At 60.9% G+C, this 57,671-nt stretch carries 48 protein-coding genes and 1 pseudogene (1 of these 49 running past the window's edge); 29 read left to right on the top strand and 20 right to left on the bottom strand.

The window, feature by feature from the left end; translation table 11 throughout:
• Positions 1-1,028 carry the 3' portion of a porin gene (locus M0D66_RS34635; protein WP_266212639.1) on the top strand. The gene continues 133 nt to the left of window position 1, outside the view, so 1,028 of the gene's 1,161 nt are visible here — the last part of the coding sequence; the start codon falls outside the window, past its left edge; its stop codon occupies positions 1,026-1,028.
• Between the two features lie 132 nt (positions 1,029-1,160).
• Here the strand turns inward: M0D66_RS34635 and M0D66_RS34630 are convergent, their stop codons facing one another.
• Positions 1,161-2,054, bottom strand: coding sequence for a LysR family transcriptional regulator (locus tag M0D66_RS34630; protein WP_211707172.1), 894 nt, complete (start codon positions 2,052-2,054; stop codon positions 1,161-1,163).
• A 106-nt stretch (positions 2,055-2,160) separates the two neighbouring features.
• On the opposite strand from M0D66_RS34630, the gene M0D66_RS34625 reads away from it, so the two are divergent.
• Together M0D66_RS34625 and M0D66_RS34620 are read left to right on the top strand one after the other, a co-directional pair.
• Positions 2,161-3,036: an aldo/keto reductase family oxidoreductase gene (locus tag M0D66_RS34625; protein WP_211707171.1), complete on the top strand. Its 876-nt coding sequence runs from the start codon at positions 2,161-2,163 to the stop codon at positions 3,034-3,036.
• Positions 3,037-3,151: 115 nt separating this feature from the next.
• Positions 3,152-4,306 carry an acyltransferase gene (locus M0D66_RS34620; protein ID WP_211707170.1) on the top strand — a complete coding sequence of 385 codons (1,155 nt, stop codon included), beginning with the start codon at positions 3,152-3,154 and terminating at the stop codon, positions 4,304-4,306.
• Between the two features lie 125 nt (positions 4,307-4,431).
• On the opposite strand, the gene M0D66_RS34615 is transcribed toward M0D66_RS34620, so the two are convergent.
• Positions 4,432-5,346 carry a LysR family transcriptional regulator gene (locus M0D66_RS34615; protein WP_093634744.1) on the bottom strand — a complete coding sequence of 305 codons (915 nt, stop codon included), beginning with the start codon at positions 5,344-5,346 and terminating at the stop codon, positions 4,432-4,434.
• A 70-nt stretch (positions 5,347-5,416) separates the two neighbouring features.
• Between M0D66_RS34615 and M0D66_RS34610 the strand changes: the two genes are divergently transcribed.
• Together M0D66_RS34610 and M0D66_RS34605 are read left to right on the top strand one after the other, a co-directional pair.
• Positions 5,417-6,193, top strand: a complete 777-nt coding sequence (locus M0D66_RS34610) for an NAD(P)H-dependent oxidoreductase (protein WP_211707169.1) — start codon at positions 5,417-5,419, stop codon at positions 6,191-6,193.
• Between the two features lie 220 nt (positions 6,194-6,413).
• On the top strand, positions 6,414-7,256 hold the full coding sequence (locus tag M0D66_RS34605) for an alpha/beta hydrolase family protein (RefSeq protein ID WP_211707168.1): 843 nt from the start codon (positions 6,414-6,416) through the stop codon (positions 7,254-7,256).
• 20 nt (positions 7,257-7,276) lie between these two features.
• On the opposite strand, the gene M0D66_RS34600 is transcribed toward M0D66_RS34605, so the two are convergent.
• The 5 genes from M0D66_RS34600 to M0D66_RS34580 all read right to left on the bottom strand — a co-directional run bounded on the left by M0D66_RS34600 (position 7,277) and on the right by M0D66_RS34580 (position 11,807).
• Positions 7,277-8,224: an alpha/beta hydrolase gene (locus M0D66_RS34600; RefSeq protein ID WP_211707167.1), complete on the bottom strand. Its 948-nt coding sequence runs from the start codon at positions 8,222-8,224 to the stop codon at positions 7,277-7,279.
• 2 nt (positions 8,225-8,226) lie between these two features.
• Positions 8,227-8,739 carry a thioesterase family protein gene (locus M0D66_RS34595; RefSeq protein WP_211707166.1) on the bottom strand — a complete coding sequence of 171 codons (513 nt, stop codon included), beginning with the start codon at positions 8,737-8,739 and terminating at the stop codon, positions 8,227-8,229.
• A 97-nt stretch (positions 8,740-8,836) separates the two neighbouring features.
• Positions 8,837-9,802, bottom strand: a complete 966-nt coding sequence (locus M0D66_RS34590) for an L-carnitine dehydrogenase (protein WP_211707165.1) — start codon at positions 9,800-9,802, stop codon at positions 8,837-8,839.
• A gap of 68 nt (positions 9,803-9,870) precedes the next feature.
• On the bottom strand, positions 9,871-10,800 hold the full coding sequence (locus M0D66_RS34585; RefSeq protein WP_211700447.1) for a 3-keto-5-aminohexanoate cleavage protein: 930 nt from the start codon (positions 10,798-10,800) through the stop codon (positions 9,871-9,873).
• A 53-nt stretch (positions 10,801-10,853) separates the two neighbouring features.
• The gene (locus M0D66_RS34580) at positions 10,854-11,807 is read right to left on the bottom strand and encodes a choline ABC transporter substrate-binding protein (RefSeq protein ID WP_211707164.1); all 954 of its coding nucleotides are present in this window, start codon (positions 11,805-11,807) and stop codon (positions 10,854-10,856) included.
• Positions 11,808-12,157: 350 nt separating this feature from the next.
• Between M0D66_RS34580 and M0D66_RS34575 the strand changes: the two genes are divergently transcribed.
• Together M0D66_RS34575 and M0D66_RS34570 are read left to right on the top strand one after the other, a co-directional pair.
• Positions 12,158-13,174 (top strand): GlxA family transcriptional regulator, encoded by a 1,017-nt coding sequence (locus M0D66_RS34575; RefSeq protein ID WP_200620358.1) that lies wholly within the window; start codon positions 12,158-12,160, stop codon positions 13,172-13,174.
• Between the two features lie 217 nt (positions 13,175-13,391).
• Positions 13,392-13,718, top strand: coding sequence for a DUF4148 domain-containing protein (locus M0D66_RS34570; protein WP_200620357.1), 327 nt, complete (start codon positions 13,392-13,394; stop codon positions 13,716-13,718).
• Between the two features lie 167 nt (positions 13,719-13,885).
• Here M0D66_RS34570 and M0D66_RS34565 read toward each other — a convergent pair whose 3' ends face one another.
• Positions 13,886-14,779 (bottom strand): LysR family transcriptional regulator, encoded by an 894-nt coding sequence (locus M0D66_RS34565; protein ID WP_234486857.1) that lies wholly within the window; start codon positions 14,777-14,779, stop codon positions 13,886-13,888.
• A 138-nt stretch (positions 14,780-14,917) separates the two neighbouring features.
• Here M0D66_RS34565 and M0D66_RS34560 point away from each other — a divergent pair, with 138 nt between their 5' ends.
• Both M0D66_RS34560 and M0D66_RS34555 read left to right on the top strand, forming a co-directional pair.
• Positions 14,918-15,937: an NAD(P)-dependent alcohol dehydrogenase gene (locus M0D66_RS34560; RefSeq protein WP_200620355.1), complete on the top strand. Its 1,020-nt coding sequence runs from the start codon at positions 14,918-14,920 to the stop codon at positions 15,935-15,937.
• 91 nt (positions 15,938-16,028) lie between these two features.
• Entirely contained in the window at positions 16,029-17,168 is a 1,140-nt protein-coding gene (locus M0D66_RS34555) for an ABC transporter substrate-binding protein (protein WP_211707163.1), read from the top strand.
• A gap of 75 nt (positions 17,169-17,243) precedes the next feature.
• Here the strand turns inward: M0D66_RS34555 and M0D66_RS34550 are convergent, their stop codons facing one another.
• Both M0D66_RS34550 and rpiB read right to left on the bottom strand, forming a co-directional pair.
• Entirely contained in the window at positions 17,244-18,227 is a 984-nt protein-coding gene (locus M0D66_RS34550) for a sugar-binding transcriptional regulator (protein ID WP_200620353.1), read from the bottom strand.
• A gap of 87 nt (positions 18,228-18,314) precedes the next feature.
• On the bottom strand, positions 18,315-18,785 hold the full coding sequence (gene rpiB, locus M0D66_RS34545) for a ribose 5-phosphate isomerase B (protein WP_097396001.1): 471 nt from the start codon (positions 18,783-18,785) through the stop codon (positions 18,315-18,317).
• 297 nt (positions 18,786-19,082) lie between these two features.
• Here rpiB and M0D66_RS34540 point away from each other — a divergent pair, with 297 nt between their 5' ends.
• The 10 genes and pseudogenes from M0D66_RS34540 to M0D66_RS34495 all read left to right on the top strand — a co-directional run bounded on the left by M0D66_RS34540 (position 19,083) and on the right by M0D66_RS34495 (position 29,484).
• Positions 19,083-20,561 (top strand): sugar ABC transporter ATP-binding protein, encoded by a 1,479-nt coding sequence (locus M0D66_RS34540; protein ID WP_211707162.1) that lies wholly within the window; start codon positions 19,083-19,085, stop codon positions 20,559-20,561.
• Entirely contained in the window at positions 20,558-21,544 is a 987-nt protein-coding gene (locus tag M0D66_RS34535; RefSeq protein ID WP_200652722.1) for an ABC transporter permease, read from the top strand. Before M0D66_RS34540 ends, M0D66_RS34535 begins: the two co-directional genes overlap by 4 nt.
• A 44-nt stretch (positions 21,545-21,588) precedes the next feature.
• Positions 21,589-22,590, top strand: a complete 1,002-nt coding sequence (locus M0D66_RS34530) for a substrate-binding domain-containing protein (protein ID WP_211707161.1) — start codon at positions 21,589-21,591, stop codon at positions 22,588-22,590.
• 15 nt (positions 22,591-22,605) lie between these two features.
• Positions 22,606-23,376 (top strand): GolD/DthD family dehydrogenase, encoded by a 771-nt coding sequence (locus M0D66_RS34525; RefSeq protein WP_211707160.1) that lies wholly within the window; start codon positions 22,606-22,608, stop codon positions 23,374-23,376.
• A gap of 26 nt (positions 23,377-23,402) precedes the next feature.
• Positions 23,403-24,410 carry a dihydroxyacetone kinase subunit DhaK gene (locus M0D66_RS34520; RefSeq protein WP_211707159.1) on the top strand — a complete coding sequence of 336 codons (1,008 nt, stop codon included), beginning with the start codon at positions 23,403-23,405 and terminating at the stop codon, positions 24,408-24,410.
• Positions 24,407-25,078 carry a dihydroxyacetone kinase subunit DhaL gene (dhaL, locus tag M0D66_RS34515; protein WP_200620348.1) on the top strand — a complete coding sequence of 224 codons (672 nt, stop codon included), beginning with the start codon at positions 24,407-24,409 and terminating at the stop codon, positions 25,076-25,078. Before M0D66_RS34520 ends, dhaL begins: the two co-directional genes overlap by 4 nt.
• 99 nt (positions 25,079-25,177) lie before the next feature.
• Positions 25,178-27,214, top strand: coding sequence for a transketolase (tkt, locus tag M0D66_RS34510; protein ID WP_211707158.1), 2,037 nt, complete (start codon positions 25,178-25,180; stop codon positions 27,212-27,214).
• An 84-nt stretch (positions 27,215-27,298) separates the two neighbouring features.
• Positions 27,299-27,649 (top strand): annotated as a pseudogene (locus M0D66_RS34505) (class II fructose-bisphosphate aldolase); the annotation flags it as partial.
• Between the two features lie 13 nt (positions 27,650-27,662).
• The gene (locus M0D66_RS34500; RefSeq protein ID WP_200652723.1) at positions 27,663-28,691 is read left to right on the top strand and encodes a class 1 fructose-bisphosphatase; all 1,029 of its coding nucleotides are present in this window, start codon (positions 27,663-27,665) and stop codon (positions 28,689-28,691) included.
• A gap of 160 nt (positions 28,692-28,851) precedes the next feature.
• Complete coding sequence (locus M0D66_RS34495) at positions 28,852-29,484, top strand: NAD-dependent dehydratase (protein WP_200620346.1); 633 nt, start codon at positions 28,852-28,854, stop codon at positions 29,482-29,484.
• A 27-nt stretch (positions 29,485-29,511) separates the two neighbouring features.
• Here M0D66_RS34495 and M0D66_RS34490 read toward each other — a convergent pair whose 3' ends face one another.
• Complete coding sequence (locus M0D66_RS34490) at positions 29,512-30,420, bottom strand: LysR family transcriptional regulator (protein WP_200620345.1); 909 nt, start codon at positions 30,418-30,420, stop codon at positions 29,512-29,514.
• Positions 30,421-30,522: 102 nt separating this feature from the next.
• On the opposite strand from M0D66_RS34490, the gene mdlC reads away from it, so the two are divergent.
• The 4 genes from mdlC (at position 30,523) to M0D66_RS34470 (ending at position 36,623) form a co-directional block, all read left to right on the top strand.
• Positions 30,523-32,142 carry a benzoylformate decarboxylase gene (gene mdlC, locus M0D66_RS34485; RefSeq protein WP_211707157.1) on the top strand — a complete coding sequence of 540 codons (1,620 nt, stop codon included), beginning with the start codon at positions 30,523-30,525 and terminating at the stop codon, positions 32,140-32,142.
• A 54-nt stretch (positions 32,143-32,196) separates the two neighbouring features.
• Positions 32,197-33,648 carry an aldehyde dehydrogenase gene (locus tag M0D66_RS34480; RefSeq protein ID WP_211707156.1) on the top strand — a complete coding sequence of 484 codons (1,452 nt, stop codon included), beginning with the start codon at positions 32,197-32,199 and terminating at the stop codon, positions 33,646-33,648.
• A 356-nt stretch (positions 33,649-34,004) separates the two neighbouring features.
• On the top strand, positions 34,005-35,276 hold the full coding sequence (locus tag M0D66_RS34475) for an MFS transporter (protein ID WP_244179368.1): 1,272 nt from the start codon (positions 34,005-34,007) through the stop codon (positions 35,274-35,276).
• 210 nt (positions 35,277-35,486) lie between these two features.
• Positions 35,487-36,623, top strand: a complete 1,137-nt coding sequence (locus tag M0D66_RS34470; RefSeq protein WP_211707155.1) for a porin — start codon at positions 35,487-35,489, stop codon at positions 36,621-36,623.
• Between the two features lie 47 nt (positions 36,624-36,670).
• On the opposite strand, the gene gabD is transcribed toward M0D66_RS34470, so the two are convergent.
• Together gabD and M0D66_RS34460 are read right to left on the bottom strand one after the other, a co-directional pair.
• A complete protein-coding gene (gabD, locus tag M0D66_RS34465; RefSeq protein WP_093634730.1) occupies positions 36,671-38,131 on the bottom strand; it encodes an NADP-dependent succinate-semialdehyde dehydrogenase in 1,461 nt (486 codons plus the stop codon).
• Between the two features lie 873 nt (positions 38,132-39,004).
• On the bottom strand, positions 39,005-40,288 hold the full coding sequence (locus M0D66_RS34460) for a 4-aminobutyrate--2-oxoglutarate transaminase (RefSeq protein WP_093634728.1): 1,284 nt from the start codon (positions 40,286-40,288) through the stop codon (positions 39,005-39,007).
• Positions 40,289-40,426: 138 nt separating this feature from the next.
• Here M0D66_RS34460 and M0D66_RS34455 point away from each other — a divergent pair, with 138 nt between their 5' ends.
• Positions 40,427-41,944 (top strand): PLP-dependent aminotransferase family protein, encoded by a 1,518-nt coding sequence (locus tag M0D66_RS34455; protein ID WP_211707154.1) that lies wholly within the window; start codon positions 40,427-40,429, stop codon positions 41,942-41,944.
• Between the two features lie 31 nt (positions 41,945-41,975).
• Here the strand turns inward: M0D66_RS34455 and M0D66_RS34450 are convergent, their stop codons facing one another.
• The 6 genes from M0D66_RS34450 to phnC all read right to left on the bottom strand — a co-directional run bounded on the left by M0D66_RS34450 (position 41,976) and on the right by phnC (position 46,965).
• On the bottom strand, positions 41,976-42,548 hold the full coding sequence (locus tag M0D66_RS34450; RefSeq protein WP_211707153.1) for a PIN domain-containing protein: 573 nt from the start codon (positions 42,546-42,548) through the stop codon (positions 41,976-41,978).
• 3 nt (positions 42,549-42,551) lie between these two features.
• Positions 42,552-43,010 (bottom strand): helix-turn-helix domain-containing protein, encoded by a 459-nt coding sequence (locus tag M0D66_RS34445; protein WP_200622201.1) that lies wholly within the window; start codon positions 43,008-43,010, stop codon positions 42,552-42,554.
• A gap of 88 nt (positions 43,011-43,098) precedes the next feature.
• A complete protein-coding gene (locus tag M0D66_RS34440) occupies positions 43,099-43,935 on the bottom strand; it encodes a DMT family transporter (protein WP_211707152.1) in 837 nt (278 codons plus the stop codon).
• Positions 43,936-44,212: 277 nt separating this feature from the next.
• Positions 44,213-45,052, bottom strand: a complete 840-nt coding sequence (phnE, locus tag M0D66_RS34435) for a phosphonate ABC transporter, permease protein PhnE (RefSeq protein ID WP_200572676.1) — start codon at positions 45,050-45,052, stop codon at positions 44,213-44,215.
• Positions 45,049-46,026 carry a phosphonate ABC transporter substrate-binding protein gene (gene phnD, locus M0D66_RS34430; RefSeq protein WP_211707151.1) on the bottom strand — a complete coding sequence of 326 codons (978 nt, stop codon included), beginning with the start codon at positions 46,024-46,026 and terminating at the stop codon, positions 45,049-45,051. The genes phnE and phnD overlap by 4 nt, the downstream gene beginning before the upstream one ends.
• A 42-nt stretch (positions 46,027-46,068) precedes the next feature.
• Entirely contained in the window at positions 46,069-46,965 is an 897-nt protein-coding gene (phnC, locus tag M0D66_RS34425) for a phosphonate ABC transporter ATP-binding protein (RefSeq protein ID WP_200622198.1), read from the bottom strand.
• A 292-nt stretch (positions 46,966-47,257) separates the two neighbouring features.
• Here phnC and M0D66_RS34420 point away from each other — a divergent pair, with 292 nt between their 5' ends.
• The 4 genes from M0D66_RS34420 to M0D66_RS34405 all read left to right on the top strand — a co-directional run bounded on the left by M0D66_RS34420 (position 47,258) and on the right by M0D66_RS34405 (position 55,114).
• Positions 47,258-48,292, top strand: coding sequence for a M14 family zinc carboxypeptidase (locus M0D66_RS34420; protein ID WP_200654367.1), 1,035 nt, complete (start codon positions 47,258-47,260; stop codon positions 48,290-48,292).
• Positions 48,289-49,065, top strand: coding sequence for an alpha/beta fold hydrolase (locus tag M0D66_RS34415; protein ID WP_200654366.1), 777 nt, complete (start codon positions 48,289-48,291; stop codon positions 49,063-49,065). Before M0D66_RS34420 ends, M0D66_RS34415 begins: the two co-directional genes overlap by 4 nt.
• Before the next feature lie 145 nt (positions 49,066-49,210).
• Complete coding sequence (locus M0D66_RS34410) at positions 49,211-54,052, top strand: NAD-glutamate dehydrogenase (protein WP_211707150.1); 4,842 nt, start codon at positions 49,211-49,213, stop codon at positions 54,050-54,052.
• A gap of 156 nt (positions 54,053-54,208) precedes the next feature.
• Entirely contained in the window at positions 54,209-55,114 is a 906-nt protein-coding gene (locus M0D66_RS34405; RefSeq protein ID WP_054043383.1) for a cation diffusion facilitator family transporter, read from the top strand.
• Between the two features lie 115 nt (positions 55,115-55,229).
• Here the strand turns inward: M0D66_RS34405 and M0D66_RS34400 are convergent, their stop codons facing one another.
• On the bottom strand, positions 55,230-56,210 hold the full coding sequence (locus tag M0D66_RS34400) for an aldo/keto reductase (protein WP_211707149.1): 981 nt from the start codon (positions 56,208-56,210) through the stop codon (positions 55,230-55,232).
• 238 nt (positions 56,211-56,448) lie between these two features.
• Here M0D66_RS34400 and M0D66_RS34395 point away from each other — a divergent pair, with 238 nt between their 5' ends.
• Positions 56,449-57,522: a purine nucleoside permease gene (locus M0D66_RS34395; protein ID WP_200654363.1), complete on the top strand. Its 1,074-nt coding sequence runs from the start codon at positions 56,449-56,451 to the stop codon at positions 57,520-57,522.
• The last annotated feature ends 149 nt before the right edge of the window (positions 57,523-57,671 follow it).

Genomic DNA, 57,671 nt, shown 5'->3' with positions numbered 1-57,671 from the left:
ACTGGCAGGAAGTGAGCAGCTCGACGCAAAACACGGTCTTCGGTCTCAAGGGTTCGGAGGATCTCGGTGGCGGCTTGCATGCGGTCTTCAAGCTGGAGCAGGGATTCCTTTTGAATAACGGAGCCCAGGCTTTCTCCGGCGATGGCTTCGGCTCCCAGGCGTGGGTCGGTCTGCAAAGCGATCCATACGGCACGGTGACGTTCGGCCGCCAGTTTGACGTGATGAACGACCTGGTCGGTCCGCTCACGGCAGAGTTCAACACGTGGGGCGGCAACATGGCTGCGCATCCGTTCGAAAACGACAACCTTGCCGCCAATTCGGTCGTTTTCAACAACACGGTCAAGTACACGAGCCCGACGGTCCGCGGCGTCACATTCGAAACGATGTATGCCTTCAGCAATAAGGCCGGCAGCTTCGCGAACAACCGCTCATACGGCTTCGGTGTGTCCTATGCGCAAGGGCCCGTCAATCTTGCTGCCGGCTACCTGCAATTGAATAACGCGGGCAGCGCGGGTGGCGCCGCTACCACGGGCGACACCAGCGCGAACTTCCTTGCGCAGCGCCAGCGTATCTGGTCGCTTGGCGGCAACTACACGTTCGGACCGGCTACCGTAGGCCTCGTTTGGAGCCATACGCAGATGGACAACGCCTCGGGCGTCTTCTCGTTCGGAACCGGCACTTACCTCGGTGCGAACGACGCTTCCGCCGGAACCCTGAGCGGCTCGCTGCGCCTCGACAACTACGAAGCGAACGTCAAGTACGCGCTCACGCCTGCGTTGACTTTATCGGGCGCGTATACCTACACGCATGGCGCGTATAACGGCTCGTCGCCGGGATGGAATACGGGGATGCTTCAGGCCGACTATTCGATCAGCAAGCGCACCGACTTCTATCTTGAAGGCGTCTATCAGAACGTGCACGGCGCACCGGCCGATTCCGTGCTCTCGCATGCCATGATCAACACGCTCTCGCCTTCGTCGACGAATACGCAGGTAGCTGTTACGGTGGGGATGCGTCACGCATTCTGATCGGCCTTGCGTCACGTGATCCGTTATGACGGATGCCTGCACTTTGGCAGGTATCCGTCGACACTGACGGTTTCGTGCGTGCGATGGTCTGCACGGGTTCTTAACGGTTGAACCGCAGTTAAAAGGCTCACGCTAATCACCGGCCTTCAAGAAATCGACAAATGCGCGCAACGGTGCCGGCAAATGACGCCGGCCCGGATAGTACAGAAACGGCCCAGAAAAGCGCTGCCACCACGGCTCCAGAATCGGCTCCAATGCCCCGCTATCGAGATGTGGGCGCAGCATGTCCTCGAACAGGTGGATCACGCCCACGCCTGCGACAGCAGCACTGACTGCGAGGTCGATTGCAGCGCCGGGTCTGACGAGAAGCGGTCCCGACGGATTCAGTTGCACCACCTCGCCGTCACGCTCGAAATACCAGGTCGGCGTAGCGCCGCCGGCAAACTGGCCACGCAAGCACGCATGAGCCAGCAGGTCGCGTGGATGCTGGGGTCTGCCATGCGTGTCGAGATAGCCCGGCGTCGCGGCGGTAGCGAAGCGCTGCACACGCGGACCGATCGGCATCGCGATCATGTCCTGCTCAAGCCGCTCGTCGTAGCGAATGCCCGCATCGCAACCGATCGACAGCACATCGACGAAGCCATCCTCCACCACCACCTCCACGCGTATGTCGGGATAGGCCTTCAGGAACTGGGGAATGACGGTCGGCAACACGATGCGTGCGGCGCTCGACGGCACGTTGAGTTTGAGCGTGCCGCTCGGCTTGTCCCTGAACCGGTTCAGGACATCCAGCGCGGCTTCCATCTCGCTGAACAATGGCGTCAGCTTTTCGATCAGACGTAATCCGGCTTCGGTCGGGGCTACGCTGCGTGTGGTTCGGTTGAGCAGACGCATACCCAGCTTCGACTCGAGACGGCGCACGGCAATGCTTAGGCTGGAGGCGGAGACGCAGCTGGTGCGCGCGGCGTCACGAAAGCCGCCGGCGCGCGCGACCGAGACGAAGGCGGCAAGATCGTTGAATTCCATGGCCATTGTTCAAAATGTTTAACAACCTGTGCAATTTAGGCCTGGTTATCGAACAATGCAATCCTCGTCATACTGCCGCTCAACCTCTCACCTCAAGGAGCGCCCTATGTCGAACTTCACCTCCGCGGACACATTCCCGCTGGCTGGCCAACCCGTGCAACGCATGGGCTATGGCGCTATGCAGCTGGCCGGCGCCGGCGTATTCGGACCGCCGAAAGATCGCGACGCGGCGATCGCCGTGCTGCGCGAAGCGGTGGCATCGGGCGTCAATCACATCGATACGAGCGACTTCTACGGCCCTCACATCACCAACCAGCTGATTCGCGGAGCACTGCATCCGTATCCGGATGACCTCGTGATCGTCACCAAGGTTGGCGCGGTTCGTGGCAGCGATGGTTCGTGGTTGCCGGCGCTCGAGCCGGAAGATATCGAGCGTGGCATTCACGACAACCTTCGCAATCTTGGTCTCAATGCACTCGACGTCGTCAATATGCGAATCATGGGCGACGTGCATGCCCCCTCCGAAGGCTCGATTGAAAAGCAGGTCGTGGCGCTTGCCGAACTTCAACAGCGAGGGCTGGTTCGCCATATCGGCCTGAGCAATGCAACCGCGACTCAGGTTGCCGAGGCACAGGGCATCGCGGAGATCGTCTGCGTACAGAATCACTACAACCTGGTTCACCGTGAAGACGATGCGCTGGTCGACGAACTGGCAGCGAAAGGCATCGCCTACGTACCGTTCTTCCCGCTTGGCGGATTCACGCCGATCCAGTCGTCAGCGCTTTCCACGATCGCGCAAAAGATCCGCGCGACGCCGATGCAGGTGGCGCTCGCCTGGCTCCTGCATCGCGCGCCCAACATCTTGCTGATTCCGGGTACTTCGTCGGTAGGGCATCTGCGGGAAAACATGCAGGCAGCACACTTGAAATTGACTGACGAGGTGCGCGCTGAGCTGGACGCAATTGGCGAATCGCTCAGGTAATTCGCGCCAAACTACCCAAACGTTCCGCCATCACAGCAGGAATTGCCGCATGGCGTGCAGGTTTTGCCGGATTGCGATGGTAGATTGAGCCCCGCGTAATCAGGAGGCGATACTGATGGCGGTGAGCTCGAACCAGTCCGGCGGTGCGTTTCCCGCGTTGACCAGTATCCGGTTCATGGCCGCATTTGCGGTTGTCATCTCGCACTACTCAGAAAATCAACTCCTGCCGTTGCCGGCCTCCGTCTTTAACTTCCTGGACGGGGGCCGTTCTGCTGTGTCGCTGTTCTTCGTCCTTTCCGGTTTTATCCTCACCTTCACCTATCGCGACAAACTCGTCCACGGAGGCGTTCGGACTTTTTACGAGGCACGTATCGCACGGATCTATCCGGTGATCCTGCTCGGCCTTCTGATGTGCGTTCCAGTGGTGATCTACCTTGTGCATGCTGGCGATGCTTCGCTGATGCTGAAGTGGTATGCCCTCAAGGGTGCAATCTACCCGGCGTTGGCCATTAGCCTGATTTGCCAGCTGCTTCTACTCAATGCATGGTTTCCTTTTTCGGCCATCAATCAACCCTGGAACGGACCGTCAGACAGCGTCTCTTGCGAGGCATTCTTTTATCTGCTGTTCCCGTTTCTGGTGCGCAGGATGGCCGGGTTGAAGCCTGCACGGCTCGCATTTTTTTGCATTGCGTTGTGGCTCACCACTGGAGTGTGGATCGCGCTGCTGGATGCCTATATGCCGGTCTCACGCAGCGGCGCGATGATTTACGCCATGCCGGTGACGCGGCTCGCGGAGTTCGTCATGGGCATCTGTTCGGCTCTTTTCTATCAACGCCTGCAGGCAGGCGCCGGATCGCAGCATGTCAGGGGCAAGGCGCTTGTGGTCCTGGCTTTGACGGGTCTCGTGGGACTGAGCGTATGGCGGCCCGTGTCACCTTCGTTCTTCCTCGACGCTCCGTTTTTTGCTGCACTGATACTGGGCCTCGCGCTACTGGAGCGGCCTGTTGTGGGCATATTGAGCTGGCGGCCTCTGGTGCGGTTAGGCGAGGCGAGCTATTCGCTTTATCTCACGCACATGCCCATCGCGCTCTGGTCGTTGATGATCGGATTCGGACGATCGAATGGATGGATAGTGATCGTCTTTAGCGTGCTGGTAAGCCTGCTCTGCTTCAAATTCTACGAAGAGCCCATGCGCAAGCGCATCAAGGCACGCTTTGCGGATATGACGACGCGGGTTCCCAGTGGCGAACCCGGACAGTCCGTGATTTGAATAGCTTCGTTGTGAAGGCTACGCCATCGTGGATACGGGATTGAAGGGCGGTCGATTCAAGCCTCGCGATTTTCAGCCGCTCATTGCGTTGGCGCCGACCTGTGCTTCGGCACATACACAGGCGTTCAAGTCGCCACCGCGTCCACAATGCATTCCCGCAACCATTGGTGCGCCGGATCTCGATGGGAGCGCTCGTGCCAGAGCATCGCCATTTCATATCCTGGCACTTCAACCGGTGCCTCGACGACCCTGAGCGCGCCATTGCCGCGCACCAATCGCGCCGGCACCATCGCCACGAGGTCAGTGCTCGCGAGGACTGACATCACGAACAGGAAGTGCGGAACCGAAAGCACAACCCTGCGCGTGAGACCCACCTCAGCCAGTGCTTCGTCCGTGACGCCGCTAAACCCGCCACCATCCGGCGACACGATCACGTGCTCCAGTTTGCAGAACTGGGCAAGCGTTGGCCGGCGTTTCAGGCGCGGGTGATCCGCGCGGCCTGCCAGCACATACCGCTCCTTGAAAAGCAATCGCCCGCGCAATTCGGGCGGCGCGCCTTCGCTGGTATGAAACGCCAGATCGATGTCTCCCTGTTCCGCCTGCTTCGCGATGCGTGGCGGAGCAGCTTCCACGATCGCGAGCCGCGTGCCGGGCGCGGCCGCGCGCAAGCTGGAAAGGACGGGCAGCAGGATCGTCGATTCGGCATAGTCGGTCGCGGCAACGCGCCATGTATGACTCGCTTCGGCTGGATTAAACGGGCTGGCTGGCGATACCGCGTGCTCAAGTGCGTCGAGCGCCTGGCGCAAAGGTTCGCGCAATTCTTCGGCTCTCGCGGTGGGGCGCATGCCTCGGGGACCCGGCAGCAACAACGGGTCGCCAAAGATATCCCGCAGCTTGGCAAGATGCACGCTCACCGAGGGCTGAGAGAAGTTCAGGCGTTCGGCTGCGCGGGTCACATTGTGCTCCGACAACAGGACATCGAGTGTTACCAGCAGGTTGAGATCCAGCCGTCTGAGATTATTCATAGCAATACCTGACATATTGGTTATTCATTTCCAATATACCGGCAAGAGACCTATCGTGGTGCTTTCTTGCAATGGAGGTCAGGTCATGAATGTTCTTCTCGTCTATGCACATCCGGAACCCAGGTCATTGAACGGATCCCTTAAGGACTTTTCGGTCAAGCGTCTCGAGGATGCCGGACACGTCGTCCAGGTATCCGATCTGTATGCGATGAACTGGAAAGCATCGCTCGATGCAAACGACAGCCTCGACAGGCAACCGGGCGCACGTTTCGATCCCTCTCTCGATTCGAAGCGTGCTTTCAAAGACGGACGGCAAAGCCAGGACATCGCGCTCGAACAGGAGAAGCTGAGGTGGGCGGATGCAGTGATTTTGCAGTTTCCGCTGTGGTGGTTCTCGATGCCTGCGATCCTGAAAGGCTGGGTGGAACGTGTCTATGCATATGGCTTCGCGTATGGCGTCGGGGAACACTCCGACGCGCGCTGGGGCGACCGCTATGGTGAAGGCAACATGGCGGGCAAGCGGGCGATGCTGGTCGTGACAACAGGTGGCTGGGAGTCGCATTACAGCCCGCGTGGTATCAACGGTCCGATCGACGACGTGTTGTTCCCTATCCAGCACGGCATTCTGTACTACCCTGGTTTCGACGTTTTGCCACCGTTCGTGATCCATCGGACAAGCCGGATCGATGAAGCACGCTTTTCCGAAGTGCAGAACGCGCTCGGGCACCGTCTCGATGATCTCTGGAAGACTGCTCCGATACCGTTTCGCCCGCAGAACGCTGGCGCATATGACATCCCGGCGCTCACACTGCGGTCTGATGTTGCTACGGATGAGGTCGGCTTTTCAGCGCACATTGAATAGATGCGTTGCGTTCCCCACATTCGTGAGCAGGGCGTAATTGTTAAATAGACGTTCGGTTTGGGCCGTTCCAGCTCGCCCGGAATGGCGCCAAGCTGACGGGACCGTATGCTTCGTTGAAATTTGGTTGTAAGTCGCCGTTGTTAGAGTCATTGACAGAATTTTGCCGCTAGATGCCAGACAGTGTTCTTTGGACACATAGAAAGGGGGAGAGCGACAAACCATGAAAATGAATCGTGCGTTCTGGCTCATTCTGACGCTGCTTTTCACGAACCCGGTCTGGGCGTTCCAGTCCAGGATCGTCACCATTCCGAGCGCGGCCATGCATAAGTCGCTCGAGGCGACGGTGGTGCTGCCTGACCAATACACGCACGGCAAGGCGCCCGATCGCTTTCCCGTCGTCTATTTGCTGCACGGTTCAGGTGGCGACTACACCGACTGGACCACGAATTCGCACATCGGCAAACTGGCCGACCGCTACCACGTGATCCTCGTCATGCCCGACGGCGGTCATGAGAGCTGGTATATCGATAGTCCTGTCGATCCGCGCAGCCGTTACGAAACTTATGTAGGCACAGAAGTCGTCGGATATATCGACACGCATTTCCGCACGATTGCGACGCGTGAGGCGCGCGCGATTACGGGCTTGAGCATGGGCGGTTTCGGGGCGCTGCATATCGCACTAGACCGGCCGGACGAATTCGGCGCCGCGGGAAGTATTAGCGGAGCGGTCGATCCGCGCGGGTGCGAGGATGAGCCCGGGATCGATCAGGTGTTTGGGGATCCGACTCGCCACGCCGACTTCTGGAACAACGAGGCGATTGTCGAGAACGCGCGTAATTTCGGAAATGCGCATATTGCGCTGACGATCGATTGCGGGGTGAACGATTCGCTTGTTCAGTCAAACCGGATGCTGCATGCGCGGCTTGTCGAGTTGGGCGTGCCGCATGATTACGCGGAGCGGCCTGGTGGCCATACGTGGAAGTATTGGTCGAATGCGGTGCAATACCAAGTGCTGTTCTTTGCCAGTTCATTCAAGCGGAGTGGCGCAGCGGCACAGACGTGAAGCGTGCATGGCTTGAGCCATCACTGCATGCCTGAATGCTCGGCTAGAAACTGGCAGACAATGCGATGCATTGCCTGTACGCCGGGACTCGATTCGAGCGCACGCCAGCACCCGTGTACGAGTCCAGTTCCAATCCATAACCGGGCCTGTCCGCCAGCTGCATTAACGCGTTCGACAAACACGGTCGCGTCGTCCCGCAACGGATCGTGTTCAGCCCCTAAGGCAAGTGTCGGCGGGAGCCGGTCGAAGCGTGCCGCATCGAGCGGTATCGTCCACGCAGGATAGGGCGGCCGTTCGCCCCAATACAGATCGCGAAACGCATGGACGTTGGCAAGCGTGAGCATCGGCGCGTGCGCTTCGCTTTCGCGCGCTGGCATTTGCGGGTCGGTGCCGAGCATTGGATAGACGAGCGCAAGTCCGCGCACGCCTTGAATACCGTCATCGCGCAAGCGCATCGCGACGCTGGCAGCGAGTGTGGCGCCGGCGCTGTCACCCGCCAACTGCAGTGCACCACGTGAGAGCGAATCGAACGGCAATTGGCCGGCCAGTGCGGCAAGCGTAATCTGCAGGCAATCGTCATGAGCTGCTGGAGCGCGGTGTTCGGGAGCCAGCCGGTAGTCGACCGCAATCACATCGAGTCCGGTATCCGCGGCAATTCGTGCGGTTACGATCTGGTGACTATCCAACGAGCCGAGCACAAAGCCGCCACCGTGAAAGTACAACACGGTGCCGACGGGTGTCCCGCTCGCCTTTCTACGATTCCGATAAAGCCGCAGTTTGATTGGATGGCCGGCGCTTGCGCGAAACACAGCGTCTTCGGTTGTCACATCGGCTGGCAAAGGCGGCGTGAGCGCCGCCGCGTAGTGTTCGTAAATCGCCCGCTGTTCGCTCGGTGGCAATGAAGTCGAATGCCCTGCATAGACGGCAGCGGTCCGTTCGATGAACGCGGCGATCTCCGGTTCAAGCATGCTCACTCCTCGCGACTAATACGCGGCGCCTTGACCGGCAAGCCGATCACGCGGCCTGCAAACCTGGCCGCCGGCAACACAGTATGCGCTTCTGCCAACGCCCGCACGCGCGCCTCGACATCCGGGTCGAAGGCGATAGCGCGCGGTCCACCCGTATCCACATGCAGCAGCATCTGTTCGCCCGCGGCCACCGGTTCAACGCCTTCGTCAGCGAACATTTCGAGGTACAGATGCAGCCGCTTTGCATCATGCCCAAGCACGCGCATATCGACGCGAACCTGCACACCCTCCTTGATTTCATGCAGGTAGTTGATATGCGCTTCGAGCGTATAGATCGAGCGGCCGCGTTCCTTGCGCACCGAATCAGGCAGCCCGATCACATCAATCAACGCATCAGTCGCGAAGCTGAAAATCAGCATGTAGAACGCGTCGCGCAAATGGCCGTTGTAGTCGACCCACTCGGCGCGCACGACGTCGCGATAGCAGGGCAGAGAAGCGTGGTGCGGCGTTGGCATATGCAATCGTTTCCTTTATCCCTATGAAGTGCTGGCCGCAGCGATTTTATGCCGACGATGCACCCCGGCAGAGCGGGGCGTCTTTCGACACACAGTATCACTCTGCGGCAAGTATGCCGTGCCGTGCTTTGGCTTCTCCAATCGCCGCCAGCACGCTCGTAATGCAATCGTCCCGATAGCGTTCGAGTTGCTTGATCGAGCGCGCCCCGACCTGTTCAGACGTTCCGTCCACCACCCGGTCGATCAATTCGTCAGTAAGCTGCGGCGCTACCAGTTTAGTCCACGGCAGTTCCAATGCGGGGCCAAACTGCTGCATGAAGTGGCGCATGCCAGCGTCGCCGCCCGCCAGGGTATAGGTCAGAAACGTGCCCATGAACGACCAGCGGATGCCCGCGCCGAAACGGATCGCATCGTCGATTTCGCCCGTGGTCGCCACCCCTTCGTTGACCAGATGCAGTGCCTCGCGCCACAGTGCTTCGAGCAAACGGTCGGCAATAAAACCGGGTACTTCCTTGCGTACGAGAAGCGGACGCATCGACAGCGAACGATAAATCTGCATCGCGGCGTCGATGGTGGCCGGTGCGGTACTTTCGCCGCCGAGCACTTCGACGAGCGGCAGCAGATACACCGGGTTGAACGGATGCCCGACAATGCAACGCTGCGGATTCACCGCTCGTGCGTAGAAATCGCTTGGCAGCAGGCCGGACGTGGATGAGGCGATGATTGCATCAGGCTTCGCCGCACGGCTGATCTGCTCGTGCAAGGCGAGCTTCAATTCTTCGCGTTCGGGCGCGCTTTCCTGAATGAAGTCCGCCTGTTCGACGCAGGCTTCAATCGTATCGACGAAACGCAACCTGTCGGGCGTTGCGCCCTCGGCGAGGCCGACGCGCTCCAGGGCCGGCCACGCGTTCGCGATGTTCTCACGCAACTGTTTCTCCGCACCGGGAGCAGGGTCCCACGCGACGACATCAAGGCCGTGCGCGAGCGCGCGCGCTACCCAGCCGCTGCCGATCACGCCCGCGCCGATTGCCGCAAATGTTTTGATATCGACGATCACTGCCATTGCTGATGTTTCCTTTGCCTATGAGTTCTCAGGTTTCGATGCGCGCTTTATCAAGCGACGCGACACCTTCACGCGTACTGTCCCGCGGCACGCCGCTCCAACTGCCGCTCGCCACGCGCGGGCAGGCCGAGCTTGCGGCGGCCTTCCGCAGGTGTCAGCGCGCGACCGCCGAGCCGTTCGATGATCTCAACCGCGCGTTGCACCAGCGTGCCGTTCGTTGCAGGCACACCTTTGTCGAGCCAGATGTTGTCTTCGAGGCCGACACGCACGTGGCCGCCGAGGAGCATCGCCTGCGCGACCATGGGCATCTGCATGCGGCCGATGCCGAAACCGGCCCATTGCGCGCCAGACGGAAGACTGTCCGCCATCGCTTTCATCGTCGTGGTATCGGCGGGCGCGCCCCATGGAATGCCGAGGCAGATCTGAAACAGCGGCGGCGCGTCGAGCAAGCCTTCCTTGAGCAATTGCTTCGCGAACCAAAGATGTCCGGTATCGAAGATCTCCAGCTCCGGCTTTACGCCGAGCTCCTGAATACGTTGCGCGCCGGCCCGCAATTGCGCGGGCGTCGACACGTAGATGTAGTCGCCGTCGCCGAAATTGAGCGTGCCGCAATCGAGCGTGCAGATTTCCGGCAGCAATTCCTCGACGTGCGCGAGCCGCGTCAAACCGCCGACGAGGTCGGTTCCCGCGCCGAAACGCATCGGGTCTTCGCCGGGACCGATCTCGAGATCGCCGCCCATGCCCGCCGTCAGATTGATGATTACGTCGGTGCCCGACGAACGGATCCGGTCGACGACCTCGCGATACAGTTGTGGATCGCGGCTGCCGCGGCCGGTTTTCGGATCGCGCACGTGGCAGTGCGCGACCGTGGCGCCGGCCTTCGCGGCTTCGATAGCGGCTTCGGCGATCTGCTTCGGCGTAACGGGGATGGCCGGATGCTTGCCGACCGTATCGCCCGCGCCGGTGACCGCGCAGGTCACGATGACTTCATGATTCATGCGTGCTAGTTCCTGTGGATTGAAATGCGCGACTCGATGCAAGCTGGACTGAGTTAGAGCCCGAGATAGGCTTTCACCGCCGGCAAACCGTCTTTACCGTCATACGTCTTCACGCCTGCGAGCCACGCATCCAGTACTTGCGGGTTCTTCTTCAAATACGCTTTGGCGGCATCGGCAGGTTTTTCCTTGTTCATCACCGACTGCATCACCACGTTCTCCAGTTGCGTCGAAAAGCGCAGATTGCTCACGAGCTTGCCGGCGTTCGGGCAACGTGTCAGAAAGTCGGGGGACGTCAGCGTATAAACGCGTGCTTCGCCATCGTTCGGACCGAATACGCCGTCGCTGCCGGTGAGGTATTTCATGTCGATCTGGATATTCATCGGATGCGGCTCCCAGCCGAGGAACACCACCCATTTCTTCGCGCGAATGGCGCGATCCACGGAAACCAGCATGCCCGCTTCACTCGATTCGATCAGCTTGAAATCGCCGAGGCCGAACTGATTGCTGGCGATCATTTTCTGAATCGCCGCGTTCGCGCTGCTGCCGGGTTCGATGCCATAGATCTTGCCGTCGAGCTGATCGCGATGTTTGGCGATGTCGGCGAACGTCTTCAGGCCGGCGTCGTATTCGTAGCTCGGTACGGCGAAGGTCGCTTTAGCGCCAGTCAGGTTGGGCGATTGCAGCACCTGAATCGATTTCGAATCGATGAACGGCGTAATCGCTTTCTCCTGCACGGGCCACCAGTAGCCGAGCGACACATCGAGCTGTTTGCTCTTCAGGCCCGCGAACGAAATCGGCACCGAAGCGACGGTCGTCACAGGCTGATAGCCGAGTCCCTCGAATACGGTCGAGGCGAGCGCCGTGGTCGACGTGATGTCGGTCCAGCCGATGTCGGCAAAATGCACCGCGCGGCAGGTGGAGGGATCCTGTGCAAGTACCGGCGAGGCAGCGACGACGGCCGCCAGACAGACAAGATGGGCAAGCAAGGCTTTGACGCGTAACTTCATGACGTTCCCCCTTCGGACACGTTGAACTGCGTGTTACGAAATGGCCGCGGCGAGAAAAACCGAGCGGCCCCCGGACCTGCGCGATACGGCTCGAGCCATGCTTGAGCTGCACGAGTGACGTTACGTTAATGCCCCATATTCTCGTCAAAGCGACCGCCAGCGACCCGTTCTTGCTCCCACGCGACAACGAGGGAAAACCAGCACCATTCGTCATTGCGGCGCAGCATCGATTCACCGCGCTGAATTTTGGTGCGCCTTGCCGGCTTGGGCGCTGCTTGCTACGCTCGCCCGGAACCCCGCGTTCGCTTGCGGTTTGTGTCCCTCTGTTTCCCTGATCGAGTTTGCGCACGATGCCCGAAGATATGTCGTTCCTGCTGCTGCCTGGCTTTTCGGCGATCGGCTTCATGTCGGCGGTCGAGCCTTTGCGCGTGGCGAACCGCTTTCGCGGCGATCTCTACCGCTGGCGCATTCTGAGTCTCGACGGCGCGCCGGTCGCGGCCAGCAACGGTATATCGATCAATGCAGAAGCGGCAATCGCCGATGTCCACGAGGCGCAGACGGTATTCGTCGTGGCGGGCTTCGAGCCGCTCGCCTGCTATACGCGCGTACTTGGCGATTGTCTGAAGCGGCTCGAGCGCGTCGGCGCGACGCTCGGTGGCATCGACACGGGCAGCTTCATCCTTGCGGAGGCCGGGCTCCTGAGCGGCTCGGACAGCGTGACGGTGCACTGGGAAGCGCTGTCGGCGTTCAGCGAGCGCTATCCCTCACTGAACGCAAGCCAGGAACTGTTCGAAATCGGCGCGCGGCGCATCACCTGTGCGGGCGGCACGGCGTCGATCGATATGATGCTCGACCTGATCGGCCGCAAACACGGCGCAGCGTTGGCCTCGGCGGTGTCGGAACAGTTCGTCGTGAGCCGGATCCGGCAGCGTTCGGATCATCAGCGGATGGAAATTGCGGCGCGTTACGGCGTGCACAACCGTAAGCTGATTCAGGTGATCGGCGCAATGGAACAGCATATGGAAGAACCGCTGACGCCCGACCAACTCGCCGAGGAAATCAGCGTGACGCGGCGGCAACTGGAGCGGCTGTTTTGCGCGTCGCTGAAGGACACGCCGACGCATTTCTATCAGCAACTGCGTCTCACCCGTGCGCGCGAGTTGCTGCAGCAGACCGACATGTCGATCACCTCGATTTGCGTCGCATGCGGATTCGAGTCGCCCTCGCATTTTTCGCGGACATATCGTGCGCGGTTCGGCGTGAGTCCGAGAAGCGACCGGCAGGTGACGGGCGGCAGAAATGGCAGCTCGGTGTTGTCAGCAAGCCCGGCAACCCTGGCATCGGCTCCCGTATTGTTGGAAAGCTGAGTTCGTTGCGCGCGAGACCTCAAACATTGGGAGCCCGATTTGCCGGCTTGACGATCCATATTTCAACAAGTGTTCACGGCAATTGTGCCGTTTCTAGCAACAGTGAATTCGTTTATTAGGGGTTTACCCTATATCAGCTGCCTCCTAGACTGTCGTCACTGGCTGCAAACAAACAGGTTTGCAGCGCCGCATAAAACAATCTCTGGAGGTAGTCATCATGAAATCGCTGATCGAAGCTGTTGTTATCGCCGCTCTCATTACTGCGCCGCTCGCTGCTTTTGCTCAATCCAATCAGCCGGTAACCCGCGCTCAAGTGCGTGCGGAGCTGGTGCAACTGGAAAAGGCAGGGTACAACCCGGCTTTGTCGAATGCGGATGATTACCCGGCAAACATTCAGGCTGCTGAAGCCCGCGTCGCTGCACAAAACGGCGTCGCCCAAACCAGCGGTTATGGAACGGCAACGAACGGCTCGTCGCAAGCAGGCAGCCGCACCGAAACGACGTCGAGCTCGTATTCGGCTCCGGTTGTCTACGTCGGTCATTAATAGGCGGTGGCGCGAGCAGTAGTCTCGCGCCTGCCTGATTGACTGCGATACACAGCGGCCCCGCTTTCACTTCAATGTGAAAGCGGGGCCGCTGTGCTATTGAGCGTTGAACGGGGCAGCCGGCGCGCTTAGCCTCACGGGCCACTTAATCCTGTACACCGACGCCGTTATTCAATGGCCCACGGCGGACGCGGATTGAATGCAGCGAGAAGGAAATCAGCCATGACCCGCACTTTCGCCGGGGGCGCGCGGTCTGGCGCGCGAACGAGGTGTATGCCGCCAAGGTCCGCCGTGCGGACTTCGAGCGCAATCTGCTCCAGTGCACCTTGCCGGATTGCATCGGCAACGATGAACTCGGGCTCGTAAAGAACGCCGAGACCGGCAACGGCTGCTGCAACGAGTGCATCGCCGTTATTGGCTCGCATGGTTCCCTTGACGGCAACGCGTTTGTCCCCGTCTTTACCGAAGCGCCATTCTTCGGGTCGCGAGACATTGGAAAAAGTGACGCTCAGGCAATTGTGGTCGCCCAGGTCGGACCAGCGTCTCGGGCGGCCATGCCGTTCCCAGTAGGCTGGAGCCGCGCAGACGATCATCGCGCTCTCTGCGAGCCTGCGGGAGACGAGACGACTGTCCTTCAGACGCCCAACCCGGATCGTCAGATCCCAGCCCTCTTCCATGAGATCGACGACGCGATCGTTCAATCCGAGATCGATGGTGACTCCGGGATGCTTTTTGCTGAACGCAGGAATCAGTGGCGCGACGTAGCGCACGCCAAACGAAAGTGGCGAATTCAGCCGCAGCAGTCCGCTCGCCTCGACGCGCTGCGACGCGATCATCGCCTCCGCCTCTTCCAGATCGGGAAGGAGGCGGGCACACGTTTCCAGATACTGCTGACCCGCTTCGGTTAGCGTGAGCTTGCGCGTGCTGCGATGAAACAGGCGCACGCCTAGCCGTTGCTCGACCGCGTCCAGATGCTTTGTCGCCATCGCGGGAGACAGGCCGAGTTGCCGGGCGGCCGCGGAGAGGCTTCCGGCAGTAGCTGCACGGGAGAACACCTGCATTCCCGTAAGACGGTCGAGCATTGTCAGTTCTCACTATGGTTAAAAACTGAATCATCAAGTGAGCATATTATCGCCTCTGAGGTGAAACTGTACATTGCTATCTATCGTCATGGAGGCCGCGCGAGTGGCAGCAAAGTAATGAAGGCTTATCAAATCCAGGCCGGTGCCGGCATTGCCGGCCTTGAACGTGTCGAACGCCCGAGCCGCGACCCCGGTGCCCATGAAATCAGAGTGCGTGTTGATGCTGCCGCACTGAATCATCGTGACCTCAGTTTCGCGCGTGGTCAGTTTTATAGCCCGCCGAGCTATCCGATTGTTCCGCTCGTCGATGGATGCGGAGACGTTGTCGCCGTTGGGGAAGCGGTCACTCGTTTCAAGACAGGCGATCGCGTCATCACAAGCTACTACCCGCGATGGATTGACGGTGCGTTGTCCCCCAACAAAACAGCCGTGTCCTTCGGCGCGCAGTTCGACGGCACGCTCGCCGAAGAGCTCGTGGCAAGCGAGGAGGCTTTCGTGCTGGCGCCACGCAGTCTTGATCCCATCATGGCTGCAACGTTGCCTTGCGCCGGCGTGACGGCATGGAATGCGTTGTTCATTGCAGGTGCGATCAAACCGGGCGGCAGCGTGCTGCTGCTGGGAACCGGCGGTGTCTCGCTCTGGGCGCTACAGCTTGCGAAAGCTGCTGGCGTCTTCACGATCGTGACATCGTCCCAGGACGAAAAACTTGAACGTGCACGCTCGCTGGGTGCGAATGCAATCGTCAACTACCGGAACAACCCGGAGTGGCAGGACGAGGTCCTCCAGCTCACGGAGGGGGTCGGCGTTGATGTTGTTGTCGAGGTCGGAGGCGAGGGCACATTGGCGCGCTCGCTCGAGGCCGCGGGATCCGGTGGGACGATTGTCGTGATCGGCCGGGTCAGCGGCGGCGGGGGCGTCTCGATCGAACCCGGTGCACTCATCGGCGGAGCAAAGCGCCTCGTCGGCATTACGGCGGGTAGTCGCGCGATGCTCGAACAGCTCGTTCGTTTCGTCGACGTCAACCAGATCAATCCCGCCGTCGACAAAGTCTTCCCGTTCGATGCGGCTCCGTCCGCCTATGAGTATCTCGCGGGCGGCCGGCATTTCGGCAAAGTGGTGGTCGACGTGCGCGCATAACGCGACGCTCGCCTTCTGTTCCGATAACAGGGGTTTTCCGCAGGCGGACTCGCTGTGACCGCTAGTTAAGCCATCAGCAAAGGAATCGTGTATGAGATTGATGTCAGTCTTGTTGGCAACGGGATTGGCGATTGCCGTTACCGCGGCATTCGCCGCGGACCCTGTTCGCATCGGCGTCACAACCATCCTGAGCGGCCCGAATGCCGATCGCGGACAGAGCGAGCAATACGGCGTCGAGTTGGCGTTACAGCGCATCAACGAATCCGGCGGCGTGCTCGGCAGACCTGTCGAGGCGGTGTATGCCGACAACGCCGCCGATCCGGCAACAGGAATTGCGGCGGCGAAGCGGCTCATCGAGCAGCAGCACGTTTCCGTGTTGCTGGGCGCGCTGGCGACACCTATCACGCGTGCCGTGATGCCGGTAGCGAATGCCGCGAAGGTGCCGTTTGTGATCGACATTTCGGCTGGACAGGAATTCGTCGACGCCGCCGGCTCGGGCGGTTTCGACTATGTTTTCAAAACCAGTCCATCTGATGGCGACGTGGCGATTGCGATGATGCAATGGCTGAAGGCCCGCAACGTCAAGCGTATCGTCATCCTGGCGGATGACAACGACTTCAACCGCGCCAACGCGGTGGCGATGGAAAAGGCTGCGACGGCCGCACACATCGAGACCTTGGCGAGCGAAACCGTTGCGAAGGGAACCACGGACCTGGTTCCCTCCCTCGAGCGATTGAAGGCGCTGCAGCCGGATCGCATCGTTACGCTTCTTGGCGTGTCCAGCGGAGCATTTTTCCGTGCCTATGAGCAAATCGGCGGGGGCATTCTCGTAGCGGGCCGCATTGATTTCACGGCGGCGATTGCGAACTTGTCGCCGCGGTTCGTAGCGATTGGCGGGCTTGATCAGGCCGCGGGTATTTCAGTGTTTACACCCTCGGCGCCCGACTCCGGTGTGCGGGAGTTCGTGGCCGCTTACCGGGAGAAATACGGGCTCGCTCCGACCCAGCGATCGGTCTTTGCGTTCGAGGCGACGGAGCTGGTCGTGGACGCAATTCGTCGCGCGAACTCGGACGATCCTGTCGCGATACAGCAGGCGTTGCGCTCGACCCAGATGCCTTCCATGCTGGGTGGCACCTTTGCGATGGACGAGCAGAATCATTCCCACGTCATGATGCAGATCGTTGGAATGCGGGGCGGCAAGCTTGCGATTCTCGAGCAGGTCGGGAAATAGGGCGTCTGGATCGTGTGCAGACGCCGCTCAAGTTTGCACGCCACGCGCATGCGAACCATGCAGACGGCCCGCTTTTTACCGGGTCGCCATCTCCGACTGTGTAGAAAGCGGGTTGCGAGTGGCGTCTTCGAGGCTGACAATCGATTGAGCAATGGCTTCCGTCGTCGCGAGCGTGGTGATGACGCCTGCGCGCAGCGCTCCCAGCACAGCGGTTGTCTTGGTATTTTCGCTGGCGACCGCAATAACGTTCGGAATGCGTTTCAGGTCTTCCATGCCAAGACCAATGACCCGGTCGCGAACCGGAGTGACGACGGGACGCCCGGCAATATCGATGAAGTGGTAGCCCATCAGGTCTCCGACTGCGCCGCACTTGCGAAGCTCGGCGATCTCGTCCGGCGAAAACCAGCCGTTGCGAACCATGATGCTGTCTTCATTGATGTCGCCGACGCCAACCAGTGCGATGTGTGCTCTACGCGCCTTGTCGAGCGTGGGTTTGACCGCATCGTTATGAAGCAGACCCTCGCGGACGGCGGGGTCGCCCACCAAAGCAGGCGCGTAAAGCGTCTCGCTGCCGCCCCCAAAGCGGGCGGCAAGCCGGCGGCTGATGTGGTCGGCATTCATGACCTCGCCGCCGCGGTAGAACCCGCCGATCGCGCAGACGAAGGTCGGGGAGCGCTGCGTGGACGAGATCGCGTGTTCGGAAATCGCGTTGATATTGCGGCCGATACCCACGGCAACAATCATGTCGTTGGTGAGAATGCGATCGAGATGGCTGGCGACCAGACCGGCGAGCAGTTCGCGCTGCTTGTCCTGATCCTTGTGATTGACGGACACGATCGCCTTTTCGATCCCGAACCGGTCGATCAACTCACGTTCGAGGTCGCGTGTATCACGCGGATGGTGCCTGACGCGAATTTCAACGATGCCTTCTTCCTGCGCACGCTTCAGAAGACGGCCTATCTTGGCGCGAGACAGCGAGAACTGCTTTGACAGATCCTCCTGTGTCAGTCCGTCGACATAGTAAAGCGTTGCCAGACGAGTCAGTTCGTCGGTGGTCATATGTTTTGTCTCTTTCCCATTCGGCTGGATATAACGTGGCCTGCCGCGGAGCCGGTGGGCGATTGACTGATGACCTGGTCAGCCAGTTCACGCGGGCTTCTTGTTGCGGGGTAACTGGTGGTCATCCTCGTATTCCTTGATGCGGTTCACCTTCGGGACGGAGCGTCCGCCGTCGAAGCTCGCACCAAGCCATGTGTCAACAATCGCTTTCGCGAGTTCGGGACCAACCACGCGAGCGCCAATTGTAATGATTTGCGCGTCGTTGCTCTTGCTTGCCCGCTCTGCTGAATAGGTGTCGTGGCATTGCGCAGCGCGAATGCCGCGCACCTTGTTGGCGGCGATCGCCATGCCGATTCCGGTTCCACACAACAGCACGGCCCGATCGAACTCGCCTTGCGCAACCTTCTCGGCCACGGCGAACGCGATGTTCGGGTAGTGGACGGGTTCCGCCTCGTATGTGCCGAAGTCGGTGACGTCCAGTCCCTTGCCAGTCAAATGTTGCTTGATCAGTTCCTTCAGGTCAAATGCGGCCTCATCGCATCCGATTGCCAGCTTCATATTTCACTCCAGTTGTCCGCGGTTGCTCGATCTACAGGTGATCAAATGTTCATTAATGATCAAATTCTCAATCGTGTGCACGTGAAAGTCAAGACTGGAGGTGTGAGTTTTTTACGCTGGGATGCATCGGTCGAGTCCCATGTAGTCAACTATCACGCCGCATTGCAGCAGATTGGCAAGTGGGGCGGCATTAGGGGTAAACCACGTTATCCCGGTAATTGACAGGCGGTAGGCTCGAATCTACGATGTGATTCAGATGCTCAAATGTTCAACAACGAGCAAATGTAAGGAGACAAAGTGAACGACCTTCTTGTGGATGCCCGCGGTGTACAAAAGGCATTCAATGGTGTCAGGGCGCTAGAGGACGGCCGGTTGAAGCTGCGGCGCGGAAGTGTCCACGCGCTATGCGGCGGGAACGGTGCCGGAAAATCGACCTTCCTTGGCATCGTCATGGGCATTACTCAACGCGATGCCGGCGAAATCCTGTTCAAGGGGCGAAGCGTCAATTTCCAGACGCCGGCCGAAGCACTCGACAATCGCATCGCGATCATTACCCAGGAGCTTTCGCCGATCCCAGGCATGACCGTCGCCGAAAACCTGTATCTCGGTCGCGAACCGCGCAGGGCGGGTGTGCTGGTCAAATTCGCGGCGCTCGCGAAGCAGGCACAGGAGCTTCTGGATCGACTTGCTTTCCCGGTGGACGCTCGCGCACGCATGTCGTCGCTGAGTCTCGCGCAGATCCAGCTGGTTGAGATCGCCAAGGCATTCAGCCGCGACTGCGACGTGATGATCATGGACGAGCCGACTTCAGCGATCGGCGAGCGCGAAACCGAGGTGCTGTTCAACGCGATCCGTAACCTGACAGCGCAGGGCACAGGGATCATCTACGTCAGCCACCGGCTCTCGGAAATCTTCCAGATCGCGGACGACTACACGGTCTTTCGCGACGGACGTTATGTCGACAGCGGGCGTATCGCCGACATCGACCGTTCCTATCTGGTAAGCACGATCGTGGGCCGCAAGCTGCATTCCGCCGAGAAGATTCGCAGGCCCGTGGGCGAGCCGGCCCTGGAGTCGACAGGTCTTTCGCGGAAGTCGGAATTCAACGACATCTCGCTCACCGTTCACCAGGGAGAAATCCTCGGCATCTACGGGCTCATGGGCGCGGGCCGCAGCGAATACCTCAACTGTATGTATGGGCTGACCCGTCCCGATAGCGGTCAAATCAGGCTCAAAGGCCGCGCCTTGCCGGTTGGCCGTCCGCGCAAGGCGATCCAGGCAGGCCTGTCGCTCGTGACGGAAGACCGCAAGGAGACGGGGCTCGTGCTGTCGGCGTCCGTGCGCGACAACATCTCGTTCTCCGCCTACAACCGTCTGTCGCGGCTGTCGCTCATCAACGGTCGCAAGGTGAAAGACCTCGTCGACACGATGGTCGGCCGCATGCGGATCAAGACCAGTTCCGTGTCGCTTCCGGTTTCGTCGATGAGCGGGGGAAACCAGCAGAAGGTCGTGCTCGCGCGTTGTCTTTCAACCGAACCCACGTGCCTGCTGTGCGACGAACCGACCCGGGGTATCGATGAGGGCGCCAAGCGCGAGGTCTACAAGCTGCTCGACGACTTCGTATCGAAAGGCGGTGCCGCCATGGTGGTGTCTTCCGAGGCGCAGGAAATTCTGGATGTCAGCGACCGCATCGCCATTTTCAAGTCGGGGCAGTTGGTCACCGTGATCGACGGCCATACCACTACTCAGGAAGATCTTCTGCACCTCGCATCATGAATACTCATACCACTTCCCTGAAAGTCCCGGCGAGCCAAAGCCGTTCCGCCCATATGCGCGATATCTACCGGCGCTACGGCATCGTCGCGGTGCTCATCGTCCTGTGCGTCGTGCTGTCTTTTGCCAACCAGTACTTTCTGACGCTCGGCAACATCGCGGACATCCTGCGGCAGACCTCGATTAACGGCATCCTCGCCGTGGGGATGACTTATATCGTTCTCACGGCGGGCATCGACCTGTCGGTCGGGTCCACGCTCGCTCTCGCCGGCATCATCAGCGCCAGTCTCGTGACCGGTCCACATCCGCACGGCGCGGCATTCGGACTGGCAGCAGGACTCGCCGTAGGCGCCGCGGTTGGCGCGATCAACGGCTTGCTCGTTGCCCGGCTCTCCATTCCTCCTTTTGTTGCGACGCTCGGCATGCTGAGCGCGGCGCGGGGGCTGACCTATATCTATAACGACGGCATGCCGGTGACCGATCTGCCGGACGGGTACCTGAGCATCGGCACGGGTGCGATTGCCGGGATACCGGTGCCGATCATCGTGTTCGCTCTCGTCGTCGTGCTGTTCTGGTTTGTGCTGCGCTATACGACTTATGGCCGCTACGTTTATGCCGTGGGCGGCAATGCGAAGAGCGCCAAAACGAGCGGTATCTCAACCGGGAAGATCATCTTTTCCGTGTACGTGATCGGCGGACTGCTGGCGGGTCTTGCCGGGATCATCCTCGCCGCGCGCACGACATCGGCGTTGCCGCAGGCCGGCATGTCCTATGAACTCGATGCGATTGCAGCGGTGGTGATTGGTGGCACGAGTCTTTCGGGCGGCACGGGGTCGCTCGGAGGCACCGTCGTTGGCGCGCTGCTGATCGGCGTCATCAATAACGGACTGAATCTGCTGGGCGTGTCGTCGTATTACCAGCAAGTTGTAAAGGGCGTCATTATCGTCGGCGCCGTCCTGCTCGATGCTTCGCGCAAGAAGCAATAACGTCAACCCGAAAGCAACAATCCGGAAAAACTCAGGAGACTTCAATGATTTCGTGGAAAAGAACCGTGCTGGCCTGCGTAGTGATGGGCCTCACCTGTAGCGTGGCGCAGGCTAAGCCCATCCGTATTGGCGCGGCGGTGTATGGTCTCAAGGGCGAGTTCATGCAGATGTGGACCAACGCGCTCAAGGCGCAGCCCGCAGTCAAGGACGGTACGGTGCAGCTCACGGTATTCGACGGCAACTATGACGCGCTCACTCAGAGCAACCAGTTCGACACGATGATCACGCAGAAATACGACGCGATCATTTTCGTGCCGATCGACAAGGCAGCGGGCGCGGCTGCCGTGGCGAAAGCCGCCGCGGCGCATATTCCGGTCATCGGATCGAATACCCTGGTGTCCGGCGACAAGCTCACGTCCTATGTTGGTAGTAACGACGTGATCGCGGGACAGATGGAAGCGCAGGCGATCGTCAAGGCAATCGGCGGCAAGGGCAATGTGGTGATCCTCGAGGGTCCGATCGGCCAGTCCGCGCAGATCGATCGTTCGAAGGGTATTCAGGACGTGCTGTCAAAAAATCCGGACGTGAAGGTGCTCGAGCATAAGACGGCGAACTGGTCGCGTGCGGAGTCGCTGGCACTGGTCGAAAACTGGCTGACCGCGCATCCTGGGCAGATCACCGGCATCATTGCGGAGAACGATGACATGGCGCTCGGTGCAATCCAGGCGCTTAAATCGAAGGGCCTCGATCCGAAGAAGGTTCCGGTTGCCGGCATTGACGGAATTGTCGACGGTATCGCGGCAGTCAAGCGCGGCGAAATGACAACCTTCTTCCAGGACTCGCAGGCGCAGGCGCAAGGTGCACTGGACGTTGCGCTGCGTACGGTCGTCGGTTCGTCTTACAAGCCGCGCTCGGACGTCTGGGTGGGATACGGCGCGAAGATGCCTTGGGACGACGGTACGGCGAAGTCCTACGCGGTGCCCTGGACGCAGGTCACGCCGGCCAATGCCCAGGAGATTCTCAACAAGATTCCCAAGAGCAACTAATCAAGGAGTGGAGCGATGTCGGTCAATTCAACGACCCCTTTTGATATCACCGACCGCGTTGCGGTCGTGACCGGTGCGGCAAGCGGTATCGGGTTTGCCGTTGCCGAGTGCCTTGCTGCCGCGGGTGCGCGCGTTGCGCTGCTCGATATCAACCCGGCCGTCGAGGCCGTGGCCCGGACGCTTACTGGTGGCCCGGAGCGGCACGTGGGTATCGCGGCGGATATCACCGCCGCTGGGATATCGGATGCCCTGGTGCGGCGCGTGACCGAAACCTTAGGTCCTGTCGACATCCTGGTCAACAATGCCGGCGTCGCTCTGCTTGAGAACGCGGAAGCGCTGTCCGAGGAAGCCTGGGACAGGACGATGACGATCAATCTCAAAGCTCCGTTTCTCCTGGCGCAGGCCGTCGGCAAACAGATGCTAGGGCGCGGTGGTCCCGGCCGGATCGTGAATCTGGCTTCTCAGGCGAGTGTCGTTGCCTTGGAGCGCCATGTGGCGTACTGCGCGAGCAAGGCGGCAATCGTCGGCATGACAAAGGTGCTCGCGCTCGAATGGGCAAAGCATGGCATTACGGTCAATGCCGTTTCGCCCACGGTCGTCGACACCGAGCTGGGCAGGAAAGCCTGGGCGGGGGCGGTGGGCGAAGCGATGAAGGCTAAAATTCCTGCAGGGCGATTCGCACGCCCCGACGAAATCGCCGCGTTGATTCTGTATCTGGTCAGCGATGCGGCCGCTATGGTCAACGGCGAGAATATCGTGATTGATGGCGGCTACACCGCGCAGTAACAATTCTCAAGATGTAAAGGAACGGTATGAATCGCGTCATTAACAATCCTGATCTCGTTGTCGAGGACATGCTCCGCGGCATCCTCGCGGCACACCCGGAGCTGCGCGCCGCGCCGGAGAATCCTCGCGTTGTATCGCATACACACGCTCGTCAGAATGGCCGTGTGGGTATTGTGACTGGAGGGGGATCGGGGCACGAACCGGCTTTCATCGGCTATGTCGGGCGTAATCTGGTGGACGCCGTGGCTATCGGCGAAATCTTTTCCTCGCCGACTGCGAAATCATTCTTTGAGGCTTTCAAGGCGGCCGATAGCGGCGAGGGCGTAGCGTGCCTTTACGGCAACTACGCAGGCGACAATATGAACGTAAAGATGGCAATCAAGCTGGCCGAGCGCGAAGGTATTCGCGTGCGCACGGTCGTTGCAAACGACGATGCTGCGTCGGCGCCGAAAGACGAGATCGAAAAACGGCGCGGCGTTGCCGGTGAAATCGTGATGTGGAAGGTTGGCGGCGCGCGAGCCGCTCAGGGCGCCACGCTCGAGGAAGTGATTACCAGTGCGCGCAAAGCGGTGGATTCGACCCGCTCGATCGGCGTCGGCCTGTCCGCCTGTACGATTCCTGCGGTCGGTAAGGCCAACTTCGTCATCAAGGATGGCGAAATGGAAGTCGGCATTGGCCATCATGGTGAACCCGGTATTCTGGTTCAGCCCACCGTTCCCGCGAGAGACATGGCGAGGCTGATGCTCGACAGGCTGTTGCCGGATCTGCCGTTTGCCAGAGGCGACAAGGTGTCAGTGCTGTTGTCCGGTCTCGGCGCGACGCCGGTGATGGAGCAATACATCCTGTATGGCGAGGTCGCCGATTATCTGCGCGAAGCGGGAATCGATATCCAGTTCTCGTTCGTCGGCAATCTTTTCACGTCCCTGGAAATGATGGGGGTCACGCTGACGTTGACGAAACTCGATGACGAACTGAGCGCGTGCCTCGCGCATCCATGTCAAAGCATCGGATTCAATGTAGGAGACGCACGATGACTGAAACCGTTAAATTGGCCGGCGCTGGTGGAGTGGTTGTCGATCTCGTTCGAACCATCAATGCGAATCGGCAGTACCTGAGCGAAGTCGACGGTGCGATTGGCGACGGCGATCATGGTATCAACATGAGCAAGGGCTTCACGCAGTGTGGGGAACATCTTGCAGCACGCGGAGCACTACCGTCACTCACGGTAGCCCTGGGCGATCTGTCCTCGGCACTCATGGACGGGATCGGTGGCTCGATGGGGCCGCTCTACGGGACTTTCTTTCTCAGCATGAGCGACACGTTTGCGGACCACACCGAGCTCGACAAATCCCTTTTCTATCGGGCGCTCGTTGCCGGTATCGATTCTGTCCAGGAGATCGGCGATGCGAAGGTCGGCGACAAGACGCTGATCGATACGCTTGTTCCTGCGCGGGTGGCGTATGGGGCGGCGTTGGAAGAGGGCAAGAACTTCCGGGCGTGTATCGATGCCATGGTGATTGCCGCGGAAGCCGGAATGAATTCGACGCGCGAGCTGCGCGCCCGTATTGGACGCGCAGCCCGGCTAGGGGACCGTTCAATTGGCGTCCTGGACGCCGGTGCATGTTCCTGCTTCCTGATCCTGCGCAGCATGGGCGAATCGCTTACGCATCTGCTGGATAGCGCGACAGCGCGCGCTGCCTGACGTCGTAACCGTACCCGAAGACTGGATACCGGAGCCTCGCCGATAAAAACGGGCGAGGCTTCAATATATTAACTTAGTCATACGAAATAGCGATGATTCATGTCTCATACTAACCCGACCCGGACAGACCTTGCCAACGCAGTGCGGTTTCTGGCTATCGACGCCGTTCAGGCCGCGAATTCTGGACATCCCGGCATGCCGATGGGAATGGCGGATATTGCCGAAGTACTGTGGCGCAAGTACCTGAAGCACGATCCCGCGGTTCCGGATTGGGTTAACCGGGATCGCTTCGTGCTGTCAAACGGTCACGGCTCGATGCTGCTCTATGCCGTGCTGCATTTGAGCGGCTACGGCCTGTCGATCGACGATCTAAAGGGATTCCGCAAGTGGCAGTCGATCACACCGGGGCACCCGGAACGCGGTCTGACGCCAGGGGTCGAGACGACCACGGGCCCGTTGGGGCAGGGTCTTGCCAATGCCGTCGGCATGGCGCTAGCTGAACGGCTGTTGGCCGCTGAATTCAACGAGCCGGGATTCGATATTGTCGATCACCACACGTATGTGTTTCTTGGTGACGGCTGCCTCATGGAAGGCGTCTCGCACGAGGTTTGCTCACTTGCCGGCACATGGCATCTCGGCAAACTGATCGCGTTTTATGACGACAACGGCATTTCGATCGATGGCCATGTGGAGGGCTGGTTCACCGACCAGACCCCGATGCGCTTCCGTGCGTATGGCTGGCATGTCGTCGAAGGTGTCGACGGACATGATCCGCTCTCAATCGAGCAGGCGATCGAGGCAGGGCGTGCGGAACGTGACCGGCCGACCTTGATCTGCTGCAAGACAGTGATCGGACACGGTTCGCCGAATCGGGCCGGCACGCACGACGTGCATGGCGCTCCGCTCGGCGCCGCTGAAATCGCGGCCACGCGGGAGCATCTTGGCTGGCGTCACGCGCCATTCGACGTTCCCGAATCGATTCGTGATGCGTGGGATGCGCGCGCAGCGGGCCGTGAGAGCAACATAGCCTGGCGCACGCTGTTTGAAGCCTATCGAACTCACTTCCCGGAAAAAGCCGGCTACTTCGAATCCCGCATGCACGGCAGTCGCCGCGAGCGAGTCTCTGACGTGATCGAAACCCTGCTGGAGGGCAGCGACTGGTTCGAGCAGAAGATGGCGACTCGCAAGGCATCGCAGAGATGCCTTGAGCAGCTGGTCGGCGGATTGCCAGAACTTCTGGGCGGCTCGGCGGACCTCGCACCGTCGAATCTCACCATAGTGCCGGCTTCCCGTGCGGTCATGCCCGGTAGCACGAACGGACCTGGAAACTATATTCACTACGGCGTTCGCGAGTTCGGCATGGTCGCGATCATGAACGGCGTTGCGCTCCATGGCGGTTTTCTGCCGTATGGCGGGACCTTCCTGGTGTTCTCCGACTACGCGAAGAATGCGCTTCGTATGGCGGCGTTGATGCACCTGCAATGTATCTACGTCTTCACGCATGATTCGATTGGTCTCGGCGAGGATGGGCCTACCCATCAGCCGGTCGAGCACGCGGCGATGCTGCGCCAGATTCCGGGGATGAGCGTATGGCGGCCGGCGGACGCAGTCGAAACGGCATTTGCATGGGCCGCAGCACTGGAGACAACTGACGCGCCGACCGCGCTGCTGCTTTCTCGCCAGAATCTGCCGCCGCTTTCCCGCAGCGCGCGGGCGAAAGCACACATCCGGCAAGGCGGTTATGTGTTGTCCGAGGCCACGGGCGGAAAACCAGACATCGTTCTGATTGCGACGGGTTCCGAAGTGGAACTCGCACTGAAGGCGCAAACAGCGCTCGCCGAGCAAGGCATTGCCGCGCGGGTCGTATCGATGCCGTCGACCACAACCTTTGATGGCCAACCGCTTGCATACAGGCTTTCCGTTCTGCCGCCAAAGATCCGGCGCGTCGCGATTGAAGCGGCGGCGGGAGATTTCTGGCGGAAGTACGTCGGCTTGAGCGGCGCCGTGATCGGGTTGTCGCATTTCGGCGAGTCGGCGCCGGCCGAGACGTTGTACGAAAAGTTCGGTATTACGGTGGACGCGATCGTGGACGCGGTGGGTCGCACGCTCGAGATGGAACCTGGGATCGTCGATTAGCTGCCTTGAGTCGCTGAGCCTGCCGATTCACCCAGCCTGATTAACGACGTTCGCCGCACGGCGACATTACCTGATGGACATGACATGGCGCTGATTTCATTGCGGCAGTTGCTGGACCACGCGGCGGAGCACGCGTATGGCGTGCCGGCATTCAACGTCAATAACCTCGAGCAGGTTCAGGCGATCATGCAGGCGGCTGCTGAATGCGATAGTCCGGTCATCATGCAGGCATCCGCCGGCGCGCGGAAATACGCAGGCGAAGCGTTTCTGCGTCACCTGGTCGTTGCGGCGATCGAGACTTATCCCGACATCCCGGTCGTGATGCATCAGGACCATGGGGCATCGCGTGTAATGGATTGCGCTGACACGAACATGCACGTCGACGGAGCATCCCCTGGTCCGTCGATTCCAACCGATCGCCAGACTGTTGCTTCCAAGCGGACCGAACATGACCCACATAGCACGCACTAAGCACATTACGCTGTCCTCGTTTCTCGCGAACGCAGCACATGAGGAGAGAATCCCAACGGCACTGATCACGCTGATCGAAGCCGTTGCCGATGCGTGTTCATCCATCGCAACGGCTGTCGAGCGAGGCGTCTTCGTCGGCGCATCCGGCAATGCCCATTCCGAGAACGTTCATGGAGAGGCGCAAAAGAAGCTCGACGTCGTGTCGAACGACATCATGATCGGCGCGGTCGAGTCGGTTGGCTGTCTCCGCGGACTCGCGTCGGAAGAGCTTGAGTCGGTTCAGGTGACCGGGCATGAGCATTCCACGGATACCCCCGCGTATCTGCTGCTGTTCGATCCGCTCGACGGGTCTTCCAATCTTGAGATCAACGGCATTGTCGGAAGTATCTTTTCCGTGCTGGCCACGCCTGCGTCTGGCGCAGTAGTAGACGAGAGTCATTTTCTGCAGCCGGGCGTGAAGCAGGTCTGCGCGGGATATGCGATCTATGGTGCGACGACGATGTTCGTGCTGACTACCGGGCACGGTGTTGACGGGTTCACGTTCGATGGCGAATCGGCATCGTTCGTGCTGACCCATCCACAGCTCAAGATTCCGGAAAATACCCGCGAATTCGCGATCAACATGTCCAACGAGCGCTACTGGGAAGAGCCTGTGCGCCGCTATGTCCGTGAGTGTGTCGCGGGCGCGTCGGGGCCGCGACAGACGAACTTCAACATGCGGTGGATAGCATCCATGGTCGCGGAAGTGCATCGAATCCTGCTGCGTGGAGGCGTTTTCCTTTATCCACGGGACAAAAAAAATCCTCAGCTTGCTGGGAGGCTGCGCCTGACCTATGAGGCCAATCCCATGTCGTTCATTATCGAACAGGCGGGCGGCATGAGCACGACCGGCGAGACCCCGATCATGGAAGTCCAGCCGGACCATGTCCATCAGCGCGTGCCCGTTATTCTCGGGTCAAGGCTCGAAGTGGAACGCCTGCTTCGATACCACGACGAGGCCGCTTGATTCAGCTCGATACGCGCTTCTGGAACGCCTCAGCGATATCCAACCGATCGGTATTTCTCACTCCTGGTGAAAACTGAACGCACCACGATTGGGGTTCTCGGCCAGTTACCGGCGAGATAAGCTGCGCCACAAGCATGTGGCATACGGTAACGAGAAATCCATGAAAATTCTGATTCTGGGCGCGACGGGCGTTGTGGGAAAAGCTGCACTCGAACGAGCGTTGGGCGATAGCAGTATTGCGCAAGTCATCGCCCCGACGCGTTGCGGCCTTTCCCCTCATCCCAAGCTGGCTAACCCGGTTGCACCAGAGCTCAGTCTGTTGTTGCCGGATGCGGATGCCTGGGAGGTGGATGCAGTGATCTGCGCAATGGGAACGACTATCGGAAAAGCGGGATCGAAGGCTGCGTTTCGCCATGTCGACTATGCGTTGCCGATTGCCTTCTCGAAGAGGGTTTTTCGGAAGGGTGCGCAGGCGCTTGCTCTGGTTTCCTCGCCTGGTGCTTCGCTATCCATCCCGCTGTTTTATTGCCGCACCAAAGGTGAGCTTGAAAGAGATATTCAGAAGATCGGGTTTGAATCCGTCACGATCGTGCGTCCCGGCATGATTGGCGGCGAGCGCCAGGAGTTCCGGCTCGCAGAGCGAATGGTGCTGCCCGTTGCGAAGTTCCTTCGCCCGCTCCTGCCGCGGGGGCTTCGTGTCAATCCTGCAGCGAATATCGCCGATGTACTGGTCGATTCGGTCGTCGCAGGCAAAGCGGAGGCGCGTATGGTGACTTCAAGGGATCTCGTATGAGGCCGCCCCGGCGGATTCGTATCTCCTTCACCGCCCGGCTGCAGTCAACTGCCTGAGTTGCTCCAACAGCTTCACTGCCGGACTCGGCAAAATCCCCTGACGGCGTCGAAACGCCGTCAACGTACGGCGCGCGACGAGACCCGGAATCGGCAGCGTATCGAACACGCCAGCCGCGCTTTCGGTGTCGTACATCGGCGTCGCCATCCAGCTTAGAAATCCCGCACGCGTCACCAGGCTTTTCAGCACGGTGATCGAGCGCGTCTCGACGGCAATCTGCGGCATGCCGAGCCCATGCTCGGCAAACACGTGCTGCATATGCTCGAACGGACCCGTCCCACGAGGCGGCACGCACCACTGCTGATCGAGTGTGTCGGCAAGCGACAAATCCGTTTTGTTTCGTAGCGGATGATCGAGCGCGGCGACCACATAGCTCGTGTCTTCCCATCTGCAATCGGCAATCGCCGTAATCTCATCCGTGTCCGGCACCGCCATGCTGAGCGCGAGATCGATCTCGTGTTTCATCAGGCTGTCAGCAAGCCGGTCCCATACCCCCTCCGTGATCTCGACACGCAGATTCGGCCAGCGTGCGAGCACGCCGCTTACCGCGAGCGGCAGCACGAGCGTCGCGATGCTCGCCACCGCGCCGACGCGAATCGTCCCTTTCGCGAGGCCGCGCATCGCGTCGATTTCCTCGCGGGCGTGATCGGCTTCGCGCTGCAGCAGCGTGGCGTGAGGCAGCAGCGCGCTGCCGATCGCAGTAAGCTGCATACCCTTCGAGTGCCGTTCGAACAGCGGTGCGCCGACCTGATCTTCGAGCCGCTTGATGGTGCGGCTCAGCGCGGGCTGCGTGACGTGCAGCACTTCCGCGGCACGGCCCAGGCTGCCGCTCGCGACGATGGTTGCAAACGCGTGCAATTGCTGAAGATTGAAAGTCATGCGCAAAAGTAATGCCTTTTCTCAAAAAAGGCAATTTTCAATCAACCTCGAGCTTCCGATAATGAGCCTTCAAGAAACGGCGCTTATCACTAGGAGACATGGATGACCAGCAACGCGCCCCGTTCAGACGCATCGGGATCTTCTCAACACGCATCGTTCACCGTGCGCCACGCCGTCATCGATCTCATGCGGCGCCTCGGCATGACTTCGGTGTTCGCCAATCCGGGGTCGACGGAATTGCCGTTGTTCCGCGATTTCCCGCAAGATTTCCGTTACGTGCTGGGTTTGCAGGAAGCCGTCGTGGTCGGCATGGCCGACGGTTACGCGCAGGCCACCCGCAACGCTTCGTTCGTCAATCTGCATTCCGCCGCGGGCGTGGGCAATGCGATGGGCAACATCTTCACCGCATTCCGCAATCGCACGCCGATCGTGATTACCGCCGGGCAGCAGGCCCGCTCGATTCTGCCGTTCGACCCGTTCCTCGCGTCGACGCAAGCCACCGAATTGCCGAAGCCGTACGTCAAATGGAGCATCGAACCGACCCGCGCCGAAGACGTGCCGCTGGCGATCGCGCGCGCCTATCACGTGGCGATGCAGGAGCCGCGCGGGCCGGTGCTGGTGTCGATTCCCGTCGACGATTGGGACCGCGCCGCGGAGCCGGTGCCGGCACGCGTAGTCAGTACTGAGACGCGGCCTGAGCCGTTCGTGCTGGCGCAGATTGGCGCGTCGCTCGATGCCTGTGAACGGCCGGCTTTCGTGGTGGGCGGCGCTGTCGACCGCGCCGGCGGCTGGGACGAAGTCGTGCGTCTTGCCGAACGCCACAACGCCCGCGTGTTCGTCGCGCCGATGACAGGCCGCTGCGCGTTCCCCGAAGACCACCGCCTGTTCGCCGGTTTCTTGCCGGCCATGCGCGAGAAGATCGTCGAGTTGCTCGGCGGCCATGATCTGATCTTCGTGATCGGCGCACCAGCCTTCACGTATCACGTCGAAGGTCACGGCCCACATCTGCCGGCCGGCGCAACGCTGTGTCAGTTGATCGACGATCCGGCCATTGCGGCTTGGGCGCCAACCGGCACGGCGGTGGTCGGCAATATTCGCCTCGGCGTGGCCGATCTGCTGACACGGCCCGCGCCGAGGACGCGCCCGTTGCCCGCACTACGCACCGTATCGCCGCGCGCAGAGCCGTCTTCGTTGATGTCGGTGGCGTTCGCATTGCAGACCCTCGCCGAGGTGCGCCATGCGGACGACATCGTGGTCGAGGAGGCGCCGAGCTCGCGCCCGGTGATGCAGAACTATCTGCCGTTTACGCGCAGCGGCACCTTCTACACGATGGATAGCGGCGGCCTGGGTTATGGCATGCCGGCTGCTGTCGGCGTGGCGTTGGCGAAGCCCGGCACGCGCGTGATCGGCCTGATCGGCGACGGCTCCAGCATGTATTCGATCCAGGCCATCTATAGCGCCGTGCAGATGAAACTGCCGATCACATTCGTGATCCTGAACAATTTCCGCTATGCCGCGTTGCAGGACTTTGCGCCGGAATTCGGTTTCGGTCCAAGCGATCCGGTGCAAGGCACCGATCTGCCGGGGCTCGACTTCGTGGCGCTTGCTGCAGGCATGGGTTGCCAGGGCATACGCGTGACCGACGCCGAACGCCTGCATGACGTGCTGCGCGACGCGTTGGCGTCACCCGGACCGATGCTGGTCGAAGTCGTCGTGGCTTGACATTAAGCGAGCGCCGCGCCCGCATTCATAAAACTTTCCGCAGGAGACAGGACGATGCAGAGTATTTCGATGCTGATCAACGGCGCAGCCGTGCAAGCGAGTAACGGCGCCACCTTCGAGCGCCGCAATCCGCTCGACGGCGAAGTCGCGACGCGTGCTCCCGCGGCGACGGTTGCCGACGCAGTAGCCGCTGCCGATGCCGCGGCAGCGGCGTTTCCGGCATGGTCCGCGCTGGGGCCGAGCGAGCGCCGCGCGCTGCTGATGAAGGCCGCGCATGCGCTGGAAGCGCGCAGCGAGGCGTTCGCCGCGGTGATGGCAGCGGAGACTGGCGCGTCGGCAATGTGGGCGGGGTTCAATGTGCATCTCGCCGCCGGCGGATTGATGGAAGCGGCGGCGCTCACTACGCAGATCGGTGGCGAGTTGATCCCGTCCGACGTGCCCGGCAGCCTCGCGATGGGCGTGCGCCAGCCGGCCGGCGTCGTGCTGGGCATCGCGCCGTGGAACGCACCGGTGATCCTCGCCGTGCGTGCGATCGCGTTGCCGCTCGCATGTGGCAATACAGTCGTGCTGAAGGGTTCGGAAGTCTGCCCCGGCACGCACGGACTGATTATCGAAGTGCTGCAGGAAGCGGGCTTGCCGAAGGGCGTGGTGAACTTCGTCACCAACGCTCCGGCCGATGCAGGCGCGGTCGTCGAAGCACTGATCGCGCATCCGAAAGTGCGGCGTGTCAATTTCACCGGCTCCACACACGTGGGCAAGATCATCGCGGCCACGTGTGCGCGCTATCTGAAGCCGTCGGTGCTGGAACTCGGCGGGAAGGCGCCGTTGATCGTACTCGACGACGCGGATCTCGATGCAGCCGTCAACGCCGCTGCATTCGGCGCGTTCGCCAACTCGGGGCAAATCTGCATGTCGACGGAACGGATCGTCGTCGACGAGCGGATCGCTGATCAGTTTGTTGCAAAGCTCGCGCAGAAAGCGCGCGGTCTGCCGCTCGGCGACCCACGCAAAGGGCCGGTGGTGCTGGGATCGGTCGTCGACATGAGCACGGTGCAACGCTGCAATGCGCTGATCGACGATGCCCTGGCCAAAGGCGCCACGCTCGTCTGCGGCGGCAAGGCGGATAGCACGTTGATGCCCGCCACGCTGCTCGACCACGTCACGCCCGCCATGCGCATTTATGGCGATGAATCGTTCGGACCTGTGAAGGGCATCGTGCGAGTCAACGGCGAAGACGAAGCCGTGGCCTGTGCGAACGACAACGAGTATGGGCTTTCGTCGGCGGTGTTCAGCCGCGATATCGCGCGCGCGATGAACGTCGCGCGGCGCATCGAATCGGGCATCTGCCATGTCAACGGGCCGACCGTTCACGACGAAGCGCAAATGCCGTTCGGCGGCGTGAAGGGTAGCGGCTTTGGACGCTTCGGTGGGCAGGCGGGGATCGCAGAGTTTACGGATCTGCGCTGGATTACGGTGCAGACCACGCCGCGTCATTACCCGTTCTGAAGGGTGGAGTGCCGTTGAAGTCGCTGCGTATCGCTGCGCGCAATTTCTTCGCAGCGGTACTCAGTGTCGTGAAAGCCATGCATACATGTCATGGCTTTTGCGCGAAACGGCAATGTCGGAAGTCATTCACTCGCTCACATACTGACTAAAAAAACGTGACCTCAAAAGCGCGGCGCTCAGATCGCGCGCCCAAACCAGGAGACAGCTTCATGACCAGTTATGTACCGCCGGCCGGCTCGGCCAGTGCGGCAACCGGCGAGGCCAATGCGCCACTTGCCGGCCATCAGGCGGGAGTCGAGGAGGGGCGCCATGCCGTCGATATCGGCCGCACGCTCGACGAAGGCCCTTACACCACGATGCAGAAGATCGTGGTGTTTCTCGCGGCCTTGTCGATCGTTCTGGACGGCTTCGATAGTCAGTTGATCGGCTTTGCGATTCCGGTGCTTATCAAGGAGTGGGGCGTCACGCGCGCGGCTTTTGCACCAGTGGTCGCGGCCGGCTTGATCGGCATGGGCATCGGCAGCGCGTGCGCCGGGCTGCTCGCCGATCGCTTCGGCCGCCGCTGGGCGGTGATCGGTAGCGTGCTGGTATTCGGCGCCGCCACTTGCGGCATCAGCTTTGCGCCCGACATCGTGACGATTGCCGTGCTGCGCTTTATCGCCGGCCTCGGCATTGGTGGCGCGTTGCCGAGCTCGACGACCATGACCGCGGAGTTCACGCCGGCTCGCCGCCGCACCTTGGCGGTCACCGCGACAATCGTCTGCGTGCCGCTCGGCGGCATGGTGGCGGGATTGTTCGCGCATGAAATTCTGCCGACGTACGGATGGCGCGGCTTGTTCATGATCGGCGGTGTGCTGCCTCTCGCGCTCAGCGTGTTGCTGTTCTTCACATTGCCCGAATCGCCGCGCTTTCTCGCCCGGCAGCCGCAGCGCTGGCCGGAACTCAAACGCCTGCTTGGCCGGATGTCGCGTCCGGTGGCCAGCGGTTGCGTGTTTACCGACTCGCGCGAACAGGCTGTTGAAAAACACACGGGCTTTACCGCGTTGTTCCGCGAGGGCCTGGCGCTTGATACGGTGGCGATCTGGTGCGCGTTCTGCCTATGCCTGCTGGCCGTCTATAGCGCCTTCAGCTGGCTGCCCACGATGCTGAGCACGCAGGGTCTGTCGGTGTCGGTAGCGGGGTCGGGACTCACCGCGTACAACCTCGGCGGTGTGGTCGGCGCGCTGTTGTGCGCGGTGGTGATCGCTCGTACCGGTTCGCGCTGGCCGTTGATTCTCTGCAGCGCGGGGGGCGCGGCGAGCGCGCTGCTGTTGCTTGGTGTGAACATCTCCGATCACACCGGCTTGCTGATTTTCGGTCTTGGCGTGCACGGCCTGTTTGTCAACGCGGTGCAGTCGACGATGTTTGCGTTGTGCGCTTATGTCTATCCGACCCGTGTGCGCGCAACCGGTACCGCATCGGCGCTCGCGTTCGGCCGGCTCGGCGCGATTGCCAGCGCGTTTGCGGGTGCGGTGGTGATTACGGCTGGCGGCGCGTCGTCATACCTGTGGATGCTCGGAATCGCGATGGTGATCGTGATGGTCGCGCTGATGGTGGTCAAACGCCATATTCCGAAGCCGGGCGGTTGAGGGACGCAATGTCCTGAATCGCGGCGATCCGGTGTGGCACGCGGATCGCCGCTATCTGAAGCAGTCAATCTTTGGCGTATCGGACGGCTTGCATAGCGGTCGGTATTGTCACGTCTGTCATTAGTATCGCTACATAAAAACGCTGCGTGCGGACCGCATACGGATTGGTGTGCGTTCACACAAAGCACTGGTCCAGGAGACTCGGAGAAAATGAAGTACAAACTCGCTTTGGGCAGTATGTTGCTCGGTATCAGCGCTTCGTCGTTCGCACAGAGCAGCGTGACGTTGTACGGGATCATCGACACCGGCATCGAATTCGTGACGCATGCGAACGCTGCGGGCGATAGCGTCGTACGGATGCCGGGCATCACGGGCGAATTTCCGTCGCGCTGGGGGATTCGCGGCAAGGAGGGATTGGGTGGCGGGTTGTCCGCGGTCTTCGTACTGGAAAGCGGCTTTAACACCAAAGCCGGCACGCTCAACCAGGGTGGCCGTATGTTTGGGCGACAAGCCTATGTGGGTCTCGAGAGTCCCTACGGTACGTTAACTTTCGGCCGCCAGTACACGATGACCTATTGGGCGATACTCGATTCCGATCTGCTCGGCCCTGACATTTATGGCGGTACGGGATCGTTCGATCAGTACATGCCGAGCGCACGCAGCGACAACACGATTGCGTATAAGGGGACGTTCTCGGGCTTTACGTTCGGTGCGACCTATTCGTTCGGCCGCGATTCAGCGGGTACTGGCAATTCGCCGGGGCAGGGCACCTGTGTGGGGTCGATTCCAGGCAGTTCGCAGAGTTGCCGCGAATGGTCGACGATGCTGCGTTATGACATGAACGGCTACGGCGTGGCGGGCGCCTACGACGAACAACGCGGCGGCCCGGGCGCGGCCGCGAATCTGTACGACGGCACGGCACCTTTTGCGCTGACACAATCCGGTGACAAGGACGTGCGGATGCAATTGAATGGCTACGGACACATCGGCCCAGTAAAACTCGGGGCGGGTTGGCTTGGCCGTCACGTCGAGACGGTGTCCCCGGCGTTGCCGGATGTGCGCTCGAATCTGTACTACGTCACGGCAGCGTATAACGTGACGCCTGCCTTCATCCTGGACGGTGGCGTGTACCGCATCATCAATCGCGCAGACGATACTCGCGGCACCATCGCCGCGCTACGCACCACGTATCTGTTGTCGAAGCGTTCGGCGGTTTACCTGCAGGGTGCGTATCTGTTCAATAGCCCGCACGCCGCTTATACGGTGAGCCAGGGCGGCGGAGGCACGACGCCGGCGCCGGGCATCGGGCAACTCGGCGTGATGGCCGGCATTCGCCATTCGTTCTGAGCGATTTAAAAGGCCACGTCAGATAATCCGACGTGGCCTTCGTTGCTTTAGATACCGCCGACACACATGTACTTGATGACGACGTAGTCGTCGATACCATAGTGCGAGCCTTCGCGGCCGAGACCGGATTGCTTTACGCCACCGAACGGCGCGACTTCGTTCGAAATCAGACCGGTGTTGATACCCACCATGCCGTATTCGAGCGCTTCAGCGACACGCCAGACGCGGCCGATATCGCGACTATAGAAGTACGACGCGAGGCCGAATTCCGTATCGTTGGCGAGGCGGATCACTTCTTCATCCGATGAGAAGCGGAACAGCGGCGCGAGCGGGCCGAAGGTTTCGTCGCGAGCGACTTTCATGGCCGGCGTGACATCCGCGAGCACGGTTGGCTCGAAGAAACCATGACCGAGCGCATGGCGCTTGCCGCCGGTGACGATGCGTGCGCCTTTGGCGAGGGCGTCTTCGATATGCGATTCGACCTTGAGCACGGCGGCTTCGTTGATCAGCGGACCTTGCGTGACGCCGTCTTCGGTGCCGCGGCCGACCTTGAGTTGTTCGACGGCAACGCGCAGTTTTTCGGCGAATGCGTCGTAGACTTTATCGTGCACGTAGAAGCGATTCGTGCAGACGCAGGTCTGTCCGCTATTGCGATATTTCGACGCGATGGCGCCGGCTACGGCCGCATCCAGATCCGCGTCTTCGAAGACGATGAACGGTGCATTGCCACCGAGTTCGAGCGACACTTTCTTGACCGTCGGCGCGCACTGCGCCATCAGCAGACGGCCGACCGGCGTCGAACCGGTGAACGACAATTTGCGCACGATCGGATTACCGGTCATTTCGGCGCCGATGGCTTTCGGCTCACCGGTAACGACGTTGAACACTCCGCGCGGCACACCGGCGCGTTCGGCCAGCACGGCTAGGGCGAGGGCGGAGAGCGGCGTGGCTTCGGCCGGTTTGACGATGATCGGGCAGCCGGCGGCGAGCGCCGGGCCTACCTTACGCGTGATCATCGCTGCCGGGAAATTCCACGGCGTGATGGCTGCGCAGACACCGATCGGTTCTTTCGTCACGACGATGCGTTTATCGTTTGCCGGCGTGGGGATGGTGTCGCCGTTGACGCGTTTGCCTTCTTCGGCGAACCATTCCAGGAACGAGGCGGCGTAGAGGATTTCGCCTTTGGCTTCGGCGAGGGGTTTGCCTTGTTCGGTGGTGAGGATCGTTGCCAGATCGTCGGCGTTTTCGAGCATGAGGTCATGCCATTTACGCAGGATCGTGGCGCGTTGTTTGGCGGTGGTGGCTCGCCATGCTGGCCAGGCGGCGTTGGCCGTGTCGATTGCACGGCGGGTTTCGGTTGTGCCCATGCGGGGCACTGTGGCGATTGTTTCGCCTGTGGCGGGGTTTTTTACTTCGAACGTCGTGGCGTCGTCGGCGGATTGCCATTCGCCTGAGATGTAGGCTTTTGTTTTTAGGAGAGAGGGGTCTTTTAGGACTAGCGTCGGCATTTTGGGTTTGTTCCTGGGTTTTAGATGTGGGGTTTTTGCCTGCGCGGCGCTTTTGGCCGTGTTCCTGGGGCTTTGGCCTTTCCTTGTTCTGGCTTTCGCGCCTTTCCTTGTTTTGTTAGTGGTCTATTAGCGTTCCCCCTGTGCGGGGGGCACCTACTTTTCTTTGCCGCCGCAAAGAAAAGTAGGCAAAAGAAAGCGGCTAGAAGCCTCTGCTAAGTGGGCACCGTGGTTTGCCTGGGGTAGTGGTGCGACTGGAATCTGTGTTCGTGCCGCTGCTTAGGCTTGTGACAAGGGCGTCATACTTCCGGCGGCGCTACGCGCTCCGAAGAGCCGCTCATAAAACCACCCGCTACGTTTTCGCGCTCACTCGATGTTCGCCGCGGTGGCCCTGCGTGTATCACCGCTACTGCTTCGGTGTCTCGCCGAGGCGAAGCCGATGGCCCCCACAAACCTCAACCGAAGCCGGCGGTTTCCCATGCAGACCCGTCCGCGACGCACGCAGTGCGGAGTGGGAGCTGATGACACCTTTGTCACTAACGCGGAATGTGCGAGAACACGGATTCCAGATGTACCACTACCCTTGGCAAACTACGGTTCCCACTTAGCATTAGCGGTTTGAGCCGCTTTCTTTTGCCTACTTTTCTTTGCGGCGGCAAAGAAAAGTAGGTGCCGCCCCGCACAGGGGCAACGCTAATAGACCACTAACAATTCAAGGAAAGGCACGAAAGCCAGAACAAGGAAAGGCACGAAAGCCAGAACAAGGAAAGGCAACGCCCTAAGAACACTAACAACAAGCGTCACAAAGGCAAAAAAAGCAAAGCCCACGCGGCACGCGTCCACACACCCCGCGCGCCGCGCAGGCAAAAAAAACCATCAAACAGCTACAGCAACACTCTCCTTAAGCACCGCTTCAAGAATCCCCATAGCCTCATCAAAAACGGAGTCTTGAATAGTAAGCGGGAACAGGAACCGAACAACGTTCGAATAAACACCACAAACCAGCAGCAACAACCCGCGCTCCAGCGCCCGAGCCTGCACCCGCTTGGTGAACTCCGCATCCGGCTCCGTGCCACCTGCCTTGCAGAACTCAACAGCAACCATCCCGCCCGGACCACGCACATCGGCGATCTGCGGAACTTCGCTCTGCAGCGCGATCAGCTTCGCCTTGACACGATCGCCCAGAACCGTAGCCCGCTCGCAGAGCTTCTCTTCATCGATGATATCGAGCACAGCATGCGCGGAAGCAACCGCCAGCGGGTTACCCGCATACGTGCCACCCAGACCGCCAGGCGCCGCCGCATCCATCAAATCAGCACGCCCAACCACGCCCGACAACGGCATGCCGCCCGCCAGGCTCTTGGCCATCGTCATCAGATCAGGCACCACGTCATAGTGATGCATCGCAAACAACTTGCCGGTACGGGCAAAACCCGTTTGCACTTCGTCGGCAATCAGCAAGATGCCATGCTCGTTGCACAGCTTGCGCAGCGCGCGCACGAACTCGGCCGGCGCCGGGTAGAAACCGCCTTCGCCCTGAACCGGTTCAAAAATAATCGCCGCGACGCGTTTCGGATCGATGTCGGCCTTGAACAGAAATTCGATCGCCTTCAGCGAATCGGCCGTCGTCACGCCGTGCAGCGGATTCGGGAACGGGGCGTGGAACACGTCCGCCGGGAACGGACCAAAGCCGATCTTGTACGGCGCAACCTTGCCGGTCAGCGCCATGCCCATCATCGTGCGGCCATGGAACCCGCCGGTGAACGCGATCACGCCCGGACGGCCGGTCGCGGCACGCGCGATCTTGATCGCGTTTTCGACGGCTTCGGCGCCCGTCGTGAAGAAAGCAGTCTTCTTCGGATAGTCGCCCGGGGCGCGCGCGTTGATCTTCTCAGCCAGTTCGACGTACGACGCGTACGGCACGATCTGATACGCGGTGTGCGTGAAATGATCGAGCTGGTCGCGGATCGCGGCCAGAATCTTCGGGTGACGGTGGCCGGTGTTGCACACCGCAATGCCCGCGGCGAAATCGATGAAACGGCGGCCTTCGACGTCCCACAGCTCAGCGTTCTCCGCGCGCTCGGCGTAGAAATCGCACATCACGCCGACGCCACGGGGCGTGGCGGCGTCTTTGCGGCTCTTCAGGTCAGCATTCTTCATGGTTATCTCCTTCGCTCCTCGGTTTTTGCGGGGGTGCCGCCAACGGACGCCGCACGCTCAGCGCAGCACATGCAGCGACTATAATGAGATTTGGCTCTTAACTTCAGAGCCATTTCAATAAAAATGTAGGAGCCAATCATGCGCGCGAGCGTTTTGTCCGACTGGCTGGCGCAGCGCCTTGACCGTGGCAACGGCCAGCCGATCTATCGTCAGCTGCATCGGCTGTTGCAGCAAGCGATTCTGTCGCGTGAATTGCCGGCGGGCAGTAGGGTGCCGTCGTCGCGTCTATTAGCGCAGGAATTGGGCATCGGCCGCAATACCGTCACGCAGGTGTACGAGCAGTTGGTGCTCGAAGGCTATGTGAATTCGGCAACCGGCCGCGGCACGTTCGTCGCCGAAAGCGCGCCGGACGAGATCGTCGGCGTGCCCGATGCCGAGGCGTTGGCCGCGCCGCTCGAGTCGTTGCCTTTGCCGCTGCCTTTGCAGGGCAGCCGCGCGTTGTCCACGCGTGGCACGAGGCTCATTTCGGGGGCAGGTGTCTCGAAGCGGCAATGGGGCGCGTTCATGCCCGGCGTGCCGGATGTCACGAAGTTTCCCGCGCGCGTGTGGAGCCGCCTGCACAACAAGTATTGGCGCCGGCCGCGCCCGGACCTGCTGACCTACGCGCCGGGCGGCGGGCTGGCTTCTTTGCGGCACGCGTTGGCGGACTACTTGCGGACGTCGCGCTCGGTGCGTTGTACGCCCGAGCAGATCATTGTCACGACCGGGATCCACCAGTCGGTCGACCTGGCGGTGCGCCTGCTATCCGATCCGGGCGACGTGATCTGGACCGAAGACCCTTGCTATTGGGGCGTGCGCAGCGTGCTGCACGTGTCCGGCCTGCAATCGCGACCGATCGCCGTCGACGAAGAAGGCATCAATCCCTCAGCCGACGATCTCGCGCAGCCGCCGAAGCTGATGCTCGTCACGCCGTCGCATCAATATCCGCTGGGCATGGTGATGAGCCTCGCGCGGCGCCGCATGCTGCTCGAGTACGCGCGGCAGAATCAGTGCTGGATCATTGAAGACGACTACGACAGCGAATACCGCTACGGCAGCCGGCCGCTCGCATCGTTGCAAGGTCTGGATAGATCCGGGCAGGTGATTTACGTGGGCAGCTTCGGCAAGACGCTCTTTCCGGGCTTGCGCATCGGCTACCTGGTCGTCCCCGAAGCGCTGGCCGAGAGCTTTGCGACCGCGAGCGCGGAGTTGTATCGGGAAGGGCAGTTGTTGCAGCAGGCGATGCTCGCGGAGTTCATCGCGGAAGGGCATTTCACGTCGCATATCCGCAAGATGCGCACGCTCTACGGGCAGCGTCGTCAGACCCTGCTGGACGTTGCAGCGCAGCGTTATGGCGATGCGCTGCCGGCCGTGGGCGGCGATGCCGGTTTACACCTGGTGATGCAATTTCCAGAGGGCAGTAGCGACCGCGCGGTGGCTATGGCGGCACTGGAGCGCAATATCGTCGTACGGCCGTTGTCGGGGTATTACGCGCAGCCGTCGCTGGCACCTTCGGGTTTGTTGATTGGCTACGCATGTGTGCCGGACGAGGAGATCGCGCCGGCGTTCAATACGCTGGCTGAGGCGATTGACACGACGCTTGTGCAGTTTGCGTGAGCGTGGACTTGAGGGCGGGCGGGGGCGCTTTTCAGATAGCGATGCTGTAGGGGCGGACCATTGAAACGGTTTGAGTGAGGCCCAGGCCGGCAAGCGTGTCGAGGTATTCTTCGACGGACTTGGGCGGATTTTTCAACGACTTTCTGTGTTCAGCCATCGCTTCGAGAACCTTGGCTTGGTTCAGGTCGAAGAGATCAGCAATGAAGTCATCAGGATGCTGAGCGGCCACGTTGAATGTGCTCAAGGCCTCGACTGGAAAATCCTTCAGGTTGAACGTGACGATGAGTTCCGCGCCGCAATGCACGGCGGCGGCGACCACATGTGCATCACCAGGATCCGGCAAATCGATGGCCGGCATCAGATGCTCATAGTTGTCGACCAAGGCATCCCGCACATGCGCGTCCATCAGGTCGCGGACGCGATAGATCTTGACCGGGTCGAGGTCAGGACGGTTCGCAATCAGATTGCGGGTCCACTCGTCATGAATGGCCGGCGTCCAGCGCGCACGATAGAGGTCGGTTAGCGCGAGACGCATTAGCAGATTTCGTAATGGTTGGGAGTACAGAACGCAAGCGTCGTAGATCGCGGTGAAATGTGACGACATCGATTATTCCAAACCCATTTCCTGCGACAACGCCGCGAGTTCGTCCAGGGCCTTGCGCCGCTCCGAATCGATTCGATCCTTATACGCCATCACGTCTTCATAACGCACTCGCCGATGCGTATTGACCTTCCGGAAAGGGATTTCTTTCTTCTCCAGCAACTGGACGAAGTATGGCCGCGACACGTTAAGCAGATCGGCCGCTTCCTGCGTAGTCAACTCGGCGTGAATAGGGATGATCGACACGGCGTTGCCCTGGCCGATTTCCGCGAGGACGTCGACGATCAGGCGGACGACCGATGTCGGCAACTCCACGCTGCGCGTTTCGCCCTTGCTGTCCTTGAAGTCGAACTGTTGCGTTTCGGCGCGGCTTGAAAGCACGACAGACAGATTCCGGCCGGAGACACGGGCGAGCTCAGCCTCTTGCGCTGACGGTAGCGGCGTAGGGTGGATCGAGGTGTTCATGGCGCGGTTCCTTTCGAATTCGGTATTGTAAATCGAAATATTCGAAATCGCAATAAACGAAACGGGCATGAGCAGATGCGGCAGTCCCTCAAATCCGAATCAACACAGCCCCCAGCGTAACCAGCGCGCAGGCCAGGATCCGCCGCGTGGTGAGCTTCTCCCTCATAAACAGCCAGCCGATCAGCACCGCGAAGATTGAACTGAGCTCACGCAGCGCGGAGACCATCGCAATTGGCAGATAGCGGTAGGCCTCGATGATCAGGCAATAGGCGGTGAGTGCGAGCACACCGGACGCGATGCCCTTGAGCACCACCTTGCGGCCGATGAACAACCCCTTCGCGCCGCCGCGCCAATGCCACGCAAGCAGAAACTGCGGGATATTCCAGATCAGATAGACCCACATGATGTAGCTCAGGCCGTTGCCCGCCACGCGTGCACCGATTCCATCGACGACCGAATACGTGGCGATAAAGAAGCCCGTCAGCAGCGCGAATGGCACGCTTTCGCCGGAAAAACGCATGCCGCGGCGGAACGCGAGTGAGACGATGCCGAGCGACACCAGCGCTACGCCGATGGCCGCCAACGGCTTGAGCGATTCATGCGCGAAGACCAGCGCGCCGACGAATACCAGCATCGGCGAAAGACCGCGTGCGATCGGATAGATTTGCCCGAAGTCACCGCTTTTGTAAGCGCGAATCAGTGCCAGCAGGTAGCCGAATTCGAGTACGACCGACGCGAAGATATAAGGCCACGCCTCAGGTGCAGGCAAAGGAAGCACGATCACGCCGACCGCGCTGACAGCGACATACGGAATCGCCATCATGCCAAGCAGCCATACGCGGTCTTCGGATAGATGCAGAAACGCGTTCCAGGTAGCGTGAAGCAGCGCGGAGAGCAGCACCAGCAAGACGACAAAGGTGTCCATCAGAAACTAGGGAAGGGAGAAAGAAGGCCAGCGCGCCGGCTGCAAGCACGTGATTATTCCAGCAGAACGCCGGAATGGAGAGGTGGACGACTAAAGTGAAGGGGTTTTGTGTGGCAAAGGCGGGTAATTTATGACGCCAGGAGCCCGCCGCTTAACTCTGGCGCAACGCTTGTACTATGGCGCACTTACACATCGGCACACCGTATCGAAGCGACCTGAACGAGGGTTGGCGAAGCGCGTTTCGCCAACCCCCTGGCATTCAGGAATCGTGAAGCGGTTACGTCACGCGTTCGCGCAGCCACGCGGACGCCAGATCGATCACTGTCACGACCACGATCACCATGATCATTACCGCGGCCGTCTGCGCATAATTGAACGAGCGGATCGCCTCGTACAGCACCACGCCGATCCCGCCCGCGCCGACCATGCCGACCACCATCGCCGAGCGCACGTTCGATTCGAAGCGATATAGCGCGTACGAGATCCACAACGGCAGCACTTGCGGCAGCACGCCGTAAATGATTTCGTCGAGACTGGTCGCGCCGGTAGCGCGCACGCCTTCGGCCGGACGCGGATCGATTGCCTCGACCGCTTCGGCGAAGAGCTTGGCGAGCACACCGGTGGTATGCACCCACAATGCCAGCACGCCGGCGAACGGCCCGAGCCCCACCGCGACGATGAACAGCATCGCGAAGACCATTTCATTGATCGCGCGGCACGCGTCCATCATGCGACGCATCGGCTGCACGACCCACATCGGCGCCATGTTGTGCGCGGACATCAGCCCACACGGCACAGCGCACACTAGCGAGAGGGCCGTGCCCCACACCGCCACCGACAGCGTCACATACATCTCGTGCAGATAGCTGCGCCATTCGGTGAAGTCCGGTGGGAAGAAGTCCTTGGCGAACTGGCCCATGTTGCCGGAGTCGGAGAGCAGGTCGAGCGGCCGCATATCCGCACCGTGCCAGGCGCCACCCAACACGGCGAGCACGGCGATCCAGCCGATAAGCGACAGCCAGCTGCGTTTGCCCGCAGCGGGAGTAGCGCGCGCCGCCTGCGCGGCGAGCGCTTCGCTCGCACGCGTGGGCGACGTGATCAGATCAACAGTGTTCATTGCTTGGCTACGGCGGTGTTGAGTGCGCTCAGCTTGGCGTCGAGTGCGGCCAGTTGGGTCTTGCGGTCGTCGTCGGAAAGATGCTCGTCGCTCTCGATCTTCTGCTTCTGCTGGAACAGCGCGACCTGGCGAATCGGCAGCAACTGCTCATCCGACGATGCCGCGAAGCCGGCGTAGCCCGTGATGGCAGCCATCACCTGTTTTTCATGCGGATCGGTCTTGCCGTAGTTCACGAAGAAGTTGCGGATCTTGTCCTTGGTGGCTTGCGGCAGATCCTTGCGCCATACGAGCGGATCCGACGGAATCAGCGGCGACGTCCACAACACGCGCACTTGCGCAAACTTGTCCGGATGCTGCTTCTTCAGCGTGTCGAGCATCTCGGTGTTGTTCGTCGCGATGTCGATCTTGTTGTTCACGACAGCCAGCAGATTTGCTTCGTGGCTCGACGGCAGCACGGCCTTGAACGAGGTGTTGACCGGCGTCTTGTGCTGGGCGAACAGGTAATAGCCGGGGATCAGCGTGCCCGAGGTGGAGTTCGGATCGCCGAAACCGAGTGTGACGTCCTTCGTGTTCTTGAACACGTCGTCGAGCGTCTTGAAGCGGCTGTTCACGTTGGTGACCAGCACCGACTTGTAACCGGCGTCGCCATTCAGATACAGGACCTTCGCGAACACTTCGCCTTGCGAGCGATCCACCGCTTCGATCGCCGACGCATTGCCGAAATAACCGACCTGTACCTTGTTAAAGCGCATGCCTTCGATGATGCCGGCGTAGTCGGTCGCGAAGAACGCTTTGACGTTCAGGCCGGTTTGCTTGTTCATGTCGTCGATCAGCGGCTCCCAGCGCTGTTTCAGCACGGAGGAGGAGTCGGTCGAGATGATGCCGAGATTGATGTCCTCGGCTTGTGCGGTGGCGACGCAGGCAAATGCGGCCGCGCCGACGGTCAGCGTAATCAATGAACGCAGGAATTTCATCGCTTTGAGGTCCGGTTGAGTGAACAGAATGAGTGGGCGCGCTCAGTTCGAGTGCGCCGGATTGAGAGCGAATGCGTAACGCGTCGAGGTGGATTCGGTGTCCTGCGCCGGTGCGTTGCTGTCCGCCTGATTGGCCGCACTATCTGCGGTGGCCTCTTCGAGCAGTTCACGCGCATCGTCGCCGTAGAGTTTCTTGAGCAGGGCAGGGCTCAGCGCGGCGGAGGGGCCGTCGTAGACCACCTTGCCGCGACGCAGTGCAACGGTGCGCGGGCAGTACTGCATCGCGATGTCGACCTGATGCAGCGACACCAGCACGGTCAGTTGATGGTCGACGTTGAGGGTGCGCAGCATTTCCATCACGCGGCGTGACGATTCGGGATCGAGTGAGGCGATTGGTTCGTCGGCGAGCACGATGCGCGCGCGTTGCACCAGCGCACGCGCCAATGCCGCGCGTTGCTGCTGGCCGCCGGAGAGGTTGGCGGCGCGCTCGCGTGCATGGTCGCCGATGCCGACTTCATTGAGCGCGGCCATCGACAACGCCCGCTCCGCAGCCGGAAAGCGCCCGCTCAAACGGCGCCACAAAGGCAGCCGCGCGAGCGCGCCGATCAGCACGTTGCTCTCCACGGAAAGCCGGTTCACCAGATTGAATTGCTGGAATACGAAGCCGATATCGCGGCGAATGCTGCGCACTTCGCGCACAATGCGGCCGTTCTGCTGGATCGGCCGGCCGAGAATTGCGATCTGCGACGGTTGCGCGTCCGAGGCCGTGAAGCCCGCGATATGCCGCAGCAGGGTCGATTTGCCCGAGCCCGAGGCGCCAATCAACGCAACCATTTCGCCCGGCTCGACACGCAGATCGATTTCGTCCAGCGCCTTGCGGCCGTTGCCGAACGTCTTGCTCAACCGTTCGATACGAATTGCTTCCCGAATTGCTTCCATGAGTACCCCTTCATGCATCCGGCCATTGCCGGCATGTGTGGGGCTCATTCTAGGAAGCGTCTGTGACGGTTGAGTGAAGGCATCGCAACGTCTAGACGACTATATCTATATGTGTCTTTTTTGAGTCGCCAGGAAGACAGGAAGAAGTCATTCATTCGAATGGAAAATGACACCCGCATGACATGATTTGCATTGGGCGGGGCGGGCTGCGCATGATCACCTGCAGCCAGGCTATATTGCGTCATTCGGTGAGCCGTCCCCAATAACCTTGCAGTTCCTTTTCGACGTCGTCATGCAGCCTTTGAGCTTTCTGCCCGACAGTTTTGCGGAGTACGAAGATCTCAAGACGATCCTCGACCAGGGCAGCGCCAGCTTCGAGATCCGCACGGTCTGCGAGACAACGGTGCGGGGCCGGCACTTCGCTGTGCACACCGCGAGCATCGGTTCAACCGATCCGCTCGCGCCGGCAATCGGGTTTTTTGGCGGCATTCACGGACTCGAACGGATCGGCTCGCAACTTGTGCTCGACTACATGCGCGCGCTGCTCGCCCGGCTCGAATGGGACGAGCTGCTGGTGCGGCAGTTGCAATCGATTCGTCTGATCTTTATGCCGATCGTCAATCCGGGCGGCATGTGGGCCGCCACGCGGGCCAATCCCAATGGGGTCGATCTGATGCGCAATGCGCCGCAGAACGCCGACGAACGCGTGCCGCTACTCGCCGGTGGTCAGCGGGTGGGCGCATGGCTGCCGTGGTATCGCGGCCGGCAAGGTGAGCCGATGGAGCCCGAGGCCGCGGCGCTCCTGCGGGTGGTCGAAACCGACATGGCCGCGCGGCCCCTGAGCATCGCGCTCGACTGTCACTCGGGGTACGGCTGGCGCGACAGCATCTGGTTTCCCTATGCGCGCACGCGCAAGCTGATGCCGCATCTGCCGGAAATGTACGTGCTGAAAACCATGTTCGAGCGCGCGCATCCGCATCATGGCTACGCGTTCGAACCGCAGAGCCACCAGTATCTGTTGCATGGCGATCTGTGGGACTTCGCGTACGACCGTACGCCGCCGCCCAACGTCTTCCTGCCGATGACGCTCGAACTCGGTTCGTGGCTGTGGATCAAGAAGAATCCGCGCCAGCTGTTTTCGCGCCAGGGCATGTTCAATCCAGTCAAGGCGCATCGCACGGCACGTGTGCTGAGGCGTCACGCGAATCTGCTGGATTTTCTCGCGCGCGCAGCGTTCTCTTCGCAACGCTGGCTGCCGCAAGGCAATCGTCGCGAGGAACTGCTGCAAAGCGCGATCGATCACTGGACCATGCCGGAAGCGCTATGAGCACGTGGATTCTTTTGCGTGGACTGACGCGCGAATCACGCCACTGGGGTCGTTTGCCCGGCTTGTTGCGCGAGGCGACCGGCACGGATCGCTTGTTGCTGCTCGATCTGCCCGGCAATGGCGAGTTCACTAACTTGCGCGCACCGGCCACGGTCGAGGATATGGTGGGCTTCGTGCGGATTGCTGCATTGCAAACGGGCGCGGCAGGTCCCTATCGCGTGCTGGCGATGTCGCTCGGCGGCATGGTGGCGACCGACTGGGCACAACGGCATCCCGGCGAGATCGAGCGGCTCGTGTTGATCAATACCAGCATGAGGCCGTTCAGCCGCATGCACGAGCGCTTGCGTCCATCAGCATGGCCTGGCCTGCTGGGCGTCGCAGCACACTGGCGCGATGCAACGCGCGCGGAAAGCGGCATTCATCGACTGACATGCAACAACGTCGAAACGCTGGGCGCCGATCTCGATGCATGGAGCGAAATTCGCCGCAGCGCGCCGGTGAGCCGCGGCAATGCGTTGCGGCAGCTTTGGGCCGCCGCGCGCTTTAGTGCGGCTGCGGCGAAACCGCATTGCCCGTTGCTGATTCTCTCTTCACGCGCCGATAAACTGGTCAATCCGGTGTGTTCGGCCAAACTCGCGGCAGCCTGGGGCGCAGCGCACCGCGAGCATCAATGGGCCGGTCACGACCTGCCGCACGATGATCCGGCCTGGACCAGCGAACAGGTTCAGGCATGGCTGAGGCAGGAGGCTGGCGAATTGAAGGCCGCGCTTTAAACGGAGGCGGCACGTTCTCCGGCAGCGGGTATAACCTAAGTGAGCTCGCGCATCGATTTCCAGGTGGCAGGCGCATAATCCTCGTTCAGACGATGCATGCGAATCAAGCGATACTCGCTATTGCCGCCCGCCGGGGGAGTTGATCATGCAAGCAAAGAATGAAGAAGCCGTCACGCACCTGCTGAACGATGTCTTTGAATTTGCGCGTGGACGATTGCCGGAGCCAACCTTCAAAGTCGTCGAGCCTTTCCTGCGGCACTACTACGATTTCGTCGACGCCGACGATCTTCAAAGCCGCTCCATCGCTGATCTTTACGGCGCAGCGCTTGCCCATTGGCAAACCGCGCAGCGCTTCGTGCCAGGCAGCGAACGGCTGCGTGTCTACAACCCGATACTCGAACAGCATGGCTGGCATTCCGATCACACCGTGATCGAGATCGTCAACGACGATATGCCGTTCCTGGTCGATTCGGTATCGATGGCGGTCAACCGCCTCGGGCTCGCACTGCATTCAGTCGTGCATCCGGTGTTCCGCATCTGGCGCGGACCGGACGGCAGCATTGTGCGCGTGGGTCAGGGCGCTGAAGATGCCGCCGATACGCGCTCGCAGCTTGCTTCGTTCATTCACTTCGAGGTCGACCGTTGCGGCGACGCAGCGAAACTCGACGCATTGCGTGACGAGATCGCAAGAGTGCTGCGCGACGTGCGCGCCGCAGTGGAGGATTGGCCGAAGATCGTCGAACTCGCGCGCGTCACCGTCAAAGGCATGAAGGCCGGCGAGGCAGGGCCGGAAGGTATGGAAGCCCGCGCGTTCCTCGAATGGATGGTGGCCGATCATTTCACATTTCTTGGCCAGCGCGACTATGAATTGGTGCAGCACGATATCGGCTTTGGCCTGCGTGCGGTACCCGGCTCGGGCCTCGGCATTCTGCGCGACGAGTTGCGTCCCGCGGGCGCAGCGGAAATCACGCCATTGCCACCGGCGGCGGCCGATATCATCTCCGGCTCGTCGCCCATTTTCCTGACCAAGGCCAACTCGCGCGCGACGGTGCATCGGCCGGGCTATCTGGATTACGTTGGCATCAAGCTGACCGGTGCGGACGGCAAGGTGACCGGCGAGCGGCGCTTTATCGGTCTGTATACGTCCACCGCGTACCTGGTGTCGGCGGCGGAGATTCCGATCGTACGGCGCAAATGCGCGAACATCGTACGGCGGGCCGGTTTCCTGCCCAAGGGCCACCTGGCCAAATCACTGGTGACGGTGCTCGAAACCTATCCACGTGACGAACTGTTTCAGGCCGACGAAGACCAGCTCTACGATATCGCGCTGGGCGTGCTGCGTTTGCAGGAGCATCAACGCACGCGGATGTTCGTCCGACGCGACCGTTTCGACCGATTCGTGTCGTGTCTCGTGTTCGTGCCGCGTGACAAGTACAACACCGATCTGCGGCAGCGCATCGCCAATCTGCTGACCGATGCGTTCAACGGGGAAAGTGTCGAATTCACGCCCTTGTTGTCGGAGTCGACACTCGCGCGTATTCACTTCGTCGTGCATGCGAAGCCCGGGGGCATGCCTCATGTCGATACGCGTGAGCTCGAAGCGCGCCTCGTTCACGTTACGCGCCGCTGGCAGGACGATCTCGCCGACGCGTTGCTCGATGCATTCGGCGAAGAGCAGGGCAACCGTCTCCTGCAACACTATGCGGATTCGTTTCCTCCCGGCTATCGCGACGATTATCCGGCCCGTACCGCGGTGCGCGATATCGAGCTGATCGAACGCGTGCAGGGCAGCGAGCGGCTCGCCATGAACCTGTACCGCCCGATCGAATCAGGGCCGCGCGCGTTCCGTTTCAAGGTTTATCGTGCGGGCTTGCCTATTGCCTTGTCGCGCAGCTTGCCGATGCTCGAACATCTCGGTGTGCGTGTCGATGAAGAGCGGCCTTATCTGATCGAAGCACTCGACGCCACGCCTGCCTGGATTCACGATTTCGGCCTTGAACTCGCGGACGATGCGGAGTTCGATATCGAACGGGTGAAGGATCTTTTCGAAGATGCGTTCGAACAGGTGTGGACCGGCGGAATCGAAAGCGATGATTTCAACCGCCTAGTGTTGCGCGCGCAACTGAGTGCGCGCGAGGTGACGATTCTGCGTGCCTACGCCAAGTACCTGCGGCAAGTGGGTTCGACGTTCAGCGACGCTTATATCGAACGCGCGGTGACCGGCAATCCGGCGATTGCCCGCATGCTGGTCGAGTTGTTCATTGCACGTTTCGATCCGGTGCTTGGCGACACACGTGAGGCCCGTGTCGATAGCTTGCTGAAGACGATCGACAGCGCGCTCGATCAGGTGCCGAATCTCGATGAGGATCGGATACTCCGGCAATTCCTCGGCGTCATCAAGGCCACACAGCGCACGAACTACTATCGTTTCGACGCCGACGGCCATCCGAAACCGTATCTGTCGTTCAAATTCAATCCCGCCCAGGTGCCCGGTTTGCCCGAACCGAAACCGATGTTCGAAATCTGGGTGTACTCGCCGCGTGTGGAAGGCGTGCATTTGCGCGGCGGCCGGGTTGCGCGCGGCGGCCTGCGCTGGTCGGATCGGCGTGAGGACTTCCGCACGGAAGTGCTCGGCTTGATGAAGGCGCAGATGGTCAAGAACGTGGTGATCGTGCCGGTTGGCTCCAAAGGCGGTTTTGTCGTGAAGAATCCGCCGCCGCAGACCGAACGCGATGCGTGGATGCGTGAAGGCATCGCCTGCTATCAGACGTTCTTGCGCGGCCTGCTCGATTTGACCGACAACCTCACGGGTACGACGGTGGTGCCGCCGCCCGATGTGGTGCGGCATGACCCCGACGATCCCTATCTGGTCGTCGCCGCCGACAAGGGTACCGCCACCTTCTCCGACTACGCGAACGCGATCTCCCAGGAATACGGTTTCTGGCTCGACGATGCCTTTGCGTCGGGCGGTTCGGTCGGTTATGACCACAAGAAAATGGCGATCACGGCGCGCGGCGCATGGGAGTCGGTCAAACGGCACTTCCGCGAAATGGGCGTCGATACGCAAGCGACCGACTTCACGGTCGTGGGCGTCGGCGATATGTCGGGCGATGTATTCGGCAACGGCATGCTGCTCTCGCCGCATATCAGGCTGGTCGCCGCGTTCGATCATCGGCATATCTTTCTCGATCCGAATCCCGATCCGGCGGTAAGCCTTGCCGAGCGCGGGCGACTTTTCGGGCTTGACCGGTCGAGTTGGGCCGACTACGACCCGTCGCTGATCTCGGCGGGCGGCGGCGTGTTTCCGCGCACCGCCAAGACGATTCCGTTGTCTCCAGCCGTGCAGTCGGTGCTTGGCATCAGCGCGCCGGCGCTCGCGCCCGCTGAATTGATGCGCGCGATTCTGCAGGCGCCGGTCGATCTGCTCTACAACGGCGGTATCGGCACCTATGTGAAGGCGAGCCGCGAAACGCATCTGCAGGTGGGCGACCGCGCCAACGACGCGATCCGTGTCAACGGCGCCGATCTGCACTGCAAGGTCGTCGCGGAAGGCGGCAATCTCGGTCTTACGCAACTCGGGCGTATCGAGTTCGCCCAACGCGGCGGTCGTATCAATACCGATGCGATCGACAACTCCGCCGGGGTCGACTGTTCGGACCACGAGGTCAACATCAAGATTCTGCTGGGGCTGGTTGTCTCGGATGGCGAAATGACCGAGAAACAGCGCAATGCACTGCTCGCGGAAATGACCGATGAAGTCGGCTTGCTCGTCTTGCAGGACAACTATTACCAGACCCAGGCGCTCTCGATTGCGGGCCGCTACGGCGTCGAATTGCTCGATGCCGAAGCGCGCCTGATGCGTTATCTCGAACGCGCGGGCCGTCTGAACCGCGTGATCGAGTTCTTGCCGACCGATGAAGAAGTCGCCGAGCGCCAGGCCGCGAAACAAGGGCTCACCACGCCCGAACGCGCGGTGCTGCTTGCGTATAGCAAGATGTGGCTCTACGACGCGCTGCTCGAATCGTCGATGCCGGAAGACCCGCTCGTCAGCGACATGCTGATCGAATACTTTCCGAAGCCATTGCGGCAGCGCTTTAGCGAACCGATGCAACGTCACCCGTTGCGGCGCGAAATCCTTGCGACGCATCTGACCAATGCGTTGGTGAATCGCGTGGGCTGCGAGTTCGTGCATCGGCTGATGGAAGAGACCGATGCGCAGCCTGGCGACATCGTGCGCGCCTGCATCATGGCGCGCGACGTGTTCGATCTCGACGACGTGTGGCGCAGTATCGATGCGCTGGATAACCGTGTCGCCGACGATGTGCAGGCACGCATGTTCGTCGAAGTGGCGCGGCTCGTCGAACGCTCGGCGCTGTGGTTCCTGCGGCAATTGCAATCAGGGGCGGTTAGCGCCGGCGATGTTGCCGGCCTGCTTGCGCGCTGCCGCGACGCGGCGCAACGCCTTGCGCCGCAATGGCCCGCGCTGCTGCCGAGTGCCGATCTCGACGCGCTGTCCGAGCGGCAACGCGTGCTCGTGGACGCGGGCGTCGATAGCGAACTGGCAGTGCGGATCGCCAGCGGAGAGATATCGGCAGCTTTGCTCGACATCGCCGAGGTGGCGTCGACTTGCGGGCGCAGTCTCGAACTCGTGGCGGGCGTCTACTTCGCGCTCGGCACGCTGCTGAACTACAGCTGGATCAGCGAGCGCGCGGCCGCGCTGCCGGCTCCCACGCACTGGGACATGCTGGCGCGCGCCACGGCTCTGGCGGAACTCGCACGCCTGAAACGCGCGCTGACCACGAGCGCACTGGCCGGCGCCGACGAGGCATCCACGCCGGACGCATTGGTTCAGGCATGGCGCGAGAAGCGCACCGCGCAACTCGAGCGTTATGCGCGTCTGCTTGCCGATCTGCGGGCCACGGGCGGCGCAAGCCTGTCGATGCTTCTGGTGATCGTGCGGGAGATGGCCGCGCTCGAAAGGGCATAGCACGACGGGGCGCGAGAGCAAGCAGATGTGCTGCATACGTCACAGAACCCGGCGCGGAACAGCGCCGGGGTTGGACGCATGCTACCTGGCATGTCCATAATACGAACTATTGCCAACCGAAAGCGCTCTGCAAACTCACGGACCCTCTCCACGACGATGAAAGAAGAATCGCCGAAAGCCATTTTCTATGCGCTTGCCGCCAACCTCGGCATCGCTATCTGCAAGTTCGCTGCTGCCGCGTTCACCGGCTCCGGCTCGATGTTCGCCGAAGCCATTCATTCGACCGCCGACTGCGGTAACCAGTTGCTGCTGCTATTCGGCTTGCGCGAAGCGCGCAAGCCGGCAAGCCCCTTGCATCCTATGGGCGGTGGCCGCGAGATCAATTTCTATTCGCTGCTGGTGGCATTGCTGCTGTTTTTTGTGGGCGGCGCGTTTTCGGTTTACGAAGGCGTGCATCGTCTATTCGCGCGCGAGCCTTTGCAGTATGCCTATGTGGCGCTCGTCGTACTGGGCGTTTCGGTGGTGCTCGAAACGCTTTCCTTGTGGGGCGCGGTGAAGGAGATCCGCAAGTCGCATCCCGACAAACATCTGTGGCGCTGGTTTCGCGAAACGCGCGAGTCCGAACTGCTGGTGGTGGCCGGCGAGGACATTGCCGCGCTGGCGGGTCTTGCGATCGCCTTTGTCGCCGTGTTGCTGACGATGGTGACCGGCAATCCCGTCTACGACGCACTGGGCTCCATCGGCGTCGGCGTGTTGCTGATGGTGATTGCGTGGCTGGTGGCGCGCGAAGTGAAGTCGATGATCGTCGGCGAATCGGCGAGCCCGGAAGTGCGCCGCGCGATCGAGACGCATCTGCGCGGCCGCTCCGAGATTCGCAGCATCATCAACATGATTACGCTGCAGTGGGGCCGTCACGTGGTGGTGGCGGTGCAGGCGGAAATGATCGACTACGCGAGCGGCCGCGCGATGGTCGACGCGATCAACGTGATCGAAGCGGACTTGCAGGAGGCATTTCCGCAAGTACGCTGGGTGTTTTTCGAACCGGACGTGCCGCGGGTTTGATGCGTTGTTTTGCTGGCGGGGATATGTCCGGTTCGTCGGTGGCGAGCGGATCGCGCTAGTGTCTCCGCTTGGGACGGCCCTTACTTTCGCGTCCGCTGGCCAGTGCACTGGCTGCTTATTTGAAACCGGTCACCGCATGTGGCACGTACAGCTCTTCCAATTGGCGGATCTCGTCCGCGCTCAGATTCAACGTCAGTGCTGCGACCGCATCGTCGAGATGATGCAGCTTGGTCGCGCCGACGATAGGCGCGGTGATCGGCTTCTTCTGCAACACCCAGGCTAGCGCGACTTGCGCACGCGGCACACCGCGTTCCTTCGCAATCTGGCTGACGCGCTCCACGATCCGGCGGTCCGCGTCTTCGGTATGTGCGTACAGAGTGCGGCCGAATTCGTCGGTCTCGGAGCGTGCGCTTTCAGTGTTCCAGTCGCGCGTCAGGCGTCCGCGTGCCAGCGGGCTCCATGGAATGACGCCGATGCCTTCGCTTTCGCACAGCGGCAGCATCTCCCGCTCTTCCTCGCGATAGAGCAGATTCACGTAGTTCTGCATCGTCACGAAGCGCGTCCAGCCATTGCGTTCAGCCACATGCAATGCCTTGGCAAACTGCCACGCATACATCGACGACGCACCGATATAGCGCGCCTTGCCGGCCTTCACCACGTCGTGCAGCGCCTCCATGGTTTCTTCGATCGGTGTGTCGTAGTCCCAGCGGTGGATCTGATACAGATCGACGTAGTCCGTACCGAGACGCCTCAGGCTGTTGTCGATTTCCGCCATGATCGCCTTGCGCGACAGACCCGCGCCGTTCGGGCCCGGATGCATGCGGCTATTCACCTTGGTGGCCAGCACGATCTCGCCGCGTTTCGCAAAGTCCTTCAATGCGCGGCCGACGATTTCCTCGCTGGTGCCGTCCGAGTAAACGTTGGCGGTATCGAAGAAATTGATGCCGTGGTCGAGCGCCTGCTTGATAAAGGGGCGCGCCGCTTCATCGTCGAGCGACCAGGGGTGGGTGCCGCGAGCGGGCACGCCGTAACTCATGCAGCCGAGACAAAGACGCGATACATCGAGGCCGGTGCGGCCCAGTTTCACATAGTCCATCGAGGTGCTCCTGTGTTGAAGTGCACAAACGCGGTGCGTGCTGACGACCCTCCATTATAGGAACGGACGCGTTGACGTGCTGGAGGGCAGATCAAACGCGCGGGTCAGCGGAGTTCAGTCGCGGTGGGTGACTTGCTGCAATACGTAGTGGAAAATAATTTCTTCGCATCTATACTTCTTTCGGCTTGAAAGCGGCCTTTCTCCCAATCTGCATCACAAGCAAAAAGGAAGAATTACGATGCTGACTCGCACACTTGGCGCAATCTCTGCCATTGCACTCGCGGCCTGCGCCGCCTTTACATCCGGCCCTGCCAGCGCGGACGACAACGATGGTTTCTCGCAAGGCGACGGCGGCTCGCACGGGCGGCCGGTCAAGGTGATGATCATTTCGATGTTTGGACCGGAAGGGCAGGTATGGCTCGATCGGCTGGGTCCATGGCGCGAGATTACGGTCGATGGCTTATCGCCCGACTACCCGACGGTTCATTGCAATAAGCAGGACGTGTGCGTCATGACGACGGGCATGGGGCATAGCAACGCTGCCGCGTCGATTATGGCATTGACGTTTTCATCGCGTTTCGATTTGCGGCATACGTACTTTATGGTGGCGGGGATTGCCGGGATCGATCCGCAGCAAGGCACGGTTGGATCCGCCGCGTGGGCGAAGTACCTGGTCGACTTCGGGATTCAGTGGGAGATCGATGGGCGGGAGATTCCGCCTGGCTGGAATACTGGATACCTGGGGATCAACACCACGAGTCCGACGGCTAAGCCACCGCTCGACTATCGGACGGAGGTGTTCCAGTTGAATACCCAGCTAGCCGATACGGCGTTTGCTTTGTCGCGCAGTGTTGTGCTGTCCGATAACGCTCAGGCGCAGGCTGCGCGAGCCAAGTATTCATATGCGCCGGCGAATCGGCCGCCTACGGTCATTCAATGCGACACGCTCGCGGGTGATACCTGGTGGTCGGGGACGCTACTTGGGCAGCGGGCGCGGGATTGGACCAAGATCCTGACGGATGGCAATGGGGTGTATTGCACGACGCAGCAGGAGGATAACGCGACGTATGAGGCGCTTAAGCGCGCGGCCTCGGTGCATAAGGTTGACCTGAGCCGCGTTGCGGTGCTGCGGGCTGGGTCTGATTTTGATCGGCCATATGACGGGCAGACTAGTGCTGATAACCTGCTCAACTATGCGGCGCAGGGGGGCTTTACGATTGCTATTGAGAACCTGTATAGGTCGGGGAATCCGCTTGTGCAGGATATTGCTACTCATTGGGGGGAGTGGCGGCAAGGGGTGCCTAAGAGGTAGGTTTTTTGCCTTTGGCGGCGCTTATTGTCCGTGTTCCTGGGGCTTTGGGCTTTCCTTGAATTGTTAGTGGTTTATTAGCGTTGCCCCTGTGCGGGGGGGGGCACCTACTTTTCTTTGCCGCCGCAAAGAAAAGTAGGCAAAAGAAAGCG

It is taken from the genome of Paraburkholderia sp. SECH2, from assembly GCF_030464795.1.
In the GTDB taxonomy this organism is placed as follows: Bacteria; Pseudomonadota; Gammaproteobacteria; order Burkholderiales; family Burkholderiaceae; genus Paraburkholderia; species Paraburkholderia aspalathi.
The sequence above is the reverse complement of the archived record's forward strand: the minus strand, read 5'-3'. Positions and strand labels throughout refer to the sequence as shown.

Coding starts and splice junctions, on each gene's coding strand:
- M0D66_RS34630 (WP_211707172.1), bottom strand. CDS start 2,054: ATGGAATTCAACGATCTTGCCGCCTTCGTCTCGGTCGCGCGCGCCGGC.
- M0D66_RS34625 (WP_211707171.1), top strand. CDS start 2,161: ATGTCGAACTTCACCTCCGCGGACACATTCCCGCTGGCTGGCCAACCC.
- M0D66_RS34620 (WP_211707170.1), top strand. CDS start 3,152: ATGGCGGTGAGCTCGAACCAGTCCGGCGGTGCGTTTCCCGCGTTGACC.
- M0D66_RS34615 (WP_093634744.1), bottom strand. CDS start 5,346: ATGTCAGGTATTGCTATGAATAATCTCAGACGGCTGGATCTCAACCTG.
- M0D66_RS34610 (WP_211707169.1), top strand. CDS start 5,417: ATGAATGTTCTTCTCGTCTATGCACATCCGGAACCCAGGTCATTGAAC.
- M0D66_RS34605 (WP_211707168.1), top strand. CDS start 6,414: ATGAAAATGAATCGTGCGTTCTGGCTCATTCTGACGCTGCTTTTCACG.
- M0D66_RS34600 (WP_211707167.1), bottom strand. CDS start 8,224: ATGCTTGAACCGGAGATCGCCGCGTTCATCGAACGGACCGCTGCCGTC.
- M0D66_RS34595 (WP_211707166.1), bottom strand. CDS start 8,739: ATGCCAACGCCGCACCACGCTTCTCTGCCCTGCTATCGCGACGTCGTG.
- M0D66_RS34590 (WP_211707165.1), bottom strand. CDS start 9,802: ATGGCAGTGATCGTCGATATCAAAACATTTGCGGCAATCGGCGCGGGC.
- M0D66_RS34585 (WP_211700447.1), bottom strand. CDS start 10,800: ATGAATCATGAAGTCATCGTGACCTGCGCGGTCACCGGCGCGGGCGAT.
- M0D66_RS34580 (WP_211707164.1), bottom strand. CDS start 11,807: ATGAAGTTACGCGTCAAAGCCTTGCTTGCCCATCTTGTCTGTCTGGCG.
- M0D66_RS34575 (WP_200620358.1), top strand. CDS start 12,158: ATGCCCGAAGATATGTCGTTCCTGCTGCTGCCTGGCTTTTCGGCGATC.
- M0D66_RS34570 (WP_200620357.1), top strand. CDS start 13,392: ATGAAATCGCTGATCGAAGCTGTTGTTATCGCCGCTCTCATTACTGCG.
- M0D66_RS34565 (WP_234486857.1), bottom strand. CDS start 14,779: ATGCAGGTGTTCTCCCGTGCAGCTACTGCCGGAAGCCTCTCCGCGGCC.
- M0D66_RS34560 (WP_200620355.1), top strand. CDS start 14,918: ATGAAGGCTTATCAAATCCAGGCCGGTGCCGGCATTGCCGGCCTTGAA.
- M0D66_RS34555 (WP_211707163.1), top strand. CDS start 16,029: ATGAGATTGATGTCAGTCTTGTTGGCAACGGGATTGGCGATTGCCGTT.
- M0D66_RS34550 (WP_200620353.1), bottom strand. CDS start 18,227: ATGACCACCGACGAACTGACTCGTCTGGCAACGCTTTACTATGTCGAC.
- rpiB (WP_097396001.1), bottom strand. CDS start 18,785: ATGAAGCTGGCAATCGGATGCGATGAGGCCGCATTTGACCTGAAGGAA.
- M0D66_RS34535 (WP_200652722.1), top strand. CDS start 20,558: ATGAATACTCATACCACTTCCCTGAAAGTCCCGGCGAGCCAAAGCCGT.
- M0D66_RS34530 (WP_211707161.1), top strand. CDS start 21,589: ATGATTTCGTGGAAAAGAACCGTGCTGGCCTGCGTAGTGATGGGCCTC.
- M0D66_RS34525 (WP_211707160.1), top strand. CDS start 22,606: ATGTCGGTCAATTCAACGACCCCTTTTGATATCACCGACCGCGTTGCG.
- M0D66_RS34520 (WP_211707159.1), top strand. CDS start 23,403: ATGAATCGCGTCATTAACAATCCTGATCTCGTTGTCGAGGACATGCTC.
- dhaL (WP_200620348.1), top strand. CDS start 24,407: ATGACTGAAACCGTTAAATTGGCCGGCGCTGGTGGAGTGGTTGTCGAT.
- tkt (WP_211707158.1), top strand. CDS start 25,178: ATGTCTCATACTAACCCGACCCGGACAGACCTTGCCAACGCAGTGCGG.
- M0D66_RS34500 (WP_200652723.1), top strand. CDS start 27,663: ATGACCCACATAGCACGCACTAAGCACATTACGCTGTCCTCGTTTCTC.
- M0D66_RS34495 (WP_200620346.1), top strand. CDS start 28,852: ATGAAAATTCTGATTCTGGGCGCGACGGGCGTTGTGGGAAAAGCTGCA.
- M0D66_RS34490 (WP_200620345.1), bottom strand. CDS start 30,420: ATGACTTTCAATCTTCAGCAATTGCACGCGTTTGCAACCATCGTCGCG.
- mdlC (WP_211707157.1), top strand. CDS start 30,523: ATGACCAGCAACGCGCCCCGTTCAGACGCATCGGGATCTTCTCAACAC.
- M0D66_RS34480 (WP_211707156.1), top strand. CDS start 32,197: ATGCAGAGTATTTCGATGCTGATCAACGGCGCAGCCGTGCAAGCGAGT.
- M0D66_RS34475 (WP_244179368.1), top strand. CDS start 34,005: ATGCAGAAGATCGTGGTGTTTCTCGCGGCCTTGTCGATCGTTCTGGAC.
- M0D66_RS34470 (WP_211707155.1), top strand. CDS start 35,487: ATGAAGTACAAACTCGCTTTGGGCAGTATGTTGCTCGGTATCAGCGCT.
- gabD (WP_093634730.1), bottom strand. CDS start 38,131: ATGCCGACGCTAGTCCTAAAAGACCCCTCTCTCCTAAAAACAAAAGCC.
- M0D66_RS34460 (WP_093634728.1), bottom strand. CDS start 40,288: ATGAAGAATGCTGACCTGAAGAGCCGCAAAGACGCCGCCACGCCCCGT.
- M0D66_RS34455 (WP_211707154.1), top strand. CDS start 40,427: ATGCGCGCGAGCGTTTTGTCCGACTGGCTGGCGCAGCGCCTTGACCGT.
- M0D66_RS34450 (WP_211707153.1), bottom strand. CDS start 42,548: ATGTCGTCACATTTCACCGCGATCTACGACGCTTGCGTTCTGTACTCC.
- M0D66_RS34445 (WP_200622201.1), bottom strand. CDS start 43,010: ATGAACACCTCGATCCACCCTACGCCGCTACCGTCAGCGCAAGAGGCT.
- M0D66_RS34440 (WP_211707152.1), bottom strand. CDS start 43,935: ATGGACACCTTTGTCGTCTTGCTGGTGCTGCTCTCCGCGCTGCTTCAC.
- phnE (WP_200572676.1), bottom strand. CDS start 45,052: ATGAACACTGTTGATCTGATCACGTCGCCCACGCGTGCGAGCGAAGCG.
- phnD (WP_211707151.1), bottom strand. CDS start 46,026: ATGAAATTCCTGCGTTCATTGATTACGCTGACCGTCGGCGCGGCCGCA.
- phnC (WP_200622198.1), bottom strand. CDS start 46,965: ATGGAAGCAATTCGGGAAGCAATTCGTATCGAACGGTTGAGCAAGACG.
- M0D66_RS34420 (WP_200654367.1), top strand. CDS start 47,258: ATGCAGCCTTTGAGCTTTCTGCCCGACAGTTTTGCGGAGTACGAAGAT.
- M0D66_RS34415 (WP_200654366.1), top strand. CDS start 48,289: ATGAGCACGTGGATTCTTTTGCGTGGACTGACGCGCGAATCACGCCAC.
- M0D66_RS34410 (WP_211707150.1), top strand. CDS start 49,211: ATGCAAGCAAAGAATGAAGAAGCCGTCACGCACCTGCTGAACGATGTC.
- M0D66_RS34405 (WP_054043383.1), top strand. CDS start 54,209: ATGAAAGAAGAATCGCCGAAAGCCATTTTCTATGCGCTTGCCGCCAAC.
- M0D66_RS34400 (WP_211707149.1), bottom strand. CDS start 56,210: ATGGACTATGTGAAACTGGGCCGCACCGGCCTCGATGTATCGCGTCTT.
- M0D66_RS34395 (WP_200654363.1), top strand. CDS start 56,449: ATGCTGACTCGCACACTTGGCGCAATCTCTGCCATTGCACTCGCGGCC.